This window comes from Paenibacillus sp. Paensp111, assembly GCF_059492195.1.
The window spans coordinates 3,099,136-3,156,806 of sequence record NZ_CP168527.1; the positions used below are offsets into that span (position 1 = coordinate 3,099,136).

Annotated in this window: 58 protein-coding genes (1 of these 58 running past the window's edge); 20 read left to right on the top strand and 38 right to left on the bottom strand. The window is 50.2% G+C overall.

What is annotated here, in order from left to right; translation table 11 throughout:
* Positions 1-56: the 5' portion of a YebC/PmpR family DNA-binding transcriptional regulator gene (locus ACEN86_RS14445; protein ID WP_495631304.1), read on the bottom strand. Its footprint begins 688 nt before the window's first position; the window shows 56 of its 744 coding nt (coding positions 1-56); the start codon lies at positions 54-56; its stop codon lies beyond the left edge, outside the window.
* Positions 57-200: 144 nt separating this feature from the next.
* On the bottom strand, positions 201-398 hold the full coding sequence (locus ACEN86_RS14450) for a cold shock domain-containing protein (protein WP_127200876.1): 198 nt from the start codon (positions 396-398) through the stop codon (positions 201-203).
* Between the two features lie 254 nt (positions 399-652).
* Between ACEN86_RS14450 and ACEN86_RS14455 the strand changes: the two genes are divergently transcribed.
* The 8 genes from ACEN86_RS14455 to serS all read left to right on the top strand — a co-directional run bounded on the left by ACEN86_RS14455 (position 653) and on the right by serS (position 7,226).
* Positions 653-886 (top strand): hypothetical protein, encoded by a 234-nt coding sequence (locus tag ACEN86_RS14455; RefSeq protein WP_495631305.1) that lies wholly within the window; start codon positions 653-655, stop codon positions 884-886.
* A 32-nt stretch (positions 887-918) separates the two neighbouring features.
* Entirely contained in the window at positions 919-1,089 is a 171-nt protein-coding gene (locus tag ACEN86_RS14460; RefSeq protein ID WP_495631306.1) for a hypothetical protein, read from the top strand.
* 210 nt (positions 1,090-1,299) lie between these two features.
* Positions 1,300-3,090, top strand: coding sequence for an oligoendopeptidase F (pepF, locus tag ACEN86_RS14465; RefSeq protein WP_495631307.1), 1,791 nt, complete (start codon positions 1,300-1,302; stop codon positions 3,088-3,090).
* A gap of 76 nt (positions 3,091-3,166) precedes the next feature.
* On the top strand, positions 3,167-3,478 hold the full coding sequence (locus ACEN86_RS14470; RefSeq protein WP_495631308.1) for a LapA family protein: 312 nt from the start codon (positions 3,167-3,169) through the stop codon (positions 3,476-3,478).
* A gap of 93 nt (positions 3,479-3,571) precedes the next feature.
* The gene (locus tag ACEN86_RS14475; protein WP_495631309.1) at positions 3,572-4,609 is read left to right on the top strand and encodes a M42 family metallopeptidase; all 1,038 of its coding nucleotides are present in this window, start codon (positions 3,572-3,574) and stop codon (positions 4,607-4,609) included.
* Complete coding sequence (locus tag ACEN86_RS14480) at positions 4,596-5,363, top strand: hypothetical protein (RefSeq protein ID WP_495631310.1); 768 nt, start codon at positions 4,596-4,598, stop codon at positions 5,361-5,363. The genes ACEN86_RS14475 and ACEN86_RS14480 overlap by 14 nt, the downstream gene beginning before the upstream one ends.
* Before the next feature lie 16 nt (positions 5,364-5,379).
* The gene (locus ACEN86_RS14485; protein WP_495631311.1) at positions 5,380-5,685 is read left to right on the top strand and encodes a hypothetical protein; all 306 of its coding nucleotides are present in this window, start codon (positions 5,380-5,382) and stop codon (positions 5,683-5,685) included.
* 248 nt (positions 5,686-5,933) lie between these two features.
* Positions 5,934-7,226, top strand: a complete 1,293-nt coding sequence (serS, locus tag ACEN86_RS14490; protein ID WP_495631312.1) for a serine--tRNA ligase — start codon at positions 5,934-5,936, stop codon at positions 7,224-7,226.
* Between the two features lie 136 nt (positions 7,227-7,362).
* On the opposite strand, the gene ACEN86_RS14495 is transcribed toward serS, so the two are convergent.
* The 10 genes from ACEN86_RS14495 to hemE all read right to left on the bottom strand — a co-directional run bounded on the left by ACEN86_RS14495 (position 7,363) and on the right by hemE (position 18,541).
* Complete coding sequence (locus ACEN86_RS14495) at positions 7,363-9,300, bottom strand: ABC-F family ATP-binding cassette domain-containing protein (protein WP_495631313.1); 1,938 nt, start codon at positions 9,298-9,300, stop codon at positions 7,363-7,365.
* A gap of 55 nt (positions 9,301-9,355) precedes the next feature.
* Positions 9,356-9,979, bottom strand: a complete 624-nt coding sequence (locus ACEN86_RS14500; protein ID WP_495631314.1) for a TetR/AcrR family transcriptional regulator — start codon at positions 9,977-9,979, stop codon at positions 9,356-9,358.
* Positions 9,955-10,761, bottom strand: a complete 807-nt coding sequence (locus ACEN86_RS14505) for a DUF92 domain-containing protein (RefSeq protein WP_495631315.1) — start codon at positions 10,759-10,761, stop codon at positions 9,955-9,957. The genes ACEN86_RS14500 and ACEN86_RS14505 overlap by 25 nt, the downstream gene beginning before the upstream one ends.
* A gap of 3 nt (positions 10,762-10,764) precedes the next feature.
* The gene (locus tag ACEN86_RS14510; RefSeq protein ID WP_495631316.1) at positions 10,765-11,397 is read right to left on the bottom strand and encodes a fumarylacetoacetate hydrolase family protein; all 633 of its coding nucleotides are present in this window, start codon (positions 11,395-11,397) and stop codon (positions 10,765-10,767) included.
* A 7-nt stretch (positions 11,398-11,404) separates the two neighbouring features.
* Complete coding sequence (locus tag ACEN86_RS14515; RefSeq protein WP_495634310.1) at positions 11,405-12,181, bottom strand: glycerophosphodiester phosphodiesterase; 777 nt, start codon at positions 12,179-12,181, stop codon at positions 11,405-11,407.
* 20 nt (positions 12,182-12,201) lie between these two features.
* Positions 12,202-13,530 carry a CapA family protein gene (locus ACEN86_RS14520; RefSeq protein WP_495631317.1) on the bottom strand — a complete coding sequence of 443 codons (1,329 nt, stop codon included), beginning with the start codon at positions 13,528-13,530 and terminating at the stop codon, positions 12,202-12,204.
* A 321-nt stretch (positions 13,531-13,851) separates the two neighbouring features.
* Positions 13,852-14,760 carry a copper amine oxidase N-terminal domain-containing protein gene (locus ACEN86_RS14525; RefSeq protein ID WP_495631318.1) on the bottom strand — a complete coding sequence of 303 codons (909 nt, stop codon included), beginning with the start codon at positions 14,758-14,760 and terminating at the stop codon, positions 13,852-13,854.
* A gap of 311 nt (positions 14,761-15,071) precedes the next feature.
* Entirely contained in the window at positions 15,072-16,493 is a 1,422-nt protein-coding gene (gene hemG / locus ACEN86_RS14530; protein ID WP_495631319.1) for a protoporphyrinogen oxidase, read from the bottom strand.
* Between the two features lie 7 nt (positions 16,494-16,500).
* Complete coding sequence (gene hemH, locus ACEN86_RS14535) at positions 16,501-17,442, bottom strand: ferrochelatase (protein WP_495631320.1); 942 nt, start codon at positions 17,440-17,442, stop codon at positions 16,501-16,503.
* Positions 17,443-17,476: 34 nt separating this feature from the next.
* Positions 17,477-18,541: a uroporphyrinogen decarboxylase gene (gene hemE, locus ACEN86_RS14540; RefSeq protein WP_495631321.1), complete on the bottom strand. Its 1,065-nt coding sequence runs from the start codon at positions 18,539-18,541 to the stop codon at positions 17,477-17,479.
* Positions 18,542-18,725: 184 nt separating this feature from the next.
* Between hemE and ACEN86_RS14545 the strand changes: the two genes are divergently transcribed.
* Positions 18,726-19,967, top strand: coding sequence for an MFS transporter (locus ACEN86_RS14545; protein ID WP_495631322.1), 1,242 nt, complete (start codon positions 18,726-18,728; stop codon positions 19,965-19,967).
* A gap of 400 nt (positions 19,968-20,367) precedes the next feature.
* Here the strand turns inward: ACEN86_RS14545 and ACEN86_RS14550 are convergent, their stop codons facing one another.
* A complete protein-coding gene (locus ACEN86_RS14550) occupies positions 20,368-20,688 on the bottom strand; it encodes a hypothetical protein (protein ID WP_495631323.1) in 321 nt (106 codons plus the stop codon).
* 163 nt (positions 20,689-20,851) lie between these two features.
* The gene (locus ACEN86_RS14555; RefSeq protein ID WP_495631324.1) at positions 20,852-21,481 is read right to left on the bottom strand and encodes an O-methyltransferase; all 630 of its coding nucleotides are present in this window, start codon (positions 21,479-21,481) and stop codon (positions 20,852-20,854) included.
* Positions 21,482-21,617: 136 nt separating this feature from the next.
* Here ACEN86_RS14555 and ACEN86_RS14560 point away from each other — a divergent pair, with 136 nt between their 5' ends.
* Positions 21,618-22,757 carry a THUMP domain-containing class I SAM-dependent RNA methyltransferase gene (locus ACEN86_RS14560; RefSeq protein ID WP_495631325.1) on the top strand — a complete coding sequence of 380 codons (1,140 nt, stop codon included), beginning with the start codon at positions 21,618-21,620 and terminating at the stop codon, positions 22,755-22,757.
* A gap of 48 nt (positions 22,758-22,805) precedes the next feature.
* Positions 22,806-24,779 carry an LTA synthase family protein gene (locus ACEN86_RS14565; RefSeq protein WP_495631326.1) on the top strand — a complete coding sequence of 658 codons (1,974 nt, stop codon included), beginning with the start codon at positions 22,806-22,808 and terminating at the stop codon, positions 24,777-24,779.
* A 168-nt stretch (positions 24,780-24,947) separates the two neighbouring features.
* Here the strand turns inward: ACEN86_RS14565 and ACEN86_RS14570 are convergent, their stop codons facing one another.
* From ACEN86_RS14570 to ACEN86_RS14610, 9 genes are all read right to left on the bottom strand, one after another.
* Complete coding sequence (locus ACEN86_RS14570; RefSeq protein WP_495631327.1) at positions 24,948-25,181, bottom strand: YuzB family protein; 234 nt, start codon at positions 25,179-25,181, stop codon at positions 24,948-24,950.
* Positions 25,182-25,422: 241 nt separating this feature from the next.
* Positions 25,423-25,731, bottom strand: a complete 309-nt coding sequence (locus ACEN86_RS14575; protein WP_495631328.1) for a HesB/IscA family protein — start codon at positions 25,729-25,731, stop codon at positions 25,423-25,425.
* Positions 25,732-25,834: 103 nt separating this feature from the next.
* On the bottom strand, positions 25,835-26,074 hold the full coding sequence (locus ACEN86_RS14580) for a hypothetical protein (RefSeq protein WP_127200054.1): 240 nt from the start codon (positions 26,072-26,074) through the stop codon (positions 25,835-25,837).
* A gap of 80 nt (positions 26,075-26,154) precedes the next feature.
* Positions 26,155-26,304 carry a hypothetical protein gene (locus tag ACEN86_RS14585; protein WP_495631329.1) on the bottom strand — a complete coding sequence of 50 codons (150 nt, stop codon included), beginning with the start codon at positions 26,302-26,304 and terminating at the stop codon, positions 26,155-26,157.
* Between the two features lie 97 nt (positions 26,305-26,401).
* Positions 26,402-27,322 (bottom strand): M14 family metallopeptidase, encoded by a 921-nt coding sequence (locus tag ACEN86_RS14590; RefSeq protein WP_495631330.1) that lies wholly within the window; start codon positions 27,320-27,322, stop codon positions 26,402-26,404.
* A 237-nt stretch (positions 27,323-27,559) separates the two neighbouring features.
* Positions 27,560-28,372 (bottom strand): glutamate racemase, encoded by an 813-nt coding sequence (racE, locus tag ACEN86_RS14595; protein ID WP_495631331.1) that lies wholly within the window; start codon positions 28,370-28,372, stop codon positions 27,560-27,562.
* A 240-nt stretch (positions 28,373-28,612) separates the two neighbouring features.
* Positions 28,613-28,966: a YtxH domain-containing protein gene (locus ACEN86_RS14600; protein WP_495631332.1), complete on the bottom strand. Its 354-nt coding sequence runs from the start codon at positions 28,964-28,966 to the stop codon at positions 28,613-28,615.
* 216 nt (positions 28,967-29,182) lie between these two features.
* Positions 29,183-29,611 carry a DUF86 domain-containing protein gene (locus tag ACEN86_RS14605; protein WP_495631333.1) on the bottom strand — a complete coding sequence of 143 codons (429 nt, stop codon included), beginning with the start codon at positions 29,609-29,611 and terminating at the stop codon, positions 29,183-29,185.
* A 13-nt stretch (positions 29,612-29,624) separates the two neighbouring features.
* Positions 29,625-29,912, bottom strand: coding sequence for a Dabb family protein (locus tag ACEN86_RS14610; protein ID WP_495631334.1), 288 nt, complete (start codon positions 29,910-29,912; stop codon positions 29,625-29,627).
* A 219-nt stretch (positions 29,913-30,131) separates the two neighbouring features.
* Here ACEN86_RS14610 and ACEN86_RS14615 point away from each other — a divergent pair, with 219 nt between their 5' ends.
* Positions 30,132-30,446, top strand: coding sequence for a hypothetical protein (locus tag ACEN86_RS14615; protein WP_495631335.1), 315 nt, complete (start codon positions 30,132-30,134; stop codon positions 30,444-30,446).
* A 47-nt stretch (positions 30,447-30,493) separates the two neighbouring features.
* Here the strand turns inward: ACEN86_RS14615 and ACEN86_RS14620 are convergent, their stop codons facing one another.
* The 4 genes from ACEN86_RS14620 to wecB all read right to left on the bottom strand — a co-directional run bounded on the left by ACEN86_RS14620 (position 30,494) and on the right by wecB (position 34,956).
* Complete coding sequence (locus ACEN86_RS14620; protein ID WP_495631336.1) at positions 30,494-31,798, bottom strand: 6-phospho-beta-glucosidase; 1,305 nt, start codon at positions 31,796-31,798, stop codon at positions 30,494-30,496.
* Entirely contained in the window at positions 31,798-32,796 is a 999-nt protein-coding gene (locus ACEN86_RS14625) for an N-acetylglucosamine kinase (protein ID WP_495631337.1), read from the bottom strand. Before ACEN86_RS14625 ends, ACEN86_RS14620 begins: the two co-directional genes overlap by 1 nt.
* Before the next feature lie 79 nt (positions 32,797-32,875).
* Positions 32,876-33,760 (bottom strand): helix-turn-helix domain-containing protein, encoded by an 885-nt coding sequence (locus ACEN86_RS14630; RefSeq protein WP_495631338.1) that lies wholly within the window; start codon positions 33,758-33,760, stop codon positions 32,876-32,878.
* Between the two features lie 86 nt (positions 33,761-33,846).
* Positions 33,847-34,956 carry a non-hydrolyzing UDP-N-acetylglucosamine 2-epimerase gene (gene wecB, locus ACEN86_RS14635; protein WP_495634311.1) on the bottom strand — a complete coding sequence of 370 codons (1,110 nt, stop codon included), beginning with the start codon at positions 34,954-34,956 and terminating at the stop codon, positions 33,847-33,849.
* A gap of 221 nt (positions 34,957-35,177) precedes the next feature.
* On the opposite strand from wecB, the gene ACEN86_RS14640 reads away from it, so the two are divergent.
* Genes ACEN86_RS14640 through ACEN86_RS14660 form a run of 5 tightly spaced genes read left to right on the top strand, consistent with a single transcriptional unit; the run spans position 35,178 to position 39,406 of the window.
* Positions 35,178-36,197, top strand: a complete 1,020-nt coding sequence (locus ACEN86_RS14640; RefSeq protein ID WP_495631339.1) for a glycosyltransferase — start codon at positions 35,178-35,180, stop codon at positions 36,195-36,197.
* Positions 36,197-37,828, top strand: a complete 1,632-nt coding sequence (locus ACEN86_RS14645) for a glycosyltransferase family 2 protein (protein WP_495631340.1) — start codon at positions 36,197-36,199, stop codon at positions 37,826-37,828. Before ACEN86_RS14640 ends, ACEN86_RS14645 begins: the two co-directional genes overlap by 1 nt.
* Positions 37,825-38,847: a polysaccharide pyruvyl transferase family protein gene (locus ACEN86_RS14650; protein WP_495631341.1), complete on the top strand. Its 1,023-nt coding sequence runs from the start codon at positions 37,825-37,827 to the stop codon at positions 38,845-38,847. The genes ACEN86_RS14645 and ACEN86_RS14650 overlap by 4 nt, the downstream gene beginning before the upstream one ends.
* A 24-nt stretch (positions 38,848-38,871) precedes the next feature.
* Positions 38,872-39,168 (top strand): hypothetical protein, encoded by a 297-nt coding sequence (locus ACEN86_RS14655; RefSeq protein ID WP_495631342.1) that lies wholly within the window; start codon positions 38,872-38,874, stop codon positions 39,166-39,168.
* A gap of 34 nt (positions 39,169-39,202) precedes the next feature.
* On the top strand, positions 39,203-39,406 hold the full coding sequence (locus ACEN86_RS14660; RefSeq protein ID WP_495631343.1) for a hypothetical protein: 204 nt from the start codon (positions 39,203-39,205) through the stop codon (positions 39,404-39,406).
* A gap of 76 nt (positions 39,407-39,482) precedes the next feature.
* Here ACEN86_RS14660 and ACEN86_RS14665 read toward each other — a convergent pair whose 3' ends face one another.
* Complete coding sequence (locus tag ACEN86_RS14665; protein WP_495631344.1) at positions 39,483-40,310, bottom strand: sugar phosphate isomerase/epimerase family protein; 828 nt, start codon at positions 40,308-40,310, stop codon at positions 39,483-39,485.
* Positions 40,311-40,516: 206 nt separating this feature from the next.
* Here ACEN86_RS14665 and ACEN86_RS14670 point away from each other — a divergent pair, with 206 nt between their 5' ends.
* From ACEN86_RS14670 to ACEN86_RS14680, 3 genes are all read left to right on the top strand, one after another.
* Positions 40,517-41,326: an EcsC family protein gene (locus ACEN86_RS14670; protein WP_495631345.1), complete on the top strand. Its 810-nt coding sequence runs from the start codon at positions 40,517-40,519 to the stop codon at positions 41,324-41,326.
* A 626-nt stretch (positions 41,327-41,952) separates the two neighbouring features.
* On the top strand, positions 41,953-42,510 hold the full coding sequence (locus tag ACEN86_RS14675) for an RNA polymerase sigma factor (protein WP_495631346.1): 558 nt from the start codon (positions 41,953-41,955) through the stop codon (positions 42,508-42,510).
* Entirely contained in the window at positions 42,503-43,603 is a 1,101-nt protein-coding gene (locus tag ACEN86_RS14680) for a hypothetical protein (protein ID WP_495631347.1), read from the top strand. Before ACEN86_RS14675 ends, ACEN86_RS14680 begins: the two co-directional genes overlap by 8 nt.
* Positions 43,604-43,693: 90 nt before the next feature.
* Here the strand turns inward: ACEN86_RS14680 and ACEN86_RS14685 are convergent, their stop codons facing one another.
* The 10 genes from ACEN86_RS14685 to mobA all read right to left on the bottom strand — a co-directional run bounded on the left by ACEN86_RS14685 (position 43,694) and on the right by mobA (position 57,570).
* Positions 43,694-44,881, bottom strand: a complete 1,188-nt coding sequence (locus tag ACEN86_RS14685) for an efflux RND transporter periplasmic adaptor subunit (RefSeq protein WP_495631348.1) — start codon at positions 44,879-44,881, stop codon at positions 43,694-43,696.
* 24 nt (positions 44,882-44,905) lie between these two features.
* Positions 44,906-48,013, bottom strand: a complete 3,108-nt coding sequence (locus ACEN86_RS14690; protein WP_495631349.1) for an efflux RND transporter permease subunit — start codon at positions 48,011-48,013, stop codon at positions 44,906-44,908.
* 228 nt (positions 48,014-48,241) lie between these two features.
* Positions 48,242-50,593, bottom strand: a complete 2,352-nt coding sequence (locus ACEN86_RS14695) for a glycoside hydrolase family 65 protein (protein ID WP_495631350.1) — start codon at positions 50,591-50,593, stop codon at positions 48,242-48,244.
* A gap of 63 nt (positions 50,594-50,656) precedes the next feature.
* The gene (locus ACEN86_RS14700; RefSeq protein ID WP_495631351.1) at positions 50,657-51,751 is read right to left on the bottom strand and encodes a carbohydrate ABC transporter permease; all 1,095 of its coding nucleotides are present in this window, start codon (positions 51,749-51,751) and stop codon (positions 50,657-50,659) included.
* Entirely contained in the window at positions 51,752-52,834 is a 1,083-nt protein-coding gene (locus ACEN86_RS14705; protein ID WP_495631352.1) for a carbohydrate ABC transporter permease, read from the bottom strand.
* A 188-nt stretch (positions 52,835-53,022) separates the two neighbouring features.
* Entirely contained in the window at positions 53,023-54,429 is a 1,407-nt protein-coding gene (locus ACEN86_RS14710) for an ABC transporter substrate-binding protein (RefSeq protein WP_495631353.1), read from the bottom strand.
* 319 nt (positions 54,430-54,748) lie between these two features.
* Positions 54,749-55,753, bottom strand: coding sequence for a LacI family DNA-binding transcriptional regulator (locus ACEN86_RS14715; protein ID WP_495631354.1), 1,005 nt, complete (start codon positions 55,751-55,753; stop codon positions 54,749-54,751).
* Positions 55,754-55,922: 169 nt separating this feature from the next.
* Complete coding sequence (locus ACEN86_RS14720; protein ID WP_495634312.1) at positions 55,923-55,994, bottom strand: excalibur calcium-binding domain-containing protein; 72 nt, start codon at positions 55,992-55,994, stop codon at positions 55,923-55,925.
* Positions 55,995-56,125: 131 nt separating this feature from the next.
* A complete protein-coding gene (locus ACEN86_RS14725) occupies positions 56,126-56,653 on the bottom strand; it encodes a DoxX family protein (protein ID WP_495631355.1) in 528 nt (175 codons plus the stop codon).
* A gap of 293 nt (positions 56,654-56,946) precedes the next feature.
* Complete coding sequence (mobA, locus tag ACEN86_RS14730) at positions 56,947-57,570, bottom strand: molybdenum cofactor guanylyltransferase (protein WP_495631356.1); 624 nt, start codon at positions 57,568-57,570, stop codon at positions 56,947-56,949.
* Positions 57,571-57,671 lie beyond the last annotated feature (101 nt).

Sequence of the window (57,671 nt, forward strand, 5' to 3'; positions counted from 1 at the left end):
TTATTCTTGGCCTGGTCAGCTTTACCTTTACGTTCTTTAAACAATTTGAATTTCATACCGTAACGCTCCCCACCTGTAATAAGTCTTGTACAAGTAATTCTCTTTTCACAGTGTATCACTACCCTCGTGTTTCGGTCAAAGCAAGCAAAAAAACACAGCTCACACGGAGCTGTGTCTTTTCTTTATAGGGTGAAGTGCAATTATATTTTGTATACGTTAGCTGCTTGCGCGCCACGGTTGCCTTCAGTAATTTCGAATTCAACTTCTTGACCTTCATCCAAGGATTTGAAGCCTTCGCCTTGAATTGCTGAGAAGTGAACGAATACGTCTTCGCCGCCCTCAACTGAAATGAAGCCATAACCTTTTTCTGCGTTAAACCATTTAACTGTACCTTTCAAATGAACAACCTCCTAAAATAACGCCATTAAATGACGAATACCTAAATTATAACCGATGTCTGAGTTCATTGCAACGCGCCTTAAGCCCTGCATCCTAAGTCCGATTTTTCCCTGAATTGCCCTCGGTTGCATTTGCTTTCCTAAGTAGCGTGCGTTATGATTTTATAAAGCTTTTGCAAATGCTTTCCTATAATACGCATCACACTATGAACGAATACATGAACTTAATGATTGCAGACTGGAGACCGAGCACGATGATCAAAAAACATGAAATTTACAAGACAGACAAATGGAATATGATGACAGTCGAAGTTCAGGGCAAATATATTGTCCTGCGTGAAATCTCCGACCAATGGGGAGAGGAAACCCATACCTTCCTCAGCCGCCCTGCCTTGATGCAATGGGCGCAGAACCGTTTCCCCAAGGAAGATTTCGAAGGAAGAGAAGAAGAATGGCGTACGCTGATGAGTTCCTTCAAACAAGTCTAGATTGATTTCAAAGGAGTTTTGAAGAATTACTTATGGACTATTCAAGAACTGCCCTGTTTATTGTTTTGGCTATTGTATTGGGATTTGTACTTATTTTGAACAAAAATAATATCCCTCCCAAGCTGAAACGCCCCATGGCTATCACGGCTTTAGTTATGATTGTCATGGCTTTTGTACTCGTAGTCTACAGTTATCTGGCCTAACTTAAGACCTTGGTCCGCTTATTCATATTGTGCCTAATCTCCGGTCATACTATTGGCAAAAAGATTGGGAGGAATACGCCCTTGAGATGTGCCACGCTCCTCTCGATAATGCTGACTTCCAGCCTGCTAACAGCTTCAGCGCCGGATATGGATAAGCGGACCGTTCAAGAGAAACGGCCAGTATCTCTAACTTTACCAAGGAGGATACCCATGAGCACATTACCAAAGCGTTCCGAAGTGACTGAAGCCAACAGCTGGAATCTGAATGATCTATTTCCTGATCAGAAGGCCTGGGACCAGTCCTACGAGCAGGTTAATCAGAAGAAGTCCAAGGCTTCCGACTATGAAGGCAAATTAAATACAGCCGAGAATATCAAGGCTGCTTTTGCCCTTGAGGATGAAATCTCGCTCGAGATTGAGCGCTTGTTCGTATTTGCGCACCTTCATCATGATGAAGATACCACGAACCCTACATATCAAGCACTCGTCGAGAAGGCTAAGAAGCTCAGCGTGGAGATTAGCGAGGCTCTCTCTTATATCACGCCGGAGATTCTATCCCTGCCAGAACAGGAACTGGACGGATTCATAGAGAACCCGGTCCTGGCAGACTATAAATTCACGCTCCAGGAGATCAAACGCGAGAAGGCTCATGTTCTCACCAAAGCCGAGGAAGCACTTCTGGCCCAAGTTGGCAACCTGTCGCAGGCACCGAAGAATATCTTCGGTATGATCAACAATGCGGACATGAAGTTCCCTAAGATTAAGGATGAGAACGGTAAGGAAGTGGAGCTGACGCATGGCAGCTACATCCAGTTCCTGGAGAATCCGAACCGCGAAGTCCGTCAGCGGGCCTTCAAAGCGATCTACGAAACTTACGGCAGACAAAAGAATACTTTGGCCGCTACGCTGAGCTCAAATGTGAATAAGAATATTTTTTATTCCCATGTTCGCAAGTACCCTTCAGTTCTGGAAATGTCTCTCTATGGTGACAACATTCCCAAAGAGGTCTATACGAACCTGATTGATACCATCCATGAAAGTCTTCCTCTGCTGCACAGATATATGGCGCTTCGCAAGAAGCTGCTCGGTGTGGATGAGCTTCATATGTATGACTTGTTCGCTCCGCTTGTGGAGGAGTACAAGTGGGATATCACCTATGATGAGGCGAAGAAGCTGGTTAGCGAAGGGCTTCAGCCGCTGGGTGAGAATTACCTGAAGGTGCTTAAGGACGGATTCGATCACCGCTGGATCGATGTATACGAGAATGAAGGCAAACGTACAGGAGCCTACAGCTGGGGTGCATATGGAACTCATCCATATGTTCTGCTGAACCACAACAACAATCTGAACAGCATGTTCACGCTGGCCCATGAGATGGGTCATGCGCTGCATTCTTATTTCTCGGATGAGGCCCTGAAATACCGTGATGCCCAATACACGATCTTCCTAGCAGAAGTAGCTTCGACTACGAATGAAGCTCTGCTCATGGATTATCTGCTGAAGCATGCTACCGACCCGAAACAGAAGCTGTATCTGCTGACTTATTATGCAGATCAGTTCCGGACGACGGTATTCCGCCAGACGATGTTCGCCGAATTCGAGAAGATTATTCATGAGCGCGCAGAGGCAGGAGAGTCCCTTACTCCTCAAGCGTTGTCTTCGATCTACTATGATCTGAACAAGAAATACCATGGCCCTGGCATGGTTGTCGATCAGGATATCGAGATGGAATGGGCTCGCATCCCGCATTTCTATACGAGCTTCTATGTATATAAGTACGCAACGGGCTTCTCGGCTGCAACCAGCTTCTCCAAGCAAATCCTTGAAGAGGGTCAGCCTGCTGTGGATCGGTATCTCGGCTTCCTGAAGAGCGGAGGCAGTGATTACTCCATCAATATTCTGAAGAAAGCTGGCGTTGACATGTCATCGCCTCAGCCGATTCGCGAAGCGATGAGTGTATTCGGAGAGCTGATCGAACAAATGGAGAATTTGACGAATTAATCAAATGAGTCTGATGGATTAATCCCTTGCCCGCTTTGGGTAAGGGATTTTATACTGTCTTTAGAGGAGGTGCACCATGAGAATACAATGGTCCCTGATTGCAGCTTTAATATTTGCATTAGTTACAGCCATATTTGCTGTTATTAACGTGAGAACCGTGGATGTGAATCTGCTGTTCGGTGTGGTTCAGATCCCCCTGATTCTGCTCATCATCGGCTCAACGCTGCTTGGCGGAATTATTGTCGGTTCGTTCGGCCTGTACCGGAGCTATCGTCTGGATAGAGAGAATCGCCGGCTCAAAGCTCAGCTCGCCCAAGTTCAAGAGGCAACCGGTTATGTATTTCCCGAACCCGAACCCAAGACGGCTGAAGACCAGCCTCAGAATTAGTCAAGCTCTTCAAATTGCCAATTGGAGTTCACTTAGAATTGATGATGCACTTCTCTTAGCTGAATCCAGCTGATACATACCTTAGGAGGTTCTATGAATATTACAGTCGACGAAAGCTACGTGTTGGACGTATTAAAGAGGCTGCTCGATACTCCGAGTCCGAGCGGGTTCACGAAACAGGCCATCGGATTAGTTGAGGACGAAGCCAAGAAACTTGGCGTGCCCTTCTCGCTCAATGAAAAAGGTGGCGCTGTATTAACGCTCAAGGGCGTGGACGACAGCCGCCGTATTGCTCTCAGTGCCCATGTGGATACCTTGGGAGCTATGGTGAGATCAATCACCGCCCACGGCACTTTAGCGATTACTTCGGTTGGGGGCTTCTCGATGAACAGCATCGAGAATGAATACTGCCAGATTCATACCCGCAGCGGCAAGGTATATACGGGGACGATTTTGACTTCCCATCCTTCTGTGCATGTATATAGTGATGCCAGAGATTTCCCTCGTAAAGAAAGCAATATGGAGATTCGGATTGACGAGCTCGTCGAAAGCAAAGAGGATGTCCGGAAGCTGGGCATTCAGACCGGTGATTTCGTATCCTTCGATGCCCGCGCAGTTATCACACCAAGCGGCTTCATCAAATCCCGGCACATCGATGACAAGGCCAGTGTCGCATCCTTGCTGGGACTGATCGAATCCTCCAAGCGAGAGGGCTGGACGCCCCGCCATGACCTCGTGTTCCTGATCTCGAACTACGAAGAAGTCGGACATGGCGCCGCCCATATCCCTGACGGCATTCATGAGATGATCGCCGTGGATATGGGAGCTATGGGGGACGACCTCGGCTGCAAAGAGACCGACGTCTCCATCTGCGCCAAGGACTCGAGCGGGCCCTATGATTATGATATGACCAGCAAGCTGATTGAGCTTGCTGAAGCGGGCGGCATTCCTTATGCGGTGGATATCTATCCGTATTACGGGTCCGATGCATCCGCTGCGCTGGGCGCAGGTCACAACATTCGCGCTGCATTAATCGGGCCGGGCGTACATGCATCCCACTCGATGGAGCGTACACATAAGCAGGCGGTCATGAACACCGTCAAGCTGCTTGGCGCTTATGTTACAGCTTAGACTGAATTACCGAGGACTGGCTGCTGCCGTTACTCTGGCGGCTTGTGTAGTGCTGCTGCTATTGTGGGGGAGCGCCTCTCGGCTCCCCCACTCCTATACTTATTTCGAGGCTGATGCCTCGAATAACGTGGAGCTTCATGCGCTCATTTCGCATCCTGCCGAGATTACACTCCAGTCTGCGGACGGACCTTTGACCATGTATTCCGGTTACGGAATTAATGGCGGTTTCTTTTACAAGGAGGATCTCCTGTCTATTGCCTCCATGAACGACAAGCCGGTGGCCGGGGCTCCAGGACAGTACGGAAGCGGCTGGTTCAATGTGAAATATCCCCGCGGCACCCTGGTATGGGACGAAGCTGCAGCAGCCTACTCCGTGCAGGTTGTCTCTTCAGTCTCGGACATTAATGTCAAAGACCGGAGACGTTACTTCGCTCAAGGCGGGGTTAGCATGAACTTGATGAACGAGAAGGTGTGGTGGGAATCGGCAGCCGAGCAGGAGCATCTGCCATACCCGGATGAGAAGCGGCTGCGTTCTGGATTGGTCTATGACGCAGACCAAAGGCTGTGGCTGATCGCTACGCCTACCTTATGCACCGCGGCGGAATTCCGGCAAGCCATTAAGGAGACTATTGCGCCTGGTATGCCGAAAGAAGGTATTTTTCTCGACGGGGATGGATCAGCCCAGCTTAATGCTGAAGAGAGTAAGCTCATCGGCGATTCAAGGGATCTTCGGCAAATCATCTTAGTAAAATAAGACAAGGGGGTTACTTGTGAAAAATCCTGTCGCCTTTATTGTTCTAGCCTTATTGAATCTTGTGTATACTGCTGCGCTTGTGTTCTATCCCGGAGTCATCCTGGCCACAGTCGGAGCTTTGTCGGGCCGTTCATTTTTCCCGGATTCGCCAATGCTTCGTGAATTTTCGTCCTTTATGCTATTCGCTTATCCTATTCCAATCCTCATTGCTTACTTCTGCTGGTGGGCCTATCACAAAAGAAAGTTCAAGCTCGCCTACGCTGTGGTCTGTGTGCCGCTTGTCTGGGCAATGATTACCGGGATATTCTTGCTTATGGCTTAGCAAACAGGTTATACTACTAACAATATTACAGCAGATCATGCCGATGAAGAGAATCCAACTCGGAGGCGTTCTCGTCAAAAGGACCCGTTCCTTCTAAGTTAACCGGAACCGCCCGTTATCGCGGACCAAAGAGGATTAAGCTAAGGATTAGCTTAATCAAATTGGGTGGCACCGCGAGTCCTAGCGCTCCTCGTCCCAAAAGACGAGGGCGCTTTTTTGTATTTTTTACAAATAAAGGAGCGGTGAATATGTTAGATTTGAACTGGGTAAAGAGCCACGCCGAGGAAGTACAAAGGGTATCGGATCAGAAAGGTATCCGTCTTGATGTCAAAGAACTGCTATTGTTAGACGATCAGAAAAGGATAATTCTCCAAGAGGTTGAGCAGCTTAGGCAGAAACGGAATGCATGGTCCGAAGAAATTGGCGCAGCCGTTCATGAAAAGCGCATTGAAGACGCGGCTGTACTAAGGCATCAGGTAAAAGTTAACAACACAAAGCTATCCCACCTAGAGAACGATCTGGCTGAATTAAACCGGCAAGTCTTGGAATTGAGCTTGCTCGTTCCCAATACGGTATCACCCGACACGCCGATTGGCGGGTCGGATGCAGATAATGTCCGGTTACGAACTGAAGGTGAACCGCCTGTCTTCGATTTTCCAATGAAAGATCATGTTGAACTGGGGAGAATTCATGGCATAATCGATATTCCTCGCGGGGTCAAGGCTGCAGGCAGCCGTAACTACTATCTACGCGGAGCAGGCGTTCTGCTGCATAGAGCTGTACAGCAGCTTGCCCTTGATATGCTGATAGATCGTGGCTTTAGTCCCCTTGAAGTGCCGCTGATCGTCACTACAGATGCTATGAGGGGCACGGGCTTCTTCCCTCTTGGTCAGGACCAATCTTATCACCTTGAGGAAGAAGGCAAGTGGCTCGTAGGCACATCAGAAGTCCCTCTTGTCACTTACTATGCAGGTGAGATTGTAGACCTCACCTCCCCCATCAGACTCGTGGCAGCGTCAACCTGCTTTCGAAGTGAGGTAGGCTCGGCAGGTAAAGATGTTAACGGGCTGTACCGGGTTCATCAGTTCTCAAAGGTAGAACAGATCATACTTTGTGCAAATGACCTGGAGCAATCGGAGATCATGCTCCAAGAAATAACCCGCAATGCTGAAGATCTGTTACAGATGCTAGAGCTTCCCTATCAGGTAATGGCGGTATGCACAGGAGACATGTCGCAGAAGACCTACAAGCAGTTTGATATTGAGACCTGGATGCCAAGCCGTAAGGCTTATGGAGAGACCCATTCTTCCTCGAATCTAATGGACTTTCAGGCACGGCGTTCAAATATTCGCTACCGTGATTCGAGTGATGGTAAGCTGAAATTCTGTCACACACTGAACAATACAGCAGTGGCTACTCCGCGAATTCTGATTCCCCTCCTGGAGAATCACCAGAGAGAGGATGGATCGATCCACATCCCTCCTGCCCTCCGGAAATATATGAATGGGCTTGAAAGCTTGGTTCCGTTGGACCCGAGTTAGTCCGTTCTCTGAGCAGGCCTAACCCGTCGGTACCTAAAATATAAAGTTCGAAGCACACAAATAAGCCTTCCATTCCGCGGTAATCCCGGGATTGGAAGGCTTATTCATTTCTTAGCGGGCTAGTACCGCTTGGTCACTACCCGTTACGCTGCGCCTCAATTCGCTCAGCCAGCTCATTCAGATACGTCCATCGCTCCATCAAACGTTCGAGCTCGGCCTCCGCCTCCTGCTGCTCCCGCATTAGCTCCTGCAGACGGGAAGCATCACTTGACGCTTGCTCCATAGCAGTTGCAAGCTCCGTGATCTTCTGCTCTGCCGCTTCAACCAAGCCGTCAATGGCCTCGTATTCCCGCTGCTCATTATAGCTGAATTTAACCTTCTCCTTGGGAGATGGAGCAGCAGAGGAAGCAGAGTCTTTCTCCGGACTCTTCTTAGCTTTGCTCTGGCTCTCACCAGCCTCAGCCTGTCCACTTCCCTCCCGGCGCAGGCGTTCCTCGTAATCACTGTAGTCGCCTACATGAACGGCAATGGCCCCTTCACCTTCAAAGGCCATGATCTTGTCAATCGTCCGATCCAGGAAATAACGGTCATGGGATACTACGAAGACAGCCCCAGGGAACTCGTCCAGATAAGCTTCCAGAACCGTTAGGGTCTGAATATCCAGATCGTTCGTGGGCTCATCAAGCAGAAGTACATTCGGCGCTCCCATGAGCACTTTAAGCAAATACAGTCTACGCTTCTCACCACCGGACAGCTTGGAGATAGGGGTCCACTGCATCGTAGGTTCAAATAGGAAACGCTCCAGCATTTGTGAAGCTGTAATTCTCGATCCGTCTGCTGTAGTCACAACTTCGGCCTCGTCCTTGATATATTCAATAACCCGCTGCTCCCCATTCATCTCTTGATGCTCTTGAGTGAAGTAACCCAGCTTGACGGTCTGTCCGAGAACGATCTCACCTTGATCCGGCGTAAGCCGGCCAGCAATCAGATTCAGCAGCGTTGACTTTCCGCTCCCATTCGGACCTACAATACCGACACGGTCCCCTGGTACCGCAATATAGGATAAGTCCTTGATAAGAGTACGGTCACCCGCCTGGTGACTCAGATGGTCGATCTCCAGTATCTTGCGGCCAAGCCGTGTGGAAGCCACGGACATCTCTACAGCCCCGGTGCGAACCTCGCTCTTCTGATTCTGAAGCTCCTCGAAACGGTCAATCCGCGCCTTCTGCTTGGTTGTCCGTGCCTTGGCTCCTCTGCGAATCCAGGCCAGCTCGGTACGCAGCAGATTCTGCCTCTTCTGCTCCGCAGAGGCCTCCCGCTCTTCTCGTTCGCTCTTCAGCTCCAGGAATCGGCTGTAGTTCGCTTCATAGCGGAAGAGACGACCGTGGTCGAGTTCGATCATCACGGAAGCAACACGGTCTAGAAAATAACGGTCATGCGTAATCATGAGCAGTGCTCCGCGCCGTTTCTGTAAATATTGTTCTAGCCACGCAACCGAATCGTTATCAATATGGTTCGTCGGCTCATCCAGAATCAGCAGCTCTGAAGGCTGAATTAATGCAGATGCCAGTGCCACACGCTTGCGCTGTCCGCCGGACAATGTGCCCATCAGCCTGGAGAAGTCCGTAATTCCCAGCTTGGACAATACGCTCTTCGCTTCACTTTCAAGCTGCCATACCTGCAGGCGGTCGATCTCCTGACTGAGCTTTGACGCTCTTTCTTCAAGTGACGGGTCAGCCGGATTCTCTTCCATTAACTTCAGCGTCTCCATGTATTCGTACACGGCCTGAAGCTCGGGACTATCCCCCTGGAAAACCTGCTGGAGCACGGTCATATCCGGATTATAATCCGGGTTCTGAGCCAGATAGCGAATTCGCACATCATTATTAACAGCAATTTTCCCTTCATCTGCGGGTTCCAGGCCTGCAATTACACGGAGAAAGGTCGATTTGCCCGTGCCATTCACCCCGACTACGCCAATCTTGTCCTGATCTTCCATGCCGAATGAGGCTCCCTGGAAAAGCACCTTCTCGCCAAAACTCTTGGATATTTGCTCAACTGTCATTATATTCATCGCTTGGTTTCCCTACTTCTGCCCATTTATTTTGATTCGCTCTTCGCTTGGATGCTTATGACACGGGTTCTTCCTCAATCGGACAACCGTACATAAACAAGCGGGATACGAAAAGAATGTTCTTATTCAAGTCTTCCTCGGTTAATGTTCGGTCAAATAAAATATCCATCTTCAGCTGATCCAGCATACCGATATAGGCCTTCGCATGAAGCATCGGGTCCGGCACGCCAGCTTGGTCAATGACTTGGTACACCGCATCCATATAGCTGCGGAGGAAATCTTTCATGAGTCCCATTAATTCGGGATCATTATTAGGAGCCATAAAGAATAATTTCGTATGGTCTTTGCGTTCATAGTAGTACTCCAAATGATGTTTGGCTATGAACTGCAGCTGTTCCTTCAGGCTATTACTTTTCTCAAGGCCAGTGTTCAATCTGCTCAGGAAATCGTTGAAATCACGCTCTGAGACCGCAGAGAATAACTTCTCTTTGCTCTTGAAGTACAAGTACACCGTACCCTTCGCAATCCCAGCCAAGTCAGCAATATCCGAGATTTTGGTATCATAGAAGCCTTGGGAACCGAATAAGGCGAAAGCCGCATCGAGTATGGCTTTATGTTTATCTCCCTGGACTTCACTCACATTCGTCACCCTTCCTATGCCGCCATAAATCCAATCCATAACGCGATCAAGCCTCCAGCCAGAGAGCTGAGCAAATTGACCGCATCGTTGTTCATCCACGAGAGTCCGCGTATATGTTCCGTGGGGGACCCGCAGTGCAGAGGAACCTCAACCTCCCGTCCGCACACCTTGCAGCGATACATTCGCTGTAGACTGGCTCCCAGAATGGAGTCGGTAAATGCTCCGGCCAGGCCGCCAAGCCCGCCTGCTGCAATCCATATGCCGATGGAGCCAGGCGTGAGCCCGCCCACCTTCAGCAGAAGCCAGGCTCCAGCACCAATCAATAGAGCTCCCGCGGCAGCCGCGGAACTCCCCAGCCAGGATACTCCACCTGAGGTGCCTCCCGGGAGCACCTTCCAGGTCAACACAGAACGGGGAGGCTTCCGGCTGAGACCTCCCCATTCCGTTGCCCACGTATCCGCCGTAACCGAGCCCATGATGCCTATGAACAAGTAGGCCCAAAGCGGGTCTGGCCAGAACCAGTTAGCCAGACATACCAGCATGCCAAGTCCGCCGTTAGCCATAACTTGTCCAGCATCACGACGGCCGCTCTTGGCGTAGGACTTCTCCAGCTCCTCCTTGCGGTGGCTTTTCCATTTCGAGAACAACGTAGAAGTGATGAAGAACAATAGCAATGTGCCGAACCAAAAGGCATTGCCCGCTCCATAGTACACGGTCCCCATAATCACCGCTGCGCACAGACCCGACAGGGTTAAAGATCGCTTGTAATACGCGGCTCCGGCTACGACCACTGCACCCACAAATCCGATCAGCCAGTTCATGGATTACCCGCGGACCTCTATCGTACAGCTGCCGAGAATCTGCTCGCCCAGACGCAGTGTAAGCTGATCTCCATCTTCTACTGGACCTACTCCGGCAGGCGTTCCTGTAAATATTAAATCCCCTTCATCCAGACCATAATGCTCTCCAATATAGTCAACGATCTCCTGAAGCGGGAAGATCATGTCCTGTGTATTCCCGCGCTGAACGGTCTCTCCGTTCTTAATCAGCTCAAAGCTTATAAGACCGATTTCCTCTGTGCCCGGGAAAGCGGTATATGGAGTTAATGGAGCCGAGTTCCGGAATCCTTTGGCCGCAGTCCAGGGATGGCCTTTCTTCTTAAGTACACTTTGAACATCCCGAAGCGTAAAGTCAATGCCCAGCGCCATAACATCCACGAGCTCGTCTACGGATATTCCAGGAATATAGGGACGAGCCATGCGCAGTACCAACTCAGCCTCATAATGAATCTCACCCTTACCGCCAGGCAAAATCAAAGCGGCTCCGTCCATCGGCACCACAGCATGGGAGGGCTTCAGAAAAATCATGGGTTCTACAGGCACATCATTGCCAAGCTCTTCTGCATGCAGCCGGTAATTCCGGCCTACACAATATACATTACGCACTATGGATTTCATCGCTTATCTACTTCCTTCCCCATTTGAAAAGTCCAAATCTGCTTTTGGCCGAACGTTTATCTATGAAAGTCTCCCGCCAAACATCCGGCCGGTTCGTACAGATCAGGATCTCTGGATGCATATCGGCAATCCGCTTCATCGTCTTCCCGTCATCAAGGGTCCAGGCCATAACCTGAATGCCCGCTTGCACGGCCTCAGCTACAAATTCCGGTGTCAGCTGCTTATAGGAAATAGATAAAAAATCACATCCAAGACCTCGCAGACGATCAAGGAGATCGGCTGGCCTGCCATCAATAATCAGCCCTGTGCGGATCTTACTATCGATGCTCCGAACATTTCGAAGCGCCCCGGTATCAAAAGAAGTCAGCACCACTTCCTTCTCCATGCCGTGTTCCCTGATCGAGTCCAATACCTTCTGCTCAATTCCAGGGTATTTATCAGCTTCAGTCTTAATCTCCAAATTAACGAGAAGCCTTCCCTTAACGGCTTTCAGGAAGTCACCCAGCGTTATCAGTCTTTCCCCTGAATAGTTCCTCGACTTCCAGCCTCCCGCATCCAGCCTGCTAAGCTCACTCCACAGCGCATTCTTGACCGGGCCTCTGCCATTCGTAGTTCTATTCAAGGTGTAATCATGAATTAGAAAAGGCACCCCGTCCTTGGACAGCTGCACGTCTACCTCAATCCACTTTACATAAGGATCTTCCATGGCAAGCTTAACCGCTGCCATTGTATTCTCGGGGGCCACCCCCGAGAAGCCCCGATGGGCCGCGCAGTAATCCGTCATCTTCAAGACCATTCCTCTCGTTATCCTGAGTTATTCATGCTGTTATCGATCTTCTCCCCTGCATCGGAAGGCAGGAGTCCGAGACTGGTATCCTTCTTGCTGGACTTCATGTTACCGTTAGAGTCTATGGTGACGCCTGGCGACAGATTCTCGATCTCCTTGATCAGCTTGGCGCCATCCTTGGCATTCTTGGGAACAGGCTGGCCAATCTCCGTAAAGTAGGGAATCATCCGCAGATCACATTTACCCCCAGTTGTGCAGTGTGCCTGGAATATTGCTGTGTCCCAGGTCTTCGGCCGGGTCGCTGCCTTGGTGAATACAAGGTTCCCTGTGCTGTAGGCTATCCATTTACCTTTGTACTGCTCTACACCCTGGAGTACATGGGGATGACCGCCAACTACGAGATCAGCTCCGGCATCAATGAAGGCATGCGCCAATGAAGTCTGGTTGCTGTCCGGCACGGTCACTCTTTCTTTGCCCCAATGTGCCACTACTAGTATCAAATCTGCTTTCTTTCGTGCATCCTGTATAGATCTAACTGCTAACTTCACATCGTCGTTGTATACACCCGCAATTCCCGGTCTGTCTGCTCTCGCGTTCCAGCTGAGTTCTGGAAGTACACGGCTAAAGCCAAACAGTGCAATCTTGATGCCTTTACGCTCTATGTATACCGGTGCGTATGCTTCGCTGCTATTTTTGCCTGCTCCTGCAAAAGATATTTTGTTGGCTTTAAGATGCTCCAGTGTGTCTAACAGGCCCTGGGCACCTTGGTCTAAAGTATGGTTATTTGCTACGTTAACCGCATCCACTCCTGCATTCTTCATCGCTTTGAGCGCATCGGGATGGGCTTTGAATACAAACTGCTTGTTCTTGGCTCCTATGCCTCTGGTAGTTACAGGAGTCTCCAAATTGAGAATCGTTAGATCATCCTTCTGAAATAAATCCTTTACGTACTTAAAGGGAGAATCGATTCCATCCTTGTTCATCTTCTCAGCAACCTTACCCGAGAAGATCGTATCTCCGCCAAAATTAATGACCAGACTCCCGTCCGCCCTCTTGCCGACCGTCTCGGCCGAGTTGTCCTGTTCGGTCTGGCTCGTATCCGAGGGCGTAACAGATGAACGCTCTCCCGTAGGAGTCGTAGAGTTATTATTCTGAGGCGAAATATTCTGAGCCGGACTATCCGAGACAGCCCTTCCTCCAAGCGATTTGTTATTAAAATAAGAAAAAGTAAGAACAAGTCCAATCAATACAATCAACGTTAAATTGACCAGCATCCAGAATCGGCTTTGGCGCTGCATCTTTTGCCTCTTCTCAGCGCTGTACTTTTGCGATCTCGGCTGAAGCATAATTCACTCCTTATAATCCTAAGAAATTTGAGATAATCACAACCTATTATATCAGGTAAATAAGTTGAACTAAAGCAACATTCCTGATGCTGCATCTGCCTATAGCTGCCAATCTCCCTAGAAGTGAGACTATGCAGTTTTTTTTCTCTCCATGACTATTCATGCCAGAGAGCTTCGATCTCATGAACCAATTACTAAAATTTTCCGCAATCATATAAGTAAAAAAAGAAAAAGGGTGCATCCACCGATGCACTCTTCCCTAACTACCCCAATCATCCCTCAGAGAAAACGGCCTAAGGGCGAATAATACCGATTGTCAGCTTACTTTGCGTCTTTACGGATTTCCCCTTCAATTGGAAGAATGAAACTGTATCTATACTCTCTAAACTCCGGATGTTGAATGTAATCGAAACGTCCCAACTCCGTGTCACTACCTGACAAATCTACTTTCCCATAAGTCAATAGCTCAGCCATTAAATCGTCAGAAAAATATACATACCCACCTTTGTAATCAGGTTTAATCCCTCGCGATTTTGTCTTGTTACCCATTTCATCCAATTGACCGATGACTTCGGCAATCCCATCCTGGTTGATCTTAATATAATTGGTCAGGAGCCTATAGGTTTCGGAATATTGCAGAGCCTGGCCCTCTGGAAACTGGTAAGTCGTCCTATACCCTTCCCCGTGAGGAGTCCAATCATAAGGTCCTTTCACAGCGATAAGTTTAAGCGCCTCCTTACGTGCATCCACTAGATCACCCTTCATCAGTGTATTGAACGCTGCCTGTCCGGCTGGAGTCCTTACAATAGCCCGCTTGTCTTTGGCATTATAGTAGCTAGTACCGCCCAATGCTTCGCTGACAAAGCGTAGGGGCACAAAGGTGCGGCCTTTTTTATTTACAACACTGAGATCAAGTGAAACTTGTTTTCCATTAACTGTGGCAGTCTTCGAACCGGCCTTTAGCTTAATCACCTTACTGCCGTCCTTGCTCTTGGCCGTCACAGTATGGGTCTTGGCATCATAATTGTAGGTCAGCCAATTCGGATCATTCAGGGACCTGAGGGGAATAAGAGCTCTTCCTTTTTCAACAAGAGCTTCACTCTGCATCACTCCATTAATAAATACCTGTTCCTTGATCTTGTCAGATGTCTTTGCCTCTACCGAGTTTCCAAGAATCATTGTTCCTGTTAATAGAACTGCCGCAATGGCGGCCGGCATCCATTTTTTCATATCTGATCTTCCCTTCATTTAAAATTAAATTCTTTAATTATTGGGGTTAAATAAACAAACGTATAATCTGCTCATTTTGTTTCCAAAAATTTGAATTTACACTAATAAAATCAGGTTACATCCGATAAACAATTATGATGAAATAAGGCTCAGCTTGTTAGCTAGGTAAGTAATATTCCGACATTTTTGTATGAAGAGTTAATGAGAAGATTGATGATCCCTACGGCATCTATCAACATGTAACGTTCCAACTGCACTCCAGAGAAAAGAATAACCCCGAGCCTGGTTGGCCCGGGGTTACAGGTTAATCTTTAATGGACAGGTCCGCCCGTCATGATCTTCGCGAGTTCTTTGGCCTGCTTGATGCAGTCCGGAAGACCGACCCCTTCAAAAGCCGCTCCGGTAACATATAAGCCAGGAGCCCTAGTCTTAAGCTCCTCACGCAAGCTGGCTATTTGCTGCAGATGTCCAACCGGATATTGAGGCATTGACTTAGGCAGCCGGGTAATCTCCGAGAATAAAGGCGTTGCATGAATTCCCATCAGCTCCCTCAGATCCTTCAGGACCAAATCTGTCAGTGAATCGTCGGGAAGCTGAACATTCTGCTCATCTCCCGAGCGGCCAACATAACAGCGGAGCAGAACTTTATCATCGGGGCTGGTATGCAGCCATTTGGTTGAAGTCCAGGTACATGCGGTAATGTTGCGGCCTTCTGCCCGGGGAACCAGGAATCCGGAAGCATCCTGAATCCCCTCCAGATCCTTCTTATCAAAAGCGACAACCACATTGGCTACCGATACGTAGTTAATGGCTGTCAGCGCACGGACGTCAACGAAAGGCTCCAGCAGCTTCGCCGCGCTGAAGGCCGGAGTAGTGACCACGACCTGATCAGCGGCAAGCACCTCTCCGTCAGCAAGCACGACTTCATATGCCCTGCTGCTGCCTTGTCGTATTTCCATAACCTCCGTCTCCAGCCGCTGATCCACATCGTGCAGCTCATGTACAAGTCCATGCACCAGACTCTGAAGCCCCTGCCGGAAGGTTAGAAAAGCACTACGCTTGGTACCTGTATGCGTCTCAACCGGCTTCTTGCCCGTCATCATCCCCCGCATCAGGCTGCCATGCGCCCGCTCCACTTCGCCAAACTGTGGAAACGTAGACTGCAGGCTCAGCTTGTAGGTATCTCCTGCATAAATTCCTGCGAGAAGCGGCTCTGTCACGTTCGTTAGGACCTCTGTACCCAGCCGGCGCTCAATGAAATGCCCGAGCGACTCATCCTCCGTACTCTTGCGCGCAGGAATAGCAAGATCCATCAGCGCGCGAAGCTTCCCGCCCCAGGAGACCAGTCCGGTCTTCAGGAAAGGACCCAGCTCGGTGGGAATGCCCAGCACGAGACCTGAAGGCATAGGGTGAAGCTGACCGCGTTTGACAATATAAGTCTTCTTGGCGCCAGGATTCATAGACACAAGCTCATGATCCAGCTCCAGTTCCTTGGCCAGATCAATCATCGCCGTCTTGCGGGCGAGGAAGGAGTCCGGTCCTTTCTCAATGACGAAGCCGTCACGGTGAAGAGTCTCGATTTTGCCGCCCATCGACTTCCCCTTCTCCAGAACCGAGATTTGGACGGGAATCCCTTTCTCTCTGTAGAACTTCCGGATATAGAATGCTGCACTAAGCCCGGTTAGTCCTCCCCCGATGATGATGATGTTCCTAGCTGAATCTGAATCACTCATAGATTATTCATTCCTCTTCCCATGCTTTGATAATGACGTCGCTAAGCGTCTCCATATACAAAGGATCGGTGTTAAGCGAATCGGTACGCATCAGTCGCATATCCAGCTCTCCGGCCACGGCCTGGGCTTCGATATCCAGATCGTATAGAACTTCCAGATGGTCGGATACGAATCCAACCGGAGCCACAAGCACATCTTCCACCTGCTCAATGCTTAAGTCCCTTAAGGTATCCAAAATATCCGGTCCAAGCCAAGGCGTAGCTGTCCGGCCTGCACTCTGCCAGGTGAACTGCCAGTTGGTTACATTAGTTTGCTCCGCAACCGCTTTGGAGGTCTCAAGAAGCTGATCCTGGTAGGGATCACCCATCTCAAGAATCTTCTCGGGGAGACTGTGTGCACTGAACAGAACTTTGACCTTATCCCGCTCGGCACCAACTTCCTCGAATTGATCCAGCTTGCGGCTTACCCGCTGCGCCAAGGCTTCAATCAATTTGGGATGCAGATGATAACTCTTGACGAAAGAGAACTTGATGCTGTGCTCAGCCGCTTTCTCTTCCGCACGCTTGATGTAGCTGCCTACACTCATAACCGAGTAGTGAGGGGCCAGAACTATGCCCACCGCTCGGGTAATTCCGTCCTTGGCCATCGCATCTACCCCCTCCTCGATGAAGGGAGACGCATGCTTCAGGCCTTGATAGCAGACGAACTGTACACCCAGGTCTGCCGCATTCCGGTTCAAAGTCTCCTGCAGCGCAGCTACCTGATTATCCGTGTTCGCTCTTAACGGGAATACTCCACCCACAATCGCCTCATAACGGTCTTTCAGTTCCTTCAACTGTTCTTCTGTAGGCGGGTTCCCGCGGCGAATATGGGTATAATAAGCTTCTACCTGATCCAAGCTCTGCGGGGTTCCATAGGACATGACGAGCACACCGATTTTATTGTTCACGTTAAATGTTCACCTCTGAAAGTAATTTAGTAGTTCAAGATGGCAGGCCCGCACCCAAATTACGTAGTGCCTCGGCCGAATATTCATGCACATATTCGGTCAGCTCGCGAAGCTTGTCCAAGGAAGCCTCAGGGAACAGTCCGTGTCCCAGATTGAACACAAATCCCGGGGACTTGATGCCTTCGTCAATGATTTCCTTCGCATATTGCTTAATAACATCCATAGGTGCCGTCAATACGTAAGGATCGAGATTTCCCTGAACTGCAAAGCCTCCGCCTGTACGCCGGCGGCCTTCTTCTATCGATACCCGCCAGTCCAGTCCGATCACGTCGGCTTTGATATTCGAAAGCGTAGGCAGCAGCTCTCCTGAGCTGACTCCTGGAAAATATATTTTCGGTACATTGAGTGTCTCAAGTTCGGCAAAGATACGTGTAATGGTGGGCAGCACGTAAATTTCGAAATCTTTTGGCGAGAGAGCGCCCACCCAGCTGTCGAACACCTGGAAGGCCTTGCCTCCGTTCTTAACATGATGCTTCAAATATTCAATAACCATGTCCCCAAGCTTATCCATCAGGCGGTGCCACAGCTTCGGCTCACCATACATCAGACTCTTGGTGCGGATGTAGCTCTTGGATGGACGACCTTCAATTAAATAGCTCGCAATCGTGAACGGCGCGCCTGCGAAGGTAATCAGAGGAACCTCAAGCTCGCGGTCCAGAATACGAATAGTCTCCAGGATATGCGAGAGATCCTTCTCAACATCTATAGGACGGAGCCGTTCAATATCTTCAGCGGTCCGAATCGGGTTATCGATGACTGGACCGATGTTCTTAACAATATCAAAATCAATACCAATGGAAGCAACCGGATTCATGATATCCGAGTACAAAATAGCCGCATCTACACCCAGCTTGCGAACAGGCATCAAGGTGACTTCAGCCGCAAGTTCGGGCTGCCGGCATATTTCAAGCAGACTGTAATTTTCTTTGATTGCGCGGTATTCCGGATCGTACCTTCCAGCCTGGCGCATATACCATACGGGCAGCTGGTCTACCTCCTGCTTAAGACAAGCACGGATAAACCGATCATTATATGTCATGAAGACGCCTCCAACTATAAAATTTCCCTAAATCTCATTATGCCCTTTTTAAAAGTAAGTAACAACCCGTTCAACATGAAGAACCGATGACAATCCTATGAAATAAATGAATTTAGCTTAACTTCGGGTATTTTGGCGTTATGGTATAATAATGAAATTCTTTCATGGGAGGATAATAGAACTTATGATCAATATCCTTAGAACCAGCCGCTCGCTCCCAACCTGGAAAGTCAATCTGATTGTGCTGTGGTTCGGCCAATTTTTTGTAAATGCCGGAATGACCATGGTCACTCCTTTTCTCCCTCTATATCTGTCCGAGGACCTCGGTGTTCACGGATCAAAGGCGCTTGGATTATGGGCCGGCCTTATATTTGCTGCCAACTTTGCAACTTCGTTCATCTTCCAGCCGTTATGGGGGAAGCTTGCCGACAGATATGGCCGAAAAATCATGCTGCTGCGCTCCGGCTTCGGTATGTCCATCGTTATCACATTAATGGGATTCGCAACCGCTCCCTGGCAGCTGCTTGGCCTGCGTCTCCTGAACGGAACGATCTCGGGCTTCAATCCGGCGTCCATCTCGCTGATCTCGGGAACCACGCCCAAAGAACGCATGGGCTTTGCCATGGGCATTATGCAGTCCGGAATTGTCGCGGGCACGATCCTTGGCCCCTTAATCGGGGGATTGCTGGCCGATTGGGTGGGTTTTCGGCCCATCTTTTATATTACAGGGAGTCTGCTTCTCCTTGCTTCATTTCTCGCTCTGTTCCTGGTTCGTGAGAAATTCGACCGGGAGGAAGCTTCCCATACGCCGCAGATCTCGGTCCTTGCAGGCTTTCGGGAATTGAACAAAACACCGCAGCTGACTGCCCTGTTCGCCGTGACCTTCCTGCTTCAGTTCGCTATGCTGAGCCCGATGTCTATTTTGACATTATATGTAGAGAAGCTGCATGGAACGGCCGTGAATTTATCGTTCTGGGCGGGCTTTGTCAGTGCCGTAACCGGCCTGTCTAACATGATCACTTCCCCTATTCTCGGAAAATTCAGCGACAAGGTCGGCGCTCATCGCATCCTGACCTTTGCGCTGATCGGCACGGCGATCACGCTGATTCCTCAGGCCTTCGTGCATTCCGTCTGGCAGCTCATCATCATCCGCTTCTTCATGGGCATCTGTATGGGCGGACTGCTTCCGAGTGTCAATGCGTTGATCCGGTCCTACACCCCGGACGGGATGGAGAGCCGGGCCTTCGGATTCAACAGCAGTACGCTTGCACTTGGCAATATGATGGGGGCCTCCATCGGGGGCTTCTTGTCCGGATATATCGGAATTGAAGGCATCTTCATCATCTCCGGCGTCCTGCTGCTGGCCAATACCGTCTGGGTAAGGGCCAAGCTTTATGCGCATCGGGATACGCCTTCGTTTCATTAGCGGGCTGGAAGCTCAGAATGCGTAGCCTTGGAGCGTAAAAGCGTAATGTCCGCTGCGCGGTCCGGGCATTCCTGCGATCGCTGTTATCTCCAAGCTTCCTGATTGAATAGGCAGCTGAAGAAGCTTGGAGATAAAGGCGAACACTCCGTTTCTTCGGAATCGCCCGGCCCTCTCCGCTGGGCTTTAGCTGAGGAGATAAATAACGCGAATTGCTGATTACTCAGCTTCCGGCCTCAAATCCAAGTGCCGATTCATGCAGAGGCTTAGAACACTTAAACCTAAACGCCATTGAGACGCTGGCTACCAGACATAGCCTCCTACGAGCATTAATGAATATTTGTTTAGGCACAATGAAATCAGCCGAACTTTCTTGCCCGGCTGCCTCCATGTCTTTATTAAGCTATACTTCGAACTCTTCTTCTAACCTTGAAGTCAACGCTTTTAGGGCTTTAATGCGCTCGAAATTTTCTTCCACGAAACCATCTAACCTGTTCCTTACATCTTCTCGTTTCTCTTTTAAAGGCTTGACAAACTGCTCGTAAAGATCTTTTTTTGCCCTGTCATCACTTTGCTCGGCAATGACGTACAAATACTTTATCCGGTGTTCTAAGTGAGCCCTTTCTTCTTTAAGAGTCTTTAGATTTTGTTCTAGCCCAACAAGCTCATCTTTCAGTTCACCTAGCCACACCCTAAGACTCTGATCTCTGTCGGAATTCAACACATAGTATCATCTCCAATTCATTGATGGCCTGTCAGCCTGTTGGGTAAGTGCTGAATCAGTTTATATAGAATTGCACGATACACAACACCGCTGGTTTGTTGTAGTTTATACTGGATTTCCGCAGATCGGAACTGATCGGACTCGCTACTTATTCCTTTTCTCCCTACTTCACCATAGCCAGCGCCAGGCCGTCATAGGCAGGCAGGAAGGTACTGATCAGGCGCTCGTCACGGGCGATGGCCTCGTTGAATTTGCGCATCGCCAGTACGGAAGGGCCGTTCTTGTCCGTGTTTAAAGTTCGGCCTCGCAGCAGGGTATTGTCCCCCGCAATAATTGCTCCGGGACGTGCCAGCTGGATCGCATACTCCAGATAATTTGGATAATTCTCTTTGTCGGCGTCGATGAAGAAGAAATCAAACTTGTCTCCCTTGGCCTTCAGTGCCTCCAGGGAGTCCAGAGCGGGGCCGACCATATAGAACGCCTGGTCGCCATATCCAGCTTCGCGCATGTTGCGGTGAGCCAAATCCACATTCTCCTGGCTAATCTCGAGGGAGACGATTCGTCCTCCCGGGGCCAGTCCGCGGGCCAGGCAGATGCCACTGTATCCGCCAAGGGCTCCGATTTCGAGCACGCGCTCCGCCTTGGACATTTGGACCAGCATGGTCAGGAGACGTCCATAGCCGGGGGCGATGGAGACGTCCTGAATTCCTGCTGCCGCAATGGACTCTTTTACCCTTAGAAGAGTCTCGTCAGCCTGATACAAATCCTCACTATATTGTTCTGGTGTGATCATGGAGATCATTCCCCTTTCTGAAGCGAAAGCCAATTGTATGTTTATGTACATTGCCCTATACTATACTGAATGAACATCTACAGATAAATTGTATGATTATTGAGACATTCCCACAAGTCAAAATGGAGTTGAGATCATGTCAAGGCAATTAGAATTAATCGCGACAGCACCGATGGGTCTGGAATCCATTGTTGCCCGTGAATTGAAGGATTTAGGATATGAAGATGTCTTGGTGGAGAACGGACGGGTGAATTTCACAGGCGATTTCATTGATATCTGCCGGTGTAATTTGTGGCTCCGGACTTCGGACCGTGTGCTGGTGAAGATGGGTGAGTTCAGCGCTGTTACGTTCGATGAGCTGTTTGAGGGAACCAAGGCGCTCCCTTGGCAGGACTGGATTCCGGCTCATGGCGAATTCCCGGTCGAAGGCCGGTCGCATAAATCCCAGCTCAGCAGCGTCCCTGCCTGCCAGGGTATCGTGAAGAAGGCTATTGTTGAGAAGCTGAAAGAAACCTACCATACCGAATGGTTCGAGGAGACCGGCCCAAGGTATGTGATTGAAGTCAATCTTCTGAATGACAAAGCGCTGCTTACGCTCGATACAACAGGACCCGCGCTGCACAAACGCGGTTACCGCAAGCATGCAACAGAGGCTCCTCTAAAGGAAACCCTGGCAGCCGCCTTGATCCTGCTCAGCCGCTGGGGTCCACACCGTCCGCTGTATGATCCATGCTGTGGATCGGGCACCATTCCGATTGAAGCTGCCATGATCGGCTGGAACATTGCTCCCGGCTTAAGACGCTCCTTCAATTCGGAGAATTGGCCGGTCATAGGTGAAGAGCTGTGGCAGGAAGCACGCGAAGAAGCCTTCGATGCGGTACGCGACGATATCCCGCTTCAAATTACAGGCAGCGATATCGACGGGGAAGCAATTGAGATCGCCATGGCGGCAGCGAAGAGCGCAGGACTCGGCAAAGAGATTACATTCAAAAGACTCCCCGCTGCCAGCATCACCCCGGAAGGCGACTATGGCTGTCTAATCACCAATCCACCGTATGGTGAGCGTATTGGTGAGGAGAAGGAAATCCGGAAGCTCATCTCCCAGCTGGGCAGAGTAGCGGCAGGACTTCCAACTTGGTCTTTCTTCGCCATTACTCCGACCAAGCAGTTTGAGCAGGACTTTCACAAGAAAGCGGACAAGCGCCGCAAGCTGTTCAATGGCCGGATCGAGTGTCAATATCTTCAGTTTCTTGGACCTCTTCCCCCTCGTCGTTAGGACGAAGGGGAACTTGTCCATGTAAAGGAAGGAGCGCTAGGAATCGAAGTGAATCTACTAGACAAGAGCGGTGCCCGTTCATCGCTGAGACGTGTGTTTCAATATCGAAATCTGGAATACTTACTATTTATCGCCGTCATAGTATGGAAGCTGGCCTACATGCATTCGCATCTGCACGCGAACAACATCGACATGAGCAGACTCGATTATGTTATTGCTATCGGCTCCATTATGGCGGCTTCCTTCTGGACGTTATGGCTTCCGAGAAGAGGACGCGGCATTGCGCTTAGCATCTTGAATCTTCTACTAACGGCCCTGATCTTCTCAGATCTCGTATACTATCGGTACTTTCAGGATTTCATTACTATTCCAGTGCTGCTGCAGGCCGGCCAGGTAGGAGAGCTGGGTGGGAGCATCCGCGAGCTGATCCACTGGACCGATATCTGGTTCTTCATCGATTGGATCTTCTATATTCCGATGATCTTCCTACTGGCTTCACGCAGGCACCGCCGCACGGTCAATGAGCGAGAATCCAGAACAAGAGACTCTCGTGTAAAGAGAATAACCCGGCGTCTGATCACGGGAATCGCCACTTTGGTTCTTGGTCTTGCGCTAGCCTTGGGGCCGATCCATTATTATACTTCGACCTGGGCAGTCGGTCTTTTTGCAGGAAACTGGTGGAATATGGCGCTCTATAATGTGACCGGGCTGCTCGGCTTTCATTATTATGATGTTTACAAATACGGCCTTGAACACTGGGGCCCGAAGCAGCAGCTGTCCGATCAGGAGCTTGCCGACATTAAGAATTGGTACGACACAGCAGGCTCGGAGCGCCAGGTTATGAATGAGACTTACGGAGCGTATAAAGGCAGTAACGTGATGGTTATCCAGGCGGAAGCCTTCATGAACTTCATGATTGGCAAGCAGGTGAACGGTCAGGAGATCACTCCGAACTTCAATAAGCTGATGAAGGAAAGCCTCTACTATTCCAATTATTATCATCAGACCGGGCAGGGGCGGACCTCCGACGCTGACTTCTCCTCTCACAGCTCGCTGCACCCACTGCCAACCGGATCTGTATTCACTAGTTACCCGGACCATCAATATGATGTGCTGCCCCAGATTCTGAAGTCAGGCGGATACACCACCGCGGCATTCCACGCCTATGACAGCAGCTTCTGGAACCGGTATACGATGTACAAGAACATGGGTTATGACCGCTTTTACAGCAAAAAAGATTATGTGATCGATGAGCCGCTCGGATGGTCACTTGGAGACAAGTCTTTTTTCAAGCAGTCGCTTGAGTTCATGGGCAAGGAGAAACAGCCATTCTATTCTTATCTGATTACGCTGTCCAGCCATCATCCTTATTCCCTGCCCAAAACTGTTCAGCAGCTTGATGTTGGCGAGTTCTCCGGCACGATATTCGGGGACTATCTCGAAGCGATCCATTATACCGATGCGGCGCTTGGCCAGCTCGTTGACCAGATGAAAGCCGAAGGCTTGTGGGACAAGACGATCTTGTACTTCTACGGAGATCATGATAATTCGATCAAAGATAAGTCTTTCTATGAGAAATTTCTGGGCAAAAGCCTGACGGACCTGGACATGGAGCAAATTATGAATCAGGTTCCCCTGCTCGTTCACCTGCCTGATGGCAAGCATGCTGGGGTATATGATAAGCCTGCAGGGCAGCTCGATATGACTCCCTCCCTGCTGCATTTGCTAGGGATCTCATCCAAGCCATACTATATGATGGGAAATGATATTTTTGACGATCGTCAGAAAATGGTGGTTCTGAGATCCGGCGCTTTCACCGACGGGGCCATCTACTATGTTCCTTCAGCAGACGGTGTGTTCGAGAATGGAACGTGCTATGACCTGAGCACCCGCCAGAAGACGGAAGTAGAGCGGGCACGTAAAGGGTATGAGGAAGCCAAGAAGCAGCTCGATTATTCAGACAAGACGATTATGTATGACTTGATTTACAAGTTCGAAGAGGCTGTTCCGCAGGGTCATTAGACCGGCGGGCAGCTTTTTTGCATTAAATTCAGATTACCACCTAAATGTAAGATTCGGCACAGCGGCATGTTAAGCAGGCGTTAAATTCCCATAGTTAAGGCAAAAAAAGCCCGGCAAGCGATTCGGCTTGTCCGGACTTCTAAGCAAGTTCTTATCGTTCAAAGCACCCTATGCACGGGGCTTCTTCACGAAAGCCTGAGCTTTCGCAAGTACTTCCTCTTCCGTTGGCGCGCTGACATAGCGGCCATTAATATAGACGAAAGCTCTTTTGCCGCAGGGGCCACAGTATGACTTACAGCCGACCTTGATCTCGGCGTCTGGAGCCATCTTCTGGAGCTTGGGCACGAGCGTCTTCAGACGGACGTAATTGCATTTATCGCACACGCGGATATCGTTAGCCATGCTGCTTCCCTTCTTTTATCAGAAACTAGTAAATCCCGTTATTCCTTCTCTGGAACACATACAACAACGTATAAAGTCAATAAACGTATTGTACCTTAACTCGTCAGGCTGGCGCAAGATGATGAATCACAGCTTTTTGCTTCTTCCGGAGCATTTAAAGGTAGGAACAAAAAAGACCCCGCAGAGCGCGCCAGCCTGTCGACTAGTACGCTGCAGAGGTCTGTTACCCAGCTAGCTTGAATTAGTGATCTCCGTGATTGCCTTTGGAAGGGTTCGTGATGACAAATCCCTCTTCAGGGAAATACAAGTAATCAATCTTCACGCCTTCCAGGAACGGGTCACTCAGATCCACGATTACATCGATTTCTTTGTCCGTGGACACTACCGTATCCTTATCTGAAGGCTTGGCCAAATCCAGACCATAGTGAGCATGGTCGCCATGAGAATGTGTGACGAATACTTTCAAGGCAAGGCCTTTGCCCTGGTTCTCTTCCTTCTCGAGTTCTTTCTTGATGACTTTTGCAGCGTTGCGTGTAATCTTGACACTCATGGCTTTCTCTCCTATTCGTATGTTAAACCTAATATGGCTATTGTAAATAATCTGCCCCCTGCATGCAAGGAGCAGACCACATGTCCATCAGGAATAAGGACTCTTACAGGAGTGGATACTTCTTCTCAGCGCGGGTAACGAACCAGTTCATCAAGAACATCGACACCGCGATATCATCCAGCGGCATGAAGGGCATCACATCAGGCAGCACCCAATACAGCCCAGCCGGAACCAGGAACAGCAGCTTCTCGGACAGAGGGATTTGGGAGGACGTGATGAGTCTAGGCAGCCGTCGGAAAATATGGGCCCAGCGCTTGAGCGACCATAATTTTTGCAGTTTCATGTATGTCCCCTCCTAAAAGTTTTGCGAAGCAAAACTTACTTCGTAAGTTAAAAAGAACACATGGTTGGGAAAGTTCATAACTACGAGGAATGCTTGGACTTTCGGCCGCTGTTGTCTCCAGATTTCTCTTGATATACCGCATGGAGCGGATGAAATCCGGAGACAAAGGCGGTCGCTTGCGCTCCTACAGTTCCAAGCTTCCCCTCCGTTACGCCTTCCCTGAATGTCATTTAACTGTGTTCGTGTTATAGTTTTGCGAAGCAAAGCTTACTTTATAAGCAAGTGCCTACACCCTTAGGATACCCGTTTTCCTGGTTCATGAATAATTCAGGACCGCATGGCTTCCGCGAGCAGCTCCGACACTTCCGCATATATACTCTCGAACTCCGCGGGCGGCAGGGGATTGACGCCTTCTCCAGCTTCAATCGTGAAGCCCGGCCTTCTGAACTCCTTGATGAACCAATCCTTGTACCCCGCATCACTGCCGGTCAGCTTAACTGCCCGGTATCCTGATGCATACGCGAACCGGTGAGCAAGCTTCTGGGAATCGTAAGGCTCCAGATCCCGGTAGTTCCAGTAAATTTCTTTTCCCTGCGTATGCAGAGACAGGGCCAGCTCGAAGTTCTCCCACCGGCTCAGTTCCGCAAGCGCTTTCGCTTCAGGCTCTGTAAGCGGCATCGTTCCGCCATAATCTTGAGAAGCGGGTGCATGAATGCCCCGACGCTGCTGTTCCTCTTCCCAATAGGCCGGGAACTGGTCATTCAGATCCACTCCGTGAATATTCGCCTTCCAGCGGCTGAAGTCCGTATTTCCCTTGTTCCAGCTGATCAATTCATCTGCATTCACATGGGCAGCTGTCACGCCCTCCTGAGACAAATTCACCCCATCCGGATTGACCATGGGCACGGCCCACAAGGTGACATCTTTTAGCCAAAAGCACGCTTCAGTACCCCAACGTTCCGCGGCTGCTGTACTCGACGCAGCGATCTCTTCCACAAATCGCAGCAGCAGCGGAGAAGTAATCCATTCATTGGCATGCACCGATGCGTTCATATGAATGGCGCGGGGGCCGGTGCCCAGGCGAAGACAGTGAATCGGCTTGCCCATGACACTTCTACCGATCTCCAGTACATCAAGGTCTGGGTAAGTGCACTGCAGCTGCTTCAGCTGCTGAATCAGATCTTTGTATAAATATTGATTCCCTACCTGAACAATCCGTCCTCTGCCATGATGCGAACAGAATCCCATGAACCCACCTCTTTCCAGATTAATCACAGCCCACACGGAAGAGCCGATCTGTCAAAATACTGTGTTTCTTCCATTCTATGCTCAGGACGCTGACCCATGTTAATGACAAGAACAGCAAAAACCCCGCTGAACCTAAGTTCCACCGGGGATGCTGCCAAGCTGATTATTATATAAAACACAGTTAAATTCTTTATTCTAACTGCATTTTATATAGATGTTGTCTTCCGGGTTCCTACCCTACAGTAAAGGATTCTGCCACACGACAGGTGTAAGATTGATGTGTTCACCAAGCCACTCACAAGCAATGGATTGGAACATCTCTGCATCGCCACTGCAGAAGAACTGATGAATCGGCGTCTCATCGCCGCGAGCCAGCTGCCCTTTCTGATACAGGACCGTGCTGATCTCCCGCGCTGTCTCATCCGCTGAACTGATCAGCTTAACTTTGGGACCCATCTCAACCTGAATCGCCTTCTTGAGAAAAGGATAATGAGTGCATCCCAGGATAAGGCAATCAATGTTGTTCTGCTTGATCTCTTTCAGGGCATCCTCAACGACTTCCTGAGTCTCCGGCGTGTCGAATACTCCCCGTTCCACCAGCGGCACGAGTGTAGGACAAGCCTCACTCACCACATGAATGTAAGGAGACAGCTCTCTCAGAGCTGCCGGATAGGCGCCGCTTTGAATGGTTCCTGCCGTACCGATTACACCGATATGTCCGGTCTTCGTTGCACTGATTGCCGCGCGGGCACCAGGACGAATCACCCCGATTACGGGAATGGAGATCTTGGATGCAATGTAGTCGAGCGCAGCCGCTGTAGCTGTATTGCAGGCAATCACGATCATTTTTGGATTAAATTGAATTAAATAGTCAACTATCTGCTCCGTGAACAAGCGAACTTCTTCCGGTGTGCGCGGGCCGTAGGGAGTACGTGCCGTATCTCCGAAGTAGATGACCTTCTCCCGGGGGAGCTGTCTCATGACCTCCTTCGCAACCGTCAGTCCTCCTACTCCCGAATCTAGTATTGCGATAGCTTGCTGCACGAACATCCCGCTTCCTTTTTCATAGGTTGATATGGAAGGAACTTAACTTAAAAAAGCCTACACATTCGTTCGTTCCATATGATTCTCACCGTTACTTTATGACATCCAGCCACAAAGCGTACCTAAATATTAACCCAATTTATGCGGGGGGACAAGGAAAGTGGAAGATCTTACAAGTGCAAAAAAAAAGACCCCGAAGGGTCTTATAGCTATATAGCAGTTACTTGAACACACACCTTCAGCAGATTATTTGACGGCTTCAGCAGACTCCGTTACTTCTTCCACAGCTGCTTCGTCCTCCGAAGCGGAGATTTGCACCACGAGCTCCTCTTCTGTAACGCCCGCATTGACTTTCTTCTCGCGAAGCGCATGAATGCTGCTGACTACATCATGAGCTTTGTCTTTTACCTTATTGATGACTTCGGATGTATGCTCACTCACCTTGCCTGCTACCTCGCGGGATTTGTCGCTAACTTGACGGGCACCGTCTGCGATATCCTTACGCAGCTCACTGCCTTTCTTAGGAGCCAGCAGCAGGGCTGCTGCCGAACCGATTACACTGCCTACAAGCGCGCCCAACCAGAAATTCTTTTGACTCATTCAACATCTCTCCCTTTCGGCACCCGGATACCCAAGCTCAGCTTCATTTGAGGGCGAATGCCTATATTGTTGATTCATTATAAGCAGTCTGGGCTCGTCTTGACACAGAGGAAGATGAATTTATGGAAATTTATTCAGGGGAAAAATAAAAAGCCCAAACCATGATCCATCGATCATGATTCAGGCTTATGTTCTGCTGATGGGATGAATCAGCATTTACTTAAGTTCCCGGTCCAAATACTCTCTAACCTTTGCCGCAAAAGACGTAAGTGCATCCGGAAGACTAGCTACCAGCTCACTCAGCCCATCCTTGCGCCAGTCAAAGTACTCCTGAACCAGCGGCCTGCGAAGCCGTACCAGCTCTGTGAGCAGGGCGGCAAGCTCGCCGTCCACGACCTTCTCATCCAGCATAATGTCGATAATATCCTCATAACTGCTGGCATCCCGCATAATAAAGCCGTCGATGAGGTAGCTTCCTACATCGGTCACGACTTCTATACCCAGGTGCAGCGCTCTCTCTTCAGCGAATGCATAGAGAAGCTCTAAATTCTGATTCATCTTGGCTTCAGCCTGATTCAGCACCTCGATAATCTGGGGAATCACGTTCAGCCGCCGCTCAATTTGTTCCCGGTTCACATAATACATCAGTCAGAGCCCCTTAAAATTCGAAGTCTACGGCAACCTGGGATTCACGAACCTGAACCATATGCTCAATTACTTTCTTGTGTTCAGGGTGAACCTGATACCCCTGAAGATCCTCAAGCGAAGCAAAGGTTGTGATCAGTGCAATATCATAAGAGCGCTCGGAGTGGATGACATCGGCGCCAACCTGAATATCCACCAGCTGCTCTACTTTCCCTTCCAATCCGCGAAGTACGGATACGGTTCTCTCAACACTTTCAGGTGAAGAATCTTTCAACTTGAACAGGACGACATGCTTGATCATTTCGCGTTCTCTCCTTGTGTATGGAATGGTGTTCCAAGTGGATAACCCTTAGGAAAATATATCATGGTTGGGGGAAAAGCAAAAGTTAATCGGCTGTACTCGGTTTGACAATTAAGAATAAAGCTTGTGGCAGAATGGCTTCACATCACAACTTATCTAATTCACGTATCGTCTATATATAGAATAAGCCTTATTTTAATCATAGGAGCTGAATATTCCATGAGAAGACACACAATGATACTATTGTTGCTTGCCCTATTCGTTACAATCTTTACAGTTGGCTGCAGCAAGGAGAATAAACAGGCCGATACCTACACCGCTACAGGGAATATTGCATCGCTAGAGAAAACAGGCGGAGTTACAGATGGAGTTCACTCGGACTATGTAGTCAAGCTTACTGAGCTAAAGCTAGCTCCGCATAACTCGGATCAGGAAACTGGCTTTTTCTCGATTACTAAGAATACAGTAATTTATCAGACTAAACCCCTAACCGAGGAATTCTCGGTCAAAGGTTCATCATCTCTAACACTTTAAATGTAGTTGTGCTTCTTAAGTTCCTTCAGTATCCACCTGTTTATTCCTTAAAAAAATAGCGGCAAATACAGCTTATGCGCCTCCAGCATCTCATCAAGAATGGCCTTACCCACGGCGACCGAAGGCACCAATGGATGGTGCGTTATCGCCTGCAGGGCAAGATCCCGATCTCCGCTTACCGCGGCTTTGATCGCAATGCTCTCATAGGTCTTCACCGCATGAAGCAGGCCTTTCACATGCTCGGGTACACGGGTCGGCATCATAGGTATCGGACCCTGCCCGGTAACCACACAGTTAATCTCGATGCTGGCATCCTCCGGCAGGAAATCATACACACTGCCATTGGGCACATTCAGGGTCTGAATGTCATTGCTGCCTTGATACAGCGAGCGCATCAGCTTCACAGCTGCCTCGGAATAATAGGCGCCGCCGCGCTGTTCCAGCTGCCTCGGCTTTTCCTCGAGCGCCTCATCCTTGTAGAGTTCGAACAATTCCTTCTCCACCCGGCTTACCACATCTGCGCGGGTTCCGTCTTGTACAAGTGCCTCCTTCATTTCTTCATACATTTCGGTCATCATATAGTAATATTTCAGATAATAAGTCGGAACCGCACCAAGGGAACGCAGGAAGTCGCTATCCCAGCCTACGGTAGGCACATTCTTAGCCGAATACTCGCGGTCTCCAGCTAGAATCTCGGGCAGCTTCTCTTCCCCATCAACCTGTGCGGAGGTAACCCAGTGCAGGTGATTAATCCCCACGAACTCAGGCAGTACACGGCTCTCATCCACCTCATATACTTCGGCAAGGAACTTCTGGAAGTTGATGGGTGAGTTGCACAGACCCACTGTCTTCACCCTCGAATACTTCGTAACCGCCTCCGTGATCATACCCGCCGGATTCGTAAAATTAAGCATCCAGGCATTCGGCGCCAGCTCTTCGATATCCCGGCAGATGTCCAGAATTACCGGAATGGTGCGAAGCGCTTTGAACATCCCCCCAGGTCCTGTTGTCTCCTGACCGACAACTCCGTGGCGAATCGGAATATGCTCATCAAGCTTCCGGGCTTCCAGCAACCCAACACGAATCTGTGTACTTACGAAATCAGCATCCTTGATTGCCTCGCGGCGGTTCAGCGTTAAGTGTACCTCCATGGGAATACCCGCCTTGCGGACCATTCGTCTAGCCAGATTGCCGACAATATCAAGCTTCATCTTGCCTGCTTCGATATCTACCAGCCAAAGCTCAGCCACGGGCATGTCGTGATAGCTTTGAATCAAGCCTTCCACTAATTCCGGAGTATAAGACGATCCTCCGCCGATCACCGCAATTTTCAGTCCTGGTTTGTTATTCATTACACTCGCTCTCCTTCCGATTTAGAATACGAAAATTGCTCCAGCATCCGAATGACTTCCTCATTGGCTGGGTACCCCGCTTCATCCATAGCACTAAGCACAGCACCGGCCACAGGCTCCATCGTAATCGGGGTGACGGCAGCCTTCGGGGCAGTCTTGCAGAGTTCTTCTTTAATTGCTTCTACCATGCTGTTCTGTCCGCTCTTCGCAAGTACACTGCCGCCAAGGACCACATCGAATACATCATCCTGCATGCCAAGGCGGCGGATTAATGCAGCTGCAGCATTGCCGTGCTCGGTCCCCTGCTCCCACAGGAAGGACTCGGCCAGCTCATCTCCCAGCCGGGCAGCCTCGAATACAAGCTCAGCGAGCCTGAGCGGGGGACGAAACTGATCATCCAAGGCGGCGTCCAGCATACGCGGGACATTGGAAAAGCCAGTCTCCCGAAGCACCATGTCATGCAGCAGAGTCGGCTTACCTCGCCCATCCCAGGCACGTATAGCAGAGCGGAATGCGAAGTCCGACAAGCTTCCTCCTGACCCATGTCCATCACCGAACAAGTACCCGAACCCTCCATACTGTAGTTCTTCCCCGTGCAGGTTCCGGGCAGCTGCGTTGAAGCCGCTCCCACTGATAATTACTACCCCATAAGACCTCGAAGTCCCAGCACGCATAGCGATCATCGTATCACAGGTGATCCGGTGTCTGGGGAATCCAAGTCCCCCGATCATAGGCCGCAGAATCTCATAGTCCGGTTCCCGGTCTGCTCCAGCAAGCCCGAAATAAGCATAGGTCACATCATCTGGTGATATCCCCGCCTCATCCAGGGCTAATCGGCAAGCAAGAGCAATATTCTCCCTGGCCTGCCTTAAGCCGGTCTGATGGTTCCCGTTACCTGCAGCGCCTCGGCCAATGACCTGTCCGTAACTATTTACAAGCAGGCTGTGTGTCTTGCTTCCGCCCGCATCTACTCCAAGGTAGCAGTTCATCTTAATCATCACTCCTTCTCCCTTTCAGGATACAAAAAAAGAACTATCGCATTCTTCTGCAATAGTCCTCTCTACTGATACTATCTTACTATTCTCTTCGATCCCCTTGCAGGCGTCTGCGCATAGTGGAAGGCGAGACACCCAAATATCTGCGGAACAGTCTGTTAAAGTTCGATAAATTACGAAAACCACAGGAGATCGCAATATCAAGAATAGGATCGCTTCCCTCTTCCAGCAGCTGCACGGCATGAGACAGCCGCAGCTGGACCAGATAGTTCAGAGGCGAGCTGCCCGCCGCCTGGCTAAATAACGTGCTGAACCGGGAAGGACTGAGATGTACAAGATCAGCAAGCTCCCGCAGCGTCCATGCTCTGGACAGATCCTGTTCCATATTGCGGATCACTTCCCGCATCAGCTCCAGCTGCCGGGGCGGCATGAAATCGGCTGAAGCCGGGTCTGTATCGAAATGGCGGTTGACCTCAGCCAGGAAAAGCATAAGCTGCCCGATAATGACCGAACGGCTGGAACGCTTATTCTGTATATATTCCTGATAAATATTCTCGATATAAGTCATCATCACCTGATTCTGAGTATGACCGTTCACAATGTGATGGGAAGGGCTGGAGTCATGGCTTCGGAATGGTAAAAGCAGTTCAGGATCAAACCTCTGTCCTGCCGCAAGCAACTGCGGATTGAACATAATTACAATCATCTTGAGATCATGCCCCTCATAAGCCCGGTGCAGATCATCCGAATCAATCAGGAACAGATCACCGCGCTCAAAAGGGTATTCCCGGCCGTTAATCACATAAGTGCCGCTTCCCTGGGCAATCAGGTTAATCTCAAGCGCCCTGTGCCAGTGCAGCCGCTGAAATGAAGGTGAGACTCCAACTGTACAGGAGGCCGTAAGCGGGAATTCAGCCGGAAGATATATGTCATCACGGGCAATGGGACTTGGATTCAATGGTATCACTGCGGGATCTCCTTCCTGACATGACAAGACAATACGATATGAATCTATTGAATCATACCGCCATTTACTTAACAACCAGGGGATCTTCAGAGATCAAAGAAATCCATAATGATCCGCGCAATATGCTCGGAGGCGTATCCATCCCCAAAGGGATTGCTGGCTTCCGACATGATTCTATACGCTTCCTGATCATCTAGCAGAATAGCAATCTCTCGATAAACGCGCTCGGTCTGCGTCCCTATACACCGGAGCGTTCCCGCCTCTACTCCCTCAGGCCGCTCGGTCTTATCCCGCAGAACAAGGACCGGCTTGCCAAGGGACGGCGCCTCCTCCTGAATCCCGCCCGAGTCCGTCAAGACGAAATGACAGCGCGCCATGAAGTTGTGCGTGGCTACTACGTCCAGCGGTTCGGTAAGATGAATTCTTGCCTTTCCGCCAAGGATCTCCCCCGCCAGCTTCACAATCTCCGGATTCGGATGAACCGGATAGATGAACTCCACGTCCTCACGCTCTAAGGCTGTGCGCGCGACAGCTTCGAACACTTCTCTCATCGGACTTCCCCAATTCTCTCTCCGGTGCATCGTCATAAAGATCCATTTGCGAGACTTATCCAGCTTCGCCAGGAGCGGGTGATTAAAGTTCTCCTGAATGGTCCACTGAAGGGAATCAATGACCGTATTTCCGGTAACATGCACATTCGCAATCCGGTTCTCGGCGGCCAGCTGGAGTCCGGACTGGACGGTTGGCGCAAAATGCAGATCGGCTACCCGGCCGATGAACTCGCGGTTCATCTCCTCCGGGTAAGGCGCGTATTTATCATAAGTTCTCAGACCAGCCTCGACGTGTCCAATTGGAATCTGTGAATAATACGCGGCAAGGGCGCCCATAAAAGCGGTGGTCGTATCCCCATGAACGAGAACGAGCCGGCAGCCCGACGAACGGATCACCTTCTCAAGGCCAGTCAGCACGGATACGCTGAGCTCGGTCAGGCTTTGTCCGGGCTTCATCAGGTCCAGATCATATTCCGGCTTAATCCCGAACACCTCAAGCACTTGGTCGAGCATTTCTCTGTGCTGGGCCGTCACGCATACAACCGGTCTGAGGCCGGGAGTGCGCTCCAATACTTTTACAAGCGGAGCCATCTTAATTGCCTCAGGCCTCGTACCAAATACAACGAGCACACGAATCTCTTCCATATTCATAATCTCCTCCTCTAGCAAGTTCAGGATAGTATATGAGAGTTCGCCGTAATGCGTATCCGCAAGAGGCCCTGCCAGAGCTCCCTTCCTATATACAGCATCTTGTAGCTGCTCGCTATAGCCAACTATTTTTGCCATGGGGCGGGCCATTGGCGTTATTCTATTAAGCTAGCAATGCATAGGATGGAGCAAGCTTTCACAAAGGAGGGAAAAGCATTTTGGCTGTCATTATTTATCCCAAAACTATGAATTGGAGATTTATGAAACAGCGGCCTCAGCAGCTGATGACCCAATTCGGAGCTCTGGGACATCAAGTGTATTTCGAGAATCTGGCGCCGCTCTCCCCCCATCTTCAAGAAGTTGAGCCCGGCGTTCATCTGTTCACCGATCATCAGAGCTTTCTGTCGCGGACACTCCCGCGGCTTCGCAAAGAACAACCCGTTGTAATCTGGACGACCTGGGCCAAGCAGCGATCGAGGCTGACTCTGTTCAAGCCTGACGCGGTAATCTACGACTGCTGCGATGAATTCCCGCACTGGGCGAAGTACGAAGCCAAGATGGTTGAAGCATCTGATCATCTTGTGGCGACGGCGAAGTCGATCAAGACACGGCTGGAACTCGCTTACCCTGACAAACCCGTCACGCTGATTCCCAATGCGGCGGATCAAAGCTTGTTCGATCTTCCGCGGAGCGCAAGACCTGCCGATCTTCCTGAAGGCCCGATTGTCGCATACATCGGCGCATGGGCTTACTGGGTTGATCATGCCTTGTTCGAGAAAATCGCCCGCACCTACCCGGGAGTTAACTTTGTCTCCATCGGAGCTCCTTACGGAGATATCCCATCTTACACCGAGCTGCCCAATGTCCATGTGCTCGGCGAAAAGCCGCACAGTGAATTGAAGCAGTATTTGCCTCATATCGATGTTGCCATTATTCCATTTCTCTACCATCCCATTACACTCGCTACGAATCCAGTCAAGGCCTATGAGTATTTGGCTGCCGGGGTTCGTGTGCTGTCCACAGCACTGCCCGAATGCATTCATATGGAGCCTCATGTAACCACCGCTACAACGCATGATGACTTTGCTGCAAAGCTCGGGTCTATGCTCCTGGCTCCGGATTCCGAAGCGAACCGGAATTCAAGAATTAACTATGCCCGGCAGAATCGCTGGCAGGAGCGGGGAATCGCAGGAAATGAGGTCATTACCGAGGTTCTCCGCAAGAAATCTCTACTGTAATGAGTACGGTGTACCCTCTGATTGAAAAAATAGCGCTCGCCATCCCAGAGTCCTTGCTATTCGATCCAAGGCCGTATGCAGACCGGTTAATCTGTCTGCTGGAGAAGAATACCCACCCTCAGTCTAAGTGGGTATTCTGGAATCCCGCTGCAGCTGCGGTCAGCAGGCCTCTAATGGATTGGCTGGAGCAGCAGCTTACCGGGATGCCGAACCTTAATCATATCCGGGTTATAGCCCTGGAAGACGCTCGGGCAGTTGCCGGGAACCAGCAGAAATCCAGGCGGCTCTTGATGCGTGAGGACGCCGTCAATACCTCGCATACGCCGCCTGCAGGGGTTCATACCCCCTGTGTTCCCCTGATATGGCGGCGGGATTATCTGATTCAGGAGCTTGGCCGTGCTTTTGATCCACTGCCTTCTACACTCTATCTGCCTTACGAGATCATGCCAATGAATCCGCATCAGATTGCCATCATCCCTAACACTCGAATGCATCGTCGCTATGGACTCGCAGGGTATAAGCCCCTGAATCCGCCGCCCTATCCACTTCACTCCGGGATACGATGGCGGGTGTTCCCTTCCAGCGCCCAGCTTGAAGGTGTGGTGCCCGTCATTGCCAACAGCCGTACCTATCGCCAAGCGGCGGCTTCCGGGAAGGGCGGCAGCACAACTAACCCATTCAAGCCAGGGAACGGGAGCGACGGCGAAGACGAACCGGGCGTAGGGGCGAGCGGCTGCAGAGCCGCCCCGCCTCAGCCTGTGAACGGGAGCGACGGCGAAGACAAACCGGGCGTAGGGGCAGGCGGCAGCACAGCCGCCCCATCCCTGCAAGACAACGGCTCTGCCCGTTCCCGGCAGGGCGACCGCGAGGCCGAACAAGGCTCAGGGGCGGACGGCAGTCCGCCTGCCGCGCCAAGCGGAACCAGCCCGGCCGTCTCCATCCTTCTGCCGGTCTACAACATGCGGGCTACTCTGGGATGGGCGGTAAGGTCGGTTCTGGCCCAGACCTTCCCGGACTTCGAGCTGCTCATCGGAGATGACGGCTCGGAGGATGGTACGGCAGATCTGCCGTACCTGCTAAGCGACCCGCGGATTCACATTCACCGCTTCGCCCCTAACCGCGGCAAGGTGTTCGTGCTTAACGAACTCCTCGGGCTTGCGCGGGGCAGGTATGTGCTGGAGCTGGACGGGGACGACTGGCTCCAGCCCGAGGCGGCGGCGCTGCTCACCGCCGCCATGGATGACGCGCCGGAAGCGGCCATCGCGACCGGCGCAAGCGGCCTGTGGCAGGGCACGCGCCACTTGGGTCCCTTGTGGCGCGGGGCCTTGCCTTACCGCGGGCACCGCGCGGACGCTGATGCGGCCGCCCCGCTGGTGCCGCGGCTGTACCGCGCGGCGATGCTGCGCGGGATCGGCGGCTGGCCGATCAGAGCCGGTGCGGATGCACGGCTCTTCGAGGACATTGCCGTCTGCGAGGCGCTGCTCGCCGAGCATCCGCACCCGGCCGTTATTCACCGGCCGGTGTATCACCGCGTACTCCGCGCTAACAGTGTCAGCCAGCGCGGCGGGGCGCGGTATCCCGCCTGGTTCAAAGCCCAGGCGGATAACATGAAAGGAGGACATCCGAAATGAACATTGCTGTCTGTGGTTACTACGGGATGGGCAATTTTGGTGATGATCTGTTCCTGCGGACATTTCAGCAGGTCTTCTATCCACACCAGATCTATCCCTGGAACTCGCAGCTTGATCCAGACAAGACGGACGCTGTCATCATTGGAGGCGGAGATCTGATTACCCCCTATGCGTTCAACACGTACTACTTCCCGCCTGCACTTAAAGATAAACCCACCTGGCTGTATGGGGTCGGCATTGTCGATGCCTATCCCGAGGAAAGTTGGCCAGCGGCTCAGGTTGAGCTGTACCGGGACGCCATCAGCCGTGCGAAGCGGGCAGTATTCCGTGATCCTAGATCGGCGGATATCGCTAGACGCGCCGGCTTACACAAGAATGTGGAGGTCGCACCGGATATGGCTTTTGCTTACAGGCAGCCGCGCTATCCGTATAAGCAGCCTTCGCAGCGGCCTACGATCGGTATCTGTGTGTTCGCTTATGATTCCTTCCCGTTCGATTCCTTTGTCACACTGATGAAGTCCTTTTCGGAACGCGGATATCATCTGCGTCTTATTCCAGCAGTGAACCATCCGAATGGCGGCGGATACTCCGACTATCCGATGTGTGTCCGGCTCAAAACCCGGCTCAGGGAGCTGCGCCCGGGTGCATCTATTGATATTTTGCCGCTGCTGCTCGATCTTGACCTGACGTACAGCGCAATCCAATCTGTCGATTATTTAATCAGCTTCAAGCTCCACCCGACTCTGGTCGCACTTCGCGCAGGCATCCCAACGCTGGCCTTCAGCGGGATGAGCAAGATCGAGAGCCTGCTTGCAGCATTTGGGCTGGAGCAATACTACTGCAACTATAAAGAACCTCTTGAAAGCTTCAACCCGGTTATTGACGACTTTCTTGCTAATGGCCCCAATCTCGTCCGGTCACGTGCACGCCAGTTCCGGTTGACTGAGCGGGAGAGTCTCAAAAGTCTGCTGCGGCTACGCAAAGACATCGAGAAATACCTGCTGTGGCATGGAAAATAGATCTGACTTAAGGAGGACAACAACATGTGGTTTTTCGGAATCGGTCATCTTAGACGTGAAGTGAAGCATCTTGCAAAATCCGTACGGCATCTAAACGCCCGCCTGGATGAACTGGAGAGTAATCTGGCTTCCGGCTTATTCCCGAACCCTGCTCTGCAGGAGGTGCTTCAGGAAAAGATCGGGCAGACCATTACAGTCAGTACCGCCAGCGCAACCGTGGAAGGTATTCTTCTGACCGCGGGAACCGATGCCTTGGAGATCCGGGAGTCTACAGGAGATCTGGTGCTTATTCCTTACTCCCGGATCACCGTTCTGCAGTAACGTTATATAGACACCTAGGAGAGGAGCTTGCTTTATGAATTTTCGTAATCTAGCCCAAGGCTTCGTTGGCAAAGAGGTTGAAGTTCTGACTCCCAACGACTTGATGTCAGGCACCCTGATCTCGGTTAGCGCTACGACGCTGCTGCTGAAGGTACCGCCTGTCATATACGGTCCACCGACGGATCTTGCCATCATCCCTTTACAGGCCGTAGAATTCATTCGTGTCATAGCTTCATAAGCAGTGCAGCAAAGCCCCGGGAGTCACACTCCCGGGGCTTTCATATCAATCTGCCAGAACTCTGCAGGTTCCTCAATTACATAGATTCACATACGATTCTCTTAATTCTGTCAAGTCCTTCCCACATGTCTCCGGGACCATCATAAATAAGAACATAGGCTCCATCGTAGCCTTGGTCTTTGACTGCGGTTAAGCACCTTCTGAACTCGTCCTCATCCGGATAACCATTTTGATCGTAACTAGCCTTGGCATGAATGGACACACTATAAGGTACAATCTCTGCAATCTCAGCATATTTGAGAGAGCCTTTGAAGTTGCCAAAATCAGTAATCATTTTAACCCCAAAGCCCGTTCTCTCCAGAATCTGAAGACAGCTGGATGCACGTGACGTGAGCGCTTTGAAATTCTCCGTAATGATCTTGACTCCATAAGTTTTGGCGTACTCAGCAAGTTCAGACAAGACTCCTGCGGAGCGCTGAATCGCCTCCTCATCCGAGGAATCGGCCTCTCCGGCGATGACCCGGATCTGCTTGGCTCCGCTTAAGGAGGCCGTCTTGATCCAGCTGCGGATATAGGCTATATCCGACTCCCTTCTTACCGGATCAACAGCCGTAATATCACCATAGTCAAGAAGCAGAGTGTCGAATTGAACTCCTGATTCCCGGAAAGCTTCCTTCAATTGATTGAGGTATACTGGATCCACAGCCGGGAAATGAAAATGACATATCTCCACAGCCTGGTATCCTCTTCGGGCCGCTTCAGCTGGCAGCTCCAGCAGAGTCAGAATTTGGGGCTGATCCTGAATATCCATTTGCTGAGTCTCGTTCACAGCATCCCAGATCGTCCACCGCAGGGGTCCGAGCAACCGGTGCAGGCTCCAGGTGCTTACGGATAAATACGACATAAGGATCACTCTCCAAATCTCTAAATTTTTAGAATTCAATATCATTCCAGCACACACTGGTTCTCATTACAAGTAGAGAAATTATAGGTAATTGGCTGCAACCCGCCCCGTTAATGCTCGTATAATCCTTAAAAGGAGTGGTCAATCCCATGTCAAACCTCATGCCCTTGGGGCCAAATTCGGAAACACAAGAAGAATTGAGAGTCATGCTTAAAGAGATAGAGTCTTGGGAGAAAAACCAGAAGGACCTTTGGTTCTGGGAGAAAATCGGCCGGCTGCCCTTTATGCTGCTGGATCGCCTTACCCCCAAATTCATACAGCAGAAGCTCGGACAGGCTATGGATGAGATAGGCGGCTTCGTGCAGACCGGCGGACAGTACCTGATCTCCGAGTCAGCCGTCCTCAGCAAGCTTCGGAATGAAGCTGCTCAGCCAGCCGCATCCGGGGCTTCCCAAGTGGAGCTTGAAGATCCGCTAACCCTAGAATCTGCTCGCCGCCTGCCGATTGCCGTTATGGACAAAACCAGTGAAGACTTGGTGCAGAGCCGGGCTGCCTTCGCCACCGCCCAAGGGGCAACGACCGGATTCGGCGGCTTATTTACCTTGGCCATTGATATCCCCGCCATCCTGGGGCTGTCCCTGAAGACAATTCAGGAAATTGCCATCACTTACGGTTATGATCCCAAGGAGAAGCTGGAGCGCATCTTCGTGATTAAATGTCTGCAGTTCGCTTCGGCCGATATTGTCGGCAAGAAGGCCGTGCTTGAGGATCTGTCCGACTTCGGTAACGAGAACCGTCAGCGTGAGTCGCTCTCCCAGCTTCAAGGCTGGCGCGAAGTCATTGCCTCTTACCGCGACAACTTCGGATGGAAGAAGCTGTTCCAGCTTGTTCCTGTTGCTGGCGCGCTCTTTGGAGCCATTATCAACCGCGGGACCCTTCAGGATGTGGCCGAAGCAGCTACCATGCTCTACCGGAAGCGGCGGATTCTTGAACGCATGCAAGAGCTGGAAGCCTAGAGGCTATGGCTGCTTCCCTAATCTTTAGGATGCTTTGCTTGTAGTCCTTGACTTGCTTACCTGTAATCCTTAGCATGCTTTACCTGCATCCCTTGGGCTGCCCAAGGATCCCTATAGCACTTTGGCATAGATAGGGCTGTCCCAAAAACAAGAGTTTTAAAGCTTAGAGACGACTCTTCCAAAAAATGAAAGCAAAGCTCCAGCCAAAGGGTAAACCTTGGGCTGGAGCTTTGCTGTTTGGGTCTACGGCATGTTTCTTCAGGAGATTGTGGTCGGGTGAAAGCCATCCCACCTAAAGGCTCACTTTCGTAAGACTTGGCCAAGAGTGAAGCCAAAGGAGGGTTCCTTATTTTATGGTTTCGTTGAAATTTCGCCGGAAGTCTGCGGAGAGACGAACGATAGCGGACAAGCGAAAGCGGTCGCCTTTGTGTTCGGATATTTTCCACTGAAAATCATTCTATATATCCGAACACAGGCAGCGATGGGAGTAACGTTCGTTCTCGGAGCTTTTAGAACATAAACCGAACTCCTTAACAAAAAGTCCGTCTATCTCTCTACTGCCTAAAATTATTTCACGACCAATTAAGGGAACTAAATTTTGGTTTCTTTTGTCTAATGAGTAAGAGGTGAAGAGATTGGAACAAACACAGTGGGAATACATGATTCATATTGATCAGATGAGTCCTTCGGATCTTCATGATCTCATGAATGCCTTCGGTCAGGATGTATGGAATCTGGCCTTTATCCTGACTCGAAGGCACGATTTGGCTGACGATATTGTGCAGGATGTTTTTCTGAAGGCTTATTCATTAATTCATACGTTTCGCGGACATTCGGCCATCAAGACGTGGCTCCTGTCCATTACCCGCAATACATCTTTGAATTATTTGAGATCCGCTTTTGTTAGAAAAGTTACCCTTCTCGATTGGATTACCCCCAAGGAATCCTCTCCCTCGGCAGAGCAAAAAGTGATGGAGTATACCTACTCGTCGGAGATCTGGGATACCGTGCTGAAGCTGCCGATCAAGCTGAGAGAAGTCCTGATTCTCCATGCGAAATACGAGATGACCACCAAGGAGATCGCCGCCATGCTGCAGTTGTCCGAAGGTACGGTCAAATCCAGATTATCCAGAGCCCGTAGCCGTATGGCCGCGTACCGAAAGGAGAGTGCTCTCTATGAGTAAAGAAACCGACCAGCTGTATGATCAATTGAAGCAGGGGCCTTTTCCGCACCGGACATTCACCAGAGACCATATGAACCGTATCGCCCTTGAGGCCACCAGGCAGAATAAGCGCTCAATCTCTGCCAAATCCATACTCATCTGGGCCACCGCAGCCTCGATCGTTATCGTCTGTATTGGAACAGTCCTATTCTACTCGTATCTGAAAGGTAATTCGGCTTCAGGTGAGGTTGTTGCGACTCCTCCTATCGTCAAGCCGAAGGTTCAGGAATCGACAGGCGATATCCCCGTGAAGCCGGACAGACCGAGCGGACAGCTGGGGGCACAGCTTCCTTTTACAGCAGAAATGGTGGAGTCCGTTACGGTTAAGCCCCCAGGTACAAGCGCTGAAATGGCCGTTCCGAAGTCACGTTACGCGGTGATAACGGACGGATTATATTGGGAGGATCTGTCCATCGCCAAAGCAGACAAGGACACTCCTGACGAGAAGCAGGTGCAGATCCGAATCCATACCTCCAAAGGGGTTTACAGCATCCCCTACAGCCTGGACAGCAACACTTATCAACTCGGGAATGCCTGTTACTACGCAGATGACCAAGTGCTGCGCTTGATGTCCGGGCTCCTCGAACCCGACTCAGATCTCGCGAAGGTGGAACGGCTCTCGGCTGCCGCGCAGGAGGAGGTAGACAGGGGCGAAATGAAGGGAAATGACAGTCTCAAATATAAGGCGGAGCGGTTTAATATTAACGGGAAGGATACCGACGGATGGCTTAGTCAGATTTTATTTCTATCGAATAGCTACACTTTCGCGAAGGAGTATTACGATGGCCTGACCCAACGTGTGAGAAACGTGCTCTATTATAAGGAGACCGGCATAATCTCTTCGGGAAGCGAGGTTATATTTCTGGACAAGAGCTTCCAGACCCCTGATGGAATTAAGGTCGGTCTGACCAAGCAGCAGGTGCAGTCGAAGCTCGGGAAGCCCAATATGGAGATCAATTCCAGATGGGATTACCGCGTAGGCGACTCGTTAAAGTTCCATCTGTATTTTGAAAATAACGAAGTAGCCTTCATTTCCCTGACTATGCCTGCGTAAGATCACCAAATTGGATACAAAGAAAGAGACCTTCCGGCACGCCTGGAAGGCCTCTTCGCTTTATTCCGTTTCACACGATTCGTATCACCGTCACTGGACCTGGACCTTCTCCCCATCCTTAAGCGTATGCTGACCTGATACAACCAGCTGATCCCCAGCTGCGGCGCCATGAATTTCCTGATAAATTCCATTTAGTCTTCCGAGCCCTACCTTTACCCGCTGAGCCATATTTCCTTTCAGCACGAAAATATAAGTATGGTCTGCATCACGGACGATGCTGTCTGCCGGAACAGACAGAACATTCTCTTCCTCTTCTGTGGTTAATTGTACCTGCACCCTGGAACCCAGGATGAAGAAAGCATCCTTATTATCGGCCGTCAGCTGGAGTGTATATAATCTTGTAGAGGTGCTTGGAGCTACAGACAGATATACGATCCGAACTTCATGACCATGCTGCGGTTGATCAGCATAGTAGACCCGCACCTTCTTCTTCCCGCGAACCAGCTCGGCTAACTCTTCGCTGAGTTGAGCTTGAATCGTGATCTGATTCCCATTCAAAATCACACCGACCTTGCCTCCTTGTGCCACACTGGCTCCAATGGACAAGTCCATCTCAGCGAGTACTCCGCTGGATGATGCCGTAATATTGTAAGCGTCCAGATTCGCTCTGGCCTGTTCGAGCGACACCTTGGCTGTCTCCAGCTGAGATCTCGCAGCAGGCACCGAGCTTTTGGATTCGAGGAACCTCAACTGAACCTTTGACGCTTCCAGGTTATCTTTGGTTGTACTGTACAGCTCTTCATTATTTGCCCGGGTCGCCTCTTTCAACTGCTTCTCATATCCGCTGATCGTTCTTTCCAGCTGTATGCGATTGGCTTCCAATTCTGCCTCGGCAGTCTCCAGCGCTCTCTTCGCGCTGGACACCGAGGACTCGGCCGCAGAGGTAGACAGGCCCGCTGTCCCGGAGGAGATCCGGGCAATAACCTCGCCTTTCGTTACCTTCGCGCCATTGCTCTTAAGTATTTCGGTAATCGTCCCGGACCCCTGGGCAATGATGCCAATCTGTACCGAGGCCATTACATCCGCGACCTGCTCCCTGGGTGCTCCCATCGAGTGCATACCAATCGGCTCTGTCTTAACTTTGGCGATTCCGGGCGCGGCCTGTACCTGTGGAACGGTTGCAGCGGGGGTGCAGCCAGCTGCTGCAACCGCGGTTAGAACCAGACAAGCTGCTGTTATAATCCTTTTGCCTGTTCGCTTCTTAGGGTAGAATTTCACTGTTACCTCACCTTCCCCTTCCCTTTACATATCCAGACTCTTCTCTTCGCTTGATTTCTGTCTCCTTGCAGACATAGATTTCCGGGTTAGCTTCTTCCTGATTGAATCGAGCAGCTCATAGATGACCGGAACTACAACAAGTGTCAAAATTGTAGAAGTCGTTAATCCTCCAATGACAACGACCGCAAGACCTTTGGAGATGAGCGTACCGTGAGACAGACCTAGCGCCAGAGGTACCATGGCAACAATGGTAGCCCCCGCGGTCATGATGATCGGCCGAAGCCGGACTTTACCCGCTTCAATCAAAGCTTCCCTCACCGGGCTGCCCTCCTGGATCAGTTGCTGAGCCCGGTCAAGCAGAACAATGGCATTCGTCACGACAATGCCGATCAGCATCATGAAGCCGATCAGTGAAGTGATATTAATGGCCTCCCTGGTCAGCCAGAGTCCCAGCAGTCCGCCAATCACAGCCAGAGGAAGGGAGAACAGAATCGCAAAGGGCGAACTCGCATTCCCGAAGCACAGCACCATAATCAGATATACGATGGCAATCGCTACTGCCATGGCAGCAAAGAGCTGTGAGAAGCTCTTGGCAATCTCGGCACTTACGCCTTCGACACTGACCGATACGCCAACTGGCAGCTCCAGCTGCTTGAGGGCATCGGCTACTTTGGAGCTGACCGCGGCTTTGTCCGTTGAATCAATCGAAGCCTTGATGCTTACCACCTGTTTCTGCTTCTCGCGCTGCAGTGCAATGGGAGCAGGTAGCTTTTCTATTTTGGCAATCTCATTCAGATATACGATCTTCCCTTCGGCAGAGCGAAGAGGGATCTTGCCCAGCTGCTCAAGGGAGTCCTTATCCCTCGCGGAGAGCAGAATCTTCACAGGATAGAGCACATTATCCAGGCGAATCTCTCCAAGCTCCATCTCCTCGAGCCAGCTTCGAACCATATTTTGGACCGTAGCCGTACTTAGACCCAAGGCTTTGGCCTTGGACTGGGAGACTGTAATCTCCACCTGCGACTTTGCATCCCCCAGTGAATCCTTGATTTCTTTCAATTCGGGAAACTCCTTCATTCTGGCTTTTACCAAGGCCGCTGCCTGTTCCAGAGATTGCTGGTTATCTCCAGAGATCACATAAGAGAAATCTGTAGAGCTGATTCCTCCCCCGCCGCCGGATAGAGACCCGGGAGTGACCACAGAGCCTTTAGGCAGCTCCGTGCCAATAAGACGGGTGAACAATTCTTTTACCGCCTTGGGATCTGACCCCTTACTCACTTCCGTGTTGATCTCAATCATGTAAGGAAGCTGCTGTTCGCTTCCCCCGTAACCTACCAGCGCTTCGGTAAAATTAAAGATCGCGCCTCCTTGCCCATCCTTCGCCTCCTTCAGCAAGCTCTCAATCTTACTTGAGTAGGCATCCGCACTCTCTATGGAAGTCTCATAAGGCAGCTTGGCACTGAAGCTGATCTGCTGTCCTTCCTCCCCATCCGAGAGGAAGTTCACGGCCAGATTCGGAATCGTGATGAGGAGAGTAGCGAAGAACATCACGGCGGAGAGCAGCAGAGTTTTCAGGCGGTGGGTTAGGCACCAGGAGAGAATCCTGCCATACAGCCTGGCAGTCTTCCCGTTCTCGCTCTTCTGATGGGAACTCAGCTCGACCTGCCGCAGCACCATCAGCTTGGCTAGCAGTGGAATTACAGTTATGGCAACCAGCAGGGAAGCCATAAGCGCACAGGCCACCGTCAAGGCAAAGGGCCGGAAGAATTGACCCACTGTGCCGCTGACAAAGGCAATCGGGAGGAATACGCCAACCATAACCAGGGTGGACGAGGTTATTGCCATGGACACCTGCCGAACCGCAAGCAGGATAACGGACTCTTTGCGCTCTTCCGCTTTTACCAGGCTGGCATAGATATTCTCGATAACTACAATGCTGTCATCCACAATCCGCCCCACCGCAATAAATATGCCCCCTAAAGACATGACATTTAAGGTAAGTCCCAGGTAATTCAGCAGAATAAAGGTGATGAGAATCGATAGAGGAATCGACACCAGCACAATGGCCGTCATTCGAAGATTCCGCAGGAATAGCAGAATAATGAGCGAGGCCAAGGCGATACCCATCAAGCCCTCACGCTGAAGACCGGAGATGGACTCGCGGACTTCATCGGCGCTATCGAATATTTTCTTGAACGTAATGTCCGGATGAGCCTGCTCCCATTGTTCCAGCAGCCCATTGGTCTCATCGGAGAAATCTACGGCATTCGCCCCGCTGGTCTTGTAGAGGTTAATCCCAATTGCGGGCTTACCATCCAGACGCGAGATGAACTTCGAATCCGTAACGGCCTTAATCTCGGCCAGATCCTTAAGAAGCAGCGTCTGTCCCTGACTTGTCGTGAGCTCTAGATTCTTCAGACTGTACAGACTATTAAGCTCCCCGCGGACACGGACCATCTGGGTATTGCCATCCACCTTAATCGCACCTACAGATCCCGAGGACAAGGCTGCCTGTATGCCGCTCGTCAGCTCGGCTGGAGACAGCCCATAGGCATTCATCGCATCCGCCTTAAGCTCGATATCCAGCGAGGTCTGCCGTGCCCCAATGGTATCGATATGGTCAACCCCCTTGATGGCAGTGAAGCCAGGCTTCAATTCATCTTGATACAGCTGGTCCAAATCCGCCTGGGTCATGCCCTTTTCCGCATACACTGCCAGATAATAAGCGGGAATAGAGGCGAATCCAAAGGTAGAGGCCATGGGTCTTGAAGCCTCAGCAGGAAGAGGGGTGCTTTGGATCAGGCTGTCCAGGTCCTGCTTCTTCTTGTCCACATCAGTTCCCTGGGTGAACTGTACAATTATGTTGGAGCCGCTGTCACTGGAGGTGGAGCTGATGCTCTCAATCCCCTCCATATTAGCTACCTTATCCTCGATAGGCTTGGATACGAGGGTCATGACATCCTCAGGTGAAGCCGAGTAAGTCGTTGTGATAACTACCACGGGAAACGAGACATCCGGCATATTCTCCAGCTTAAGTGATTTGGCAGAATAGAGCCCGGCGCCGAACAGGATCGCAATCATGATCAGCATCGCGGCCGTTTTACTCATGGAGAAACGAATCAGGCCGTTCAAACAGTTACCTCCTTCTTATCGAATAAGTTTATGAATGGATTCCATAATAACCTGATCATATAAACTGAATGTTTCTTAGAACTTGCTGTAAACTTAAGACAAACTTAATTCTGTGAATCTGAAGAAGGAAGCTTCGTCACTCTCCATGTCACTCGTCCTCTTTCTATGCGCAAAAAAACAGCCGTTCCCCGGTCAAATACCGGAAAACGGCTGCTGCATAAAGCTATTTCACTTATTAAGCGGGATTCTCACCGGCTCATTCCATGCTAATGTAAGGCTCTCTTCCTTGTGCCTAACCGTAAGTGACTCCCCTTCAAGAAGGGTATACTGAACGCCGCCGCCATCCACGAGGATCTCCAGCAGCGCGCCCCGGTTAACAATCCTGAAGCGGTAGCTCTCCCACTGCTTAGGCAGCACCGGATTAAATACCAAAGCGCCATCAATCAGGCGCATCCCGCCAAACCCGTTCACAATCGACATCCATGAACCGGCCATCGCCGCGGTATGCAGGCCATCCTTCGCATTCTTGTTGATATCATCCAGATCCATTCGAACCGTGCGGTCAAAATAGGAATAAGCGCTCTCCAATTCTCCAATCTCGGCGGAGACAATGCTGTGGATACAAGGTGACAAGGAAGAGTCGTGCGTCGTTAGCGGCTCGTAATAGTTATAATTGCGAACCTTCTCCTCCAAGGTGAACTTGTCTCCCAGCAGGAACATCGCAAGCACAAGATCAGCCTGCTTCAGCACCTGGTGGCGATAGATTACAAGCGGATGGAAATGGAGCAGCAGCGGATATTTGTCCGCAGGTGTGTTCTCGAAATCCCATTTTTGCTTACTTAGGAAAGTGTCATCCTGAGCGTAAATGCCCAGCTCCTCATCAAAAGGAATGAACATCTTATTCGCTGCCTCGAGCCAGACCTTCCGCTCTTCTTCCGTAAGATGAATGCGGCTGCACAGCTGCTCATACTGCTCCGGATACTCACTCTGTAGAAGTTCAGCGGTCTGATAAGCATAGTTAAGCTGGTCTTGAACCATGAAATTCGTATACGCATTGTTATTGACAATCGCTGTATATTCATCCGGCCCCGTCACCGCATCAATACAGAAGGCGCCGCCTTTGGCTGGATTGAAATGCCCCAGATCGACCCAGAAGCGAGAGGTCTCGAACAGGATCTCAGCGCCTTTGCTGACCAGGAATTCCATATCGCCTGTTGCAAGCACGTACTGCTTGATTCCATAAGCAATGTCTGCGTTAATATGCGCCTGCGCGGTCCCAGCCGGGAAGTAGGAGGAATTCTCCTCTCCATCAATCGTTCTCCAAGGATAGAGAGCTCCCTTCTGGGACATCACGGCTGCCCGCTCCCTGGCCTTATCCAGAGTGGCATACCGGAATTCCAGCAGAGATCGGCTGATCTGCGGCTGGGTATAAGTGAAGAAAGGAAGCATGTACATCTCCGTATCCCAGAAATAATGACCTTCATATCCTTCCCCGGTCAAGCCCTTTGCGCCAATATTGGTCAACCCGTCGCGGCCTACCGACTGCAGCAGCTGAAACGCATTGAACCGGATCCCCTGCTGAAGGGCGGGATCACCCTGAATCTCCACATCGGCATGTCTCCAGAATTCGTCCAGGAAAGCGGCCTGTTCCTGAAGAAGAGCCTCGAAGCCCGCCGCCGCGGCCATATCAAGCACCTGCTTTGTCCGCTCAAGGAGTTCAGCTTCCGGATAGTCCCTGGAGGTATGGTAAGAGATGAACTTCGATAGTGAAACGCTGTCCCCCTTAAGTAGGGGAAATGCATATTCCACCGTAAGACGTTCCTCTTCCTTCTTCTCGGTCACTTCAACATTTGAATTTGAACTTACTAAATGGCTCATCGCCGTTGCTAATGCAAACTCCGTATGCCGGGTACGCTGCTTCATGACCGAGAAATTCTCGTTATGCTCCATGCTCTCCATAATGAGGCTCGGCTGCGCACTGCCTGAACCCAGGCGCGGATCATCGGTCGCCTCCTGCTGCTCTATCCTGCCATCCATAGCCGAGGATAAGGTCACCGTTCCTTCAAAATTAAGCGCCGTAACCTCATAATCCACGGCTGCCAAATGCTTATGTGAAAGCGGCACCAATCTGCGGATCCGAATCCGCACCTGATGGCCAGCCGGAGATTCCCAATCCACCTCTCTCAGCAGGTAGCCTCGTCTCATATCCAGCTCGCGCTTATAGCTGAGAATTCTCCCTCTGTTCAGATGGAACTGCTCCCCCTCAACCTGAAGCTGAATAATCTGGGCATTGGTCACATTGAGCATCGCCTGGTTGCGTGAAGGGTATCCATAGGCCCCCTCAGGATATACAATCGGTTCCGAATCATAGAATCCATTCAGATAATTCCCGGTAACGGATGTACCTTCGCTGCCATGGAATCCTTCCTCGAAATTTCCGCGCATTCCAATATAACCATTTCCGGTAGCAAATAGACTCTCACTTCTCTGGTTGTTCAAATCATCGTAAGTATCCTCACCTAGGCTCCAGTCCGCATAAGGATAGAGAGGCTCCGGGTGTTCGTATGGTTTCATCTTCATCTAGTTGTACAGCCTCCTTGTCTTCCTTGATATCTGTAGCTGAATCCTTAACGGCTTAATTTATTATCCCTTAACCGATCCACCCATCAAACCTCTTACGAAGTACTTCTGAAGCAGGAAGAAAATAGCGAGCGGCATCAGCATGGAGATGAATGCGGCCGAGGTCAGCAAGTGCCAGTCGTTGCCTCTCGAACCTACAAGGTCCGCAATCTTCATGGACATGACCTGAACATTCGGCTGGTTCCCGATAAAGATCAGCGATACCAGATAATCGTTCCATACCCAGAGGAACTGGAAGATACCAATCGATGCGAGTGCAGGTACAGATAAAGGCAGAATGAGCTTGCTGAAGATCGTAAAGTGATTCGCACCATCCATGAATGCGGATTCGAACAAATCCTTAGGAAGCTGGCTGATGAAGTTGTACATGAAATACGTGACCAGCGGCAGACCGAATGCGGTATGAGCCAGCCAGATCCCGAGGTAGCTTCCGTTCAGTCCAAGGGAAGTATAATCCTTAAGCACAGGAATCAAGGCAACCTGGATCGGAATAACCAGCATCGCAATGATAATGACGAACAAGGTCTTGCGGCCCGGGAACCGGAGCCAAGCGAATGCATAGGCGGCAAAAGAAGCAATCAGCACTGGAATGACTGTCGCCGGAACCGCAATCGTCAGCGTATTCCAGAATGCCTGGGACAGCCCGGTACCTTTCTCGGTTGTCTCACCACCGTCTGCATTCTTAATGGTGTATTCCTTACCTGTGATTACATTCTTATAGTTGTCCAAAGTCATATCCGTGCTGGTTACCCAGCCCTGCTTCTCGACACTTACGACCCGAGCTCTGCGGTTCTCCCAGATCAGACGGCTGCCATCAACCTCTACACCTGCCTTGAGCTGGTCGTCTGTGTAAGTCTTGCCGTTAACCTCGATCGGTCCGCGCAGGTCTACATCTTTGGGCAGCTTGATGGTCTCCCCGGCTGCCTTCCACTCCTGGTGGGGCAGTACCTTCCACCATCCGGTCTGAAGAATATCCGCAGCTGGCCGGAAGGAAGAAATCAGGAGTCCTAATGTGGGAAGCAGCCAAAGCAGACAAATAAAGCCCAGTACAATGTTAACGATCCACTTGCCGCCTTTTCTTTTCTTCTTGAATGCCATTTAGAATCCCCCCTGCTTGCGGAACTGACGCAAGTTAATAAAGATTACAGGCAGGACAGCAATCAACAGCACGATGGCCAGCGTGGAACCATAACCGAAATTCCGGTACATGAAGAACTGCCGATAGAACTGTGTTGCCACTACCTCTGTATCGTATTGACCTCCCGTCATCACCATGACGACGTCAAATATTTTCAGCGTAAAGACGATAATCGTCGTTGTGACCGTCAAGATCGTTGTGGAGATAAATGGAATAATAATGCGGAAGAAAATTTTGATTTCACCGGCTCCATCGACGCGTGCCGCCTCAAGAATGTCATCAGGCACCCCTTTGATCGCCGCAGAGAAGATGACCATGGCAAATCCGGTTTGCATCCATATCAAGATAATAATCAGGAAAAAGTTGTTCCACGGCTGCAGCATGCTAGCCCAGGCTTGGGGCTCCCCGCCAAGCGCTACGACGACTGCGTTAAGCAGGCCGATCTGCTCATCACCAGGCTGATAGTAATAGACGAACTTCCAGATTACGCCGGCAGCCACGAATGAAATGGCCATTGGCATGAAGATAATAGATTTCGCGATTTTCTCATAGCTGCTTCGATCTGCAAGAATTGCAATCAGAAGGCCAAATGCTACACAGGCCAGGGTTCCCACGAACACCCATAACAGATTATTGCGAAGTGCCGTTGCCATCAGATGATCACTAAAAATAGCGATATAGTTCCCTAGTCCAACGAACTTATCGGAGGAAGCATTGAAAAAGCTCAGGTACAGCGTTCTTATCGCCGGCAGTACAAGCAGCCAGCCCAATATAATAACGGCAGGTCCAATAAATATAAACGGCAATATTTTTCTTCTGACATAGTCTGGATACTGCTCGGCTGCCCAGCTCAAGGTGTAATAAATCAGGTAGACGCCCAGAACACCCCAAAGGACCGCAAGAACAGCAGTAAGCAGCGGGTTAAGTGTCGAGTCACGGAAAAACTTAAAGATCAGCCCATTAATGACAATATTGGCGAGCAATACGCCAAAGGACAATAACACCGCCCTCATGCTGATTCTTTGCTTGGCTTGTGCATCCATAATTGATCCTCCTCAAAGTTTTGCGAAGCAAAACTCTCATCGTAAGCGTAAACTAAGTTTTGCTTAAGCAAAACTTTCTTCATAAGCATGGTAAGAGAACAAAAAGAGGGACAGTCAACCACTTTTCAAGCTGTCCCTCTTCCTGCCCAAAGCTCTCTATCCGCCTATACGGGCTTCAAGATTAATAGTTAGTTATTCCAGCCCGACTGGATCTGTTTGAGTGCATCATCCAGAGTAGCTGTACCACTTACATAGTCCGTCATGCCCTTCCAGAACGTACCTGCACCTACTTTACCAGGCATCAAGTCAGAACCGTCAAAGCGAAGTGTGGAAGCGTCTTGAACCAGCTTCGCCATACGGCGATCCGATTCAGATTGGTACCAGTCAAGGGAAGCGTCATTCATTGGTGCGATTACACCACCGGATTGAACCCAAGTTTTGATGGATTCACCTGTAGTGAAGAACTGCATTACCGCACGTACTTCCGGACGATCATTGAACATCGCATAGATATCACCCGCTACAAGTACTGGCTTGCCATATTTCTCATCAATTGGCGGTAGGTAGAACCAGTCGTAGTCTTGGTCGACTTTGGCTGTTGCAGGGAAGAAGCTGGTAATAAAGTTACCCATCAAGTTGAACCAAGCCTTCGGCGGGTTGTCGAACATTGGTTTTGGAGCATCCCCGAATGCGGTGGTTACGATCGACTTCGTTCCGCCGTATACATAATCTTTGTTCATCCAGATCTTGGACATCACATCAACCGCGTGCTTCACTTCAGGAGAGGTGAATGGAAGCTCGCCTTTTACCCATTTATCATAGTTCTCAGGTGTAGTTGTGCGAAGCATAATATTCTCAATCCAGTCGGTTGCAGGCCAGCCAGTTGCCGCACCGCTCTCGATACCGATCGCCCAAGCCGGATCTCCGTCCTTGGCAATCTGCTCAGTCAGAGCCATCATTTCGTCCCAGGTCTGTGGCACTTTGTAACCTGCTTCATCAAATTGCTTCTTCGGATACCACACCAAGCTCTTCACGTTACTGCGGTTCCAGATCCCCGCCATGATCTTGCCGTCTTTGCCGTCCATCATGGACATATCCAGCCAACTTTGGTTATAATTCTTTTTCATTTTGTCCTGGTCCAGCACCTTGGTCAGGTCTACAACTTTACCCGTCTTAGCAATGGAACTCAGAAGGCCTGGCTGCGGGAAGTCGGCAATGTCCGGAGCACTTCCGCCATCAACCCTAATGTTGATGGTCGCTTCGAATTCCTTGGAGCCTTCATACTGAATATCGATTCCTGTTTTGTCTTCAAAATCCTTAATGCTGCTCTCAAATTTCTTCTGGTCCGCATCCACGAACGGTCCGAACATAGTTACTTTTGTGCCTTTATATTCACCCTTCAACGCCTTATCCAGTTCAGCACCTGCTACAGCAGTTGTTGTCGTGGTCGTGTTGTTGTTGTTATTATTATTCGCATTCGTAGAAGCCGCAGGATCTGTTGGGCCTCCACCACTTCCGCAAGCGCTGAGCATCATAGTTAAAGATAAGCAGGCTACCATAAGTAGTGAAGCTTTTGTTTTTCCTGTCTTTTTCATCTTCGTATACATCCCCTTATTATTTGATAAAAAATAGCAGAGATAGTTCCTTCTATCGGTCCCAAGACCCGTCTGTCGGATCACCTCCTTGCAAGGCTGCTCAGCGTATAACACTGAGCTATATTTATAATGAGCTAATTACCAATATTTTGATAGAGCGCTTACATAGGTTCTGGAAAAAATGAACTTACCTTCTATAAAAAACAAACTTAAAGGTAAGTCCCCTAAATACTACTTCACTCTCCGGACAAATATGTCTGTGATACTCCAGATTGACCTAGTTTTGAAAAGCTTTTCAAAATAGCTGGGAATCCCTCAATTACTTCTCCCGGGACGACTCCCTGACAATCAGCCTGTGATTCATCTGCTCCCTCATGATCTCTACAGTCCCTGTAGTTACAAGTTCGTGCAGCTTCTCTGCAGCGCGGTAACCCAGATCGTAAGTCGGCTGAGCAATTGTCGTAAGCTTCGGTACGAACATGGCGGCCATTCGGAGATTATCGAATCCTACAACGGACACCTGACCTGGAACGAGGATACCCCGATCCTTTAAATAGGCGATGGTACCCATGGCGAATTCGTCCGCAACACAGAACACCGCCGTCAGCTCTGGATAGTCTGTAAATAGTTCATGAGCTGCCTGATAAGCGTGTTCAAAACGATGGGCCGCATACTTGATCTTGCCTGAATTCCGCTCCAGCCCAAATTCAGTGAGCGCCCTTACAAACCCTTGATAGCGTGGAGGTCCAGAGATGGAATCGTCATGATTGAACCCGATCATTCCAATCTCCTGATGGCCAATCTCGATAAGGAACTTAACCGCATCATAGGCGGCAGCCTCATCATTAATTTCCACAGAGGGAACGTCAAAATCATCTGAATGCGACGATACCAGCACGAATGGAATTCTGCATCCGACCAATTTCTCGTAATACTCCGGATACAGCACATCACTTGCGAACACTACTCCGTCCACTTGTTTCTCATGGAAATTGTCAATGTACGAGAGCAGGCGATTCTTATCCCGGTCTGTGTTGCAGATCATTAGACTATAACCCAGCTTGATGCATGCATCCTGCATTCCCCGGATCACTCCGGCAAAATACAAATTCTCAATATCCGGAATAAGCAGACCCAGTGTAAATGATTTCTTGTAAATCAGACCTCTCGCGAACGAATTAGGTTGATACTTAAGCTTCTCTACAGCCTCCAATACGCGGATACGCTTGCTCTCTACAACGGATTCCGGAGAATTCATTACCCTGGATACCGTGCTGATCGACACATCCGCCATCTTGGCTACATCTCGAATCGTTGGCTTCATTTTATTAACTTCCTTCTTTTTGAGAACCTTTTCAAGGTGATTATAACAAGGTTAAATTGGGATTGGCAAGACTTTTTTTAAAGCGCTTTCACAAATTTTTAAATTACTAGTTTGAGAGGTGTTACAGGCTGCTAAGAATAGCTGCCCCTAACACCTCTTCCTTACTCTGTTACTTCTCACATGCAATGCCATCGTTATCCCGGTCAAGAGCTTTCCGGTATCCCGGCTCTCCTCTTTTGATGAATCAGCCTGTTCATACTTTTAATTGCCTGGAATCAACAAAAGATCCGCAGCCATTTAACGGTCTGCGGATCTCTTGATCATTTAGTATCTCTAGGAGTATAACTCTTAATAGTTGTATTCCTGCAAATTTTAACGTTGTATTCCGTTTACCCCGCTGCCAGTACCCCGGTTGAACATCTTGCCAAACACTTTTCTGAGGTAAGGAAGTACATAGTAGTCAGCACCGAATTTACCAGCATTCGCACCAGCTACGACGATGAAGATTCCCAGCATGATCATCCATGGGTTGGTGCTTACGGTTCCCGCATATACGAACATGAAGTTCATCAACATTCCGAAGAATGCGGCCGCTGCTGTCAGGCATCCAAGAATGAGTCCAAGTCCTACCAGGAATTCACCCAGCGGAATTAATATATTAAACAACTTTGCATTGGGTATTGCGAAATGATTGAGGAATGCGACAAAGTTCGGATATACGAGATCGCCAGTTGCTTTATCCATAACCGGTTTAGCTACAGCACCTTTCAAGAAGCCACTTGCATCAAATCCACCCGTTAATTTATGCCATCCAGCGTTAATCCATTCCCACCCAACATAGATCCGAACAATAACCAACAGGACCGCTGCAATCTTGTTTTCTCTTAACCATTTAACCATCTTAACCATCTCCCTGTTCTTTATGTCTTTATTGTAGAGCCGGCGGGGAGGTGCTACTGTGAGATAGATCACACTTTTGTGATTTTTTTCACAATTATTTTTAATAGCTTTTACCCTGCAAAAAAAAGCAGCTGCGGCAAGTGTTTCCGCCGCAGCTGCTCCTTACGTCTCATGACATACAGTTGGTATCTTACCTCTTAATGATCTGCATATTCTACATTCATTGCTATATATTCATCTCTCGGTCTGTATACTCTCTCTATTGTCTACATAATCGATCTATGCAGTTTAGATTACCGCTCAACAGTCTGAATACTCCCACTCTCTACTGTACTGGCTCCAGCCTGTACCTGCTCCACTTCCGGCAGGCTTTGGATGAACTCCAGGCTGATCCCTCTCTCTTCAAAACCGTGCTCCAGCATATCCAAGGTATTAAGTCTGCGGATCAATGAAGCAGTTCGATTATCCCCATTATTCACGAGGGTCTGGATATGTCTCGCACAAGACTTGTCATACACCGCATGAAGCGGATGGCTTACCCCGCCAATCCATGGAATGGCCGCTTCATAGCCCTCCTCCTTACGCTCCAGCAGCAGTGACGCTGCCTGAGCGGAGATATAGGGCATATCGCTGCCTACGGCCCAAATACTTGGATGTGAGGAGAGGCTAAATCCTGCATACATTCCTCCCAAAGGTCCCCTTCCTCTATAAAAGTCCGTAATGATCCGAATGCTCGGATCGAGGATTTTCAGAAAGGGTCTTGGATCTGGAGTAGCTACGATGATCTCCTCACAAATTTGCTGCATCTCTCTGACTTGGATATGAATCAGCAGTTCACCCTGGTAAGGAAGAAGCGCCGCCATTTGCCCGTCTCCCTGTGTCTCGGAACTGCCTGCCAAGATCAATCCCGTTAACATGTGTATCTCCCCCTTTATTCAGATGGGTTAGTCAAGCTCTTTCTAGGCTCAAGTCCAAAAAAGGCATAAGCCCTGGTCAAATTCCAAGGCATTATGCCGTA

Excerpts from the sequence above, each read along its gene's own strand:
- ACEN86_RS14455 (WP_495631305.1), top strand. The coding sequence starts at position 653 with ATGATCAAAAAACATGAAATTTACAAGACAGACAAATGGAATATGATG.
- ACEN86_RS14460 (WP_495631306.1), top strand. The coding sequence starts at position 919 with ATGGACTATTCAAGAACTGCCCTGTTTATTGTTTTGGCTATTGTATTG.
- pepF (WP_495631307.1), top strand. The coding sequence starts at position 1,300 with ATGAGCACATTACCAAAGCGTTCCGAAGTGACTGAAGCCAACAGCTGG.
- ACEN86_RS14470 (WP_495631308.1), top strand. The coding sequence starts at position 3,167 with ATGAGAATACAATGGTCCCTGATTGCAGCTTTAATATTTGCATTAGTT.
- ACEN86_RS14475 (WP_495631309.1), top strand. The coding sequence starts at position 3,572 with ATGAATATTACAGTCGACGAAAGCTACGTGTTGGACGTATTAAAGAGG.
- ACEN86_RS14480 (WP_495631310.1), top strand. The coding sequence starts at position 4,596 with ATGTTACAGCTTAGACTGAATTACCGAGGACTGGCTGCTGCCGTTACT.
- serS (WP_495631312.1), top strand. The coding sequence starts at position 5,934 with ATGTTAGATTTGAACTGGGTAAAGAGCCACGCCGAGGAAGTACAAAGG.
- ACEN86_RS14495 (WP_495631313.1), bottom strand. The coding sequence starts at position 9,300 with ATGAATATAATGACAGTTGAGCAAATATCCAAGAGTTTTGGCGAGAAG.
- ACEN86_RS14500 (WP_495631314.1), bottom strand. The coding sequence starts at position 9,979 with ATGGATTGGATTTATGGCGGCATAGGAAGGGTGACGAATGTGAGTGAA.
- ACEN86_RS14505 (WP_495631315.1), bottom strand. The coding sequence starts at position 10,761 with ATGAACTGGCTGATCGGATTTGTGGGTGCAGTGGTCGTAGCCGGAGCC.
- ACEN86_RS14510 (WP_495631316.1), bottom strand. The coding sequence starts at position 11,397 with ATGAAATCCATAGTGCGTAATGTATATTGTGTAGGCCGGAATTACCGG.
- ACEN86_RS14515 (WP_495634310.1), bottom strand. The coding sequence starts at position 12,181 with ATGACGGATTACTGCGCGGCCCATCGGGGCTTCTCGGGGGTGGCCCCC.
- ACEN86_RS14520 (WP_495631317.1), bottom strand. The coding sequence starts at position 13,530 with ATGCTTCAGCCGAGATCGCAAAAGTACAGCGCTGAGAAGAGGCAAAAG.
- ACEN86_RS14525 (WP_495631318.1), bottom strand. The coding sequence starts at position 14,760 with ATGAAAAAATGGATGCCGGCCGCCATTGCGGCAGTTCTATTAACAGGA.
- hemG (WP_495631319.1), bottom strand. The coding sequence starts at position 16,493 with ATGAGTGATTCAGATTCAGCTAGGAACATCATCATCATCGGGGGAGGA.
- hemE (WP_495631321.1), bottom strand. The coding sequence starts at position 18,541 with ATGACATATAATGATCGGTTTATCCGTGCTTGTCTTAAGCAGGAGGTA.
- ACEN86_RS14545 (WP_495631322.1), top strand. The coding sequence starts at position 18,726 with ATGATCAATATCCTTAGAACCAGCCGCTCGCTCCCAACCTGGAAAGTC.
- ACEN86_RS14555 (WP_495631324.1), bottom strand. The coding sequence starts at position 21,481 with ATGATCACACCAGAACAATATAGTGAGGATTTGTATCAGGCTGACGAG.
- ACEN86_RS14560 (WP_495631325.1), top strand. The coding sequence starts at position 21,618 with ATGTCAAGGCAATTAGAATTAATCGCGACAGCACCGATGGGTCTGGAA.
- ACEN86_RS14570 (WP_495631327.1), bottom strand. The coding sequence starts at position 25,181 with ATGGCTAACGATATCCGCGTGTGCGATAAATGCAATTACGTCCGTCTG.
- ACEN86_RS14575 (WP_495631328.1), bottom strand. The coding sequence starts at position 25,731 with ATGAGTGTCAAGATTACACGCAACGCTGCAAAAGTCATCAAGAAAGAA.
- ACEN86_RS14580 (WP_127200054.1), bottom strand. The coding sequence starts at position 26,074 with ATGAAACTGCAAAAATTATGGTCGCTCAAGCGCTGGGCCCATATTTTC.
- ACEN86_RS14585 (WP_495631329.1), bottom strand. The coding sequence starts at position 26,304 with ATGACATTCAGGGAAGGCGTAACGGAGGGGAAGCTTGGAACTGTAGGA.
- ACEN86_RS14590 (WP_495631330.1), bottom strand. The coding sequence starts at position 27,322 with ATGGGATTCTGTTCGCATCATGGCAGAGGACGGATTGTTCAGGTAGGG.
- racE (WP_495631331.1), bottom strand. The coding sequence starts at position 28,372 with ATGTTCGTGCAGCAAGCTATCGCAATACTAGATTCGGGAGTAGGAGGA.
- ACEN86_RS14600 (WP_495631332.1), bottom strand. The coding sequence starts at position 28,966 with ATGAGTCAAAAGAATTTCTGGTTGGGCGCGCTTGTAGGCAGTGTAATC.
- ACEN86_RS14605 (WP_495631333.1), bottom strand. The coding sequence starts at position 29,611 with ATGTATTATGTGAACCGGGAACAAATTGAGCGGCGGCTGAACGTGATT.
- ACEN86_RS14610 (WP_495631334.1), bottom strand. The coding sequence starts at position 29,912 with ATGATCAAGCATGTCGTCCTGTTCAAGTTGAAAGATTCTTCACCTGAA.
- ACEN86_RS14615 (WP_495631335.1), top strand. The coding sequence starts at position 30,132 with ATGAGAAGACACACAATGATACTATTGTTGCTTGCCCTATTCGTTACA.
- ACEN86_RS14620 (WP_495631336.1), bottom strand. The coding sequence starts at position 31,798 with ATGAATAACAAACCAGGACTGAAAATTGCGGTGATCGGCGGAGGATCG.
- ACEN86_RS14625 (WP_495631337.1), bottom strand. The coding sequence starts at position 32,796 with ATGATTAAGATGAACTGCTACCTTGGAGTAGATGCGGGCGGAAGCAAG.
- wecB (WP_495634311.1), bottom strand. The coding sequence starts at position 34,956 with ATGGAAGAGATTCGTGTGCTCGTTGTATTTGGTACGAGGCCTGAGGCA.
- ACEN86_RS14645 (WP_495631340.1), top strand. The coding sequence starts at position 36,197 with ATGAGTACGGTGTACCCTCTGATTGAAAAAATAGCGCTCGCCATCCCA.
- ACEN86_RS14650 (WP_495631341.1), top strand. The coding sequence starts at position 37,825 with ATGAACATTGCTGTCTGTGGTTACTACGGGATGGGCAATTTTGGTGAT.
- ACEN86_RS14655 (WP_495631342.1), top strand. The coding sequence starts at position 38,872 with ATGTGGTTTTTCGGAATCGGTCATCTTAGACGTGAAGTGAAGCATCTT.
- ACEN86_RS14660 (WP_495631343.1), top strand. The coding sequence starts at position 39,203 with ATGAATTTTCGTAATCTAGCCCAAGGCTTCGTTGGCAAAGAGGTTGAA.
- ACEN86_RS14665 (WP_495631344.1), bottom strand. The coding sequence starts at position 40,310 with ATGTCGTATTTATCCGTAAGCACCTGGAGCCTGCACCGGTTGCTCGGA.
- ACEN86_RS14670 (WP_495631345.1), top strand. The coding sequence starts at position 40,517 with ATGCTTAAAGAGATAGAGTCTTGGGAGAAAAACCAGAAGGACCTTTGG.
- ACEN86_RS14680 (WP_495631347.1), top strand. The coding sequence starts at position 42,503 with ATGAGTAAAGAAACCGACCAGCTGTATGATCAATTGAAGCAGGGGCCT.
- ACEN86_RS14695 (WP_495631350.1), bottom strand. The coding sequence starts at position 50,593 with ATGAAGATGAAACCATACGAACACCCGGAGCCTCTCTATCCTTATGCG.
- ACEN86_RS14700 (WP_495631351.1), bottom strand. The coding sequence starts at position 51,751 with ATGGCATTCAAGAAGAAAAGAAAAGGCGGCAAGTGGATCGTTAACATT.
- ACEN86_RS14705 (WP_495631352.1), bottom strand. The coding sequence starts at position 52,834 with ATGGATGCACAAGCCAAGCAAAGAATCAGCATGAGGGCGGTGTTATTG.
- ACEN86_RS14710 (WP_495631353.1), bottom strand. The coding sequence starts at position 54,429 with ATGAAAAAGACAGGAAAAACAAAAGCTTCACTACTTATGGTAGCCTGC.
- ACEN86_RS14715 (WP_495631354.1), bottom strand. The coding sequence starts at position 55,753 with ATGAAGCCAACGATTCGAGATGTAGCCAAGATGGCGGATGTGTCGATC.
- ACEN86_RS14725 (WP_495631355.1), bottom strand. The coding sequence starts at position 56,653 with ATGGTTAAATGGTTAAGAGAAAACAAGATTGCAGCGGTCCTGTTGGTT.
- mobA (WP_495631356.1), bottom strand. The coding sequence starts at position 57,570 with ATGTTAACGGGATTGATCTTGGCAGGCAGTTCCGAGACACAGGGAGAC.